The 56,667-nt window shown below is 67.4% G+C and carries 55 protein-coding genes and 1 tRNA gene (2 of these 56 running past the window's edge); 35 read left to right on the top strand and 21 right to left on the bottom strand.

The features are described 5' to 3' along the window. From IG75_RS0117945 to IG75_RS0117965, 5 genes are all read left to right on the top strand, one after another. Positions 1-139: the 3' portion of an SDR family oxidoreductase gene (locus tag IG75_RS0117945; RefSeq protein ID WP_030522924.1), read on the top strand. 659 nt of this gene lie to the left of the window's left edge; 139 of the gene's 798 nt are visible here — the last part of the coding sequence; its start codon lies beyond the left edge, outside the window; the stop codon is at positions 137-139. A 43-nt stretch (positions 140-182) separates the two neighbouring features. Then, entirely contained in the window at positions 183-1,094 is a 912-nt protein-coding gene (locus IG75_RS0117950) for an SDR family oxidoreductase (RefSeq protein WP_030522923.1), read from the top strand. Positions 1,095-1,518: 424 nt separating this feature from the next. After that, entirely contained in the window at positions 1,519-2,745 is a 1,227-nt protein-coding gene (locus IG75_RS37400) for a TrbL/VirB6 family protein (protein ID WP_030522922.1), read from the top strand. A 5-nt stretch (positions 2,746-2,750) separates the two neighbouring features. Beyond that, on the top strand, positions 2,751-3,263 hold the full coding sequence (locus IG75_RS0117960; protein ID WP_030522921.1) for an ImmA/IrrE family metallo-endopeptidase: 513 nt from the start codon (positions 2,751-2,753) through the stop codon (positions 3,261-3,263). Beyond that, positions 3,260-4,282 carry a hypothetical protein gene (locus tag IG75_RS0117965; protein WP_051714705.1) on the top strand — a complete coding sequence of 341 codons (1,023 nt, stop codon included), beginning with the start codon at positions 3,260-3,262 and terminating at the stop codon, positions 4,280-4,282. The genes IG75_RS0117960 and IG75_RS0117965 overlap by 4 nt, the downstream gene beginning before the upstream one ends. A 233-nt stretch (positions 4,283-4,515) precedes the next feature. Here the strand turns inward: IG75_RS0117965 and IG75_RS0117970 are convergent, their stop codons facing one another. Together IG75_RS0117970 and IG75_RS0117975 are read right to left on the bottom strand one after the other, a co-directional pair. Next, complete coding sequence (locus IG75_RS0117970; RefSeq protein ID WP_011207048.1) at positions 4,516-4,932, bottom strand: helix-turn-helix domain-containing protein; 417 nt, start codon at positions 4,930-4,932, stop codon at positions 4,516-4,518. A gap of 434 nt (positions 4,933-5,366) precedes the next feature. Continuing rightward, on the bottom strand, positions 5,367-6,530 hold the full coding sequence (locus IG75_RS0117975) for a steroid 3-ketoacyl-CoA thiolase (protein WP_030522919.1): 1,164 nt from the start codon (positions 6,528-6,530) through the stop codon (positions 5,367-5,369). 158 nt (positions 6,531-6,688) lie between these two features. Between IG75_RS0117975 and IG75_RS0117980 the strand changes: the two genes are divergently transcribed. Further along, a complete protein-coding gene (locus tag IG75_RS0117980; RefSeq protein ID WP_030522918.1) occupies positions 6,689-7,945 on the top strand; it encodes a cytochrome P450 in 1,257 nt (418 codons plus the stop codon). 180 nt (positions 7,946-8,125) lie between these two features. Here the strand turns inward: IG75_RS0117980 and IG75_RS0117985 are convergent, their stop codons facing one another. Then, complete coding sequence (locus IG75_RS0117985; RefSeq protein ID WP_030522917.1) at positions 8,126-8,542, bottom strand: nuclear transport factor 2 family protein; 417 nt, start codon at positions 8,540-8,542, stop codon at positions 8,126-8,128. A gap of 55 nt (positions 8,543-8,597) precedes the next feature. Continuing rightward, positions 8,598-9,473, bottom strand: coding sequence for a TIGR03619 family F420-dependent LLM class oxidoreductase (locus IG75_RS0117990; RefSeq protein ID WP_030522916.1), 876 nt, complete (start codon positions 9,471-9,473; stop codon positions 8,598-8,600). Between the two features lie 105 nt (positions 9,474-9,578). Here IG75_RS0117990 and IG75_RS0117995 point away from each other — a divergent pair, with 105 nt between their 5' ends. Next, positions 9,579-10,730 (top strand): RNA-guided endonuclease InsQ/TnpB family protein, encoded by a 1,152-nt coding sequence (locus IG75_RS0117995; RefSeq protein ID WP_030522915.1) that lies wholly within the window; start codon positions 9,579-9,581, stop codon positions 10,728-10,730. 34 nt (positions 10,731-10,764) lie between these two features. Here the strand turns inward: IG75_RS0117995 and IG75_RS0118000 are convergent, their stop codons facing one another. The 3 genes from IG75_RS0118000 to IG75_RS0118010 are packed head-to-tail and all read right to left on the bottom strand — an operon-like array spanning position 10,765 to position 14,022. Beyond that, positions 10,765-11,931 carry a thiolase domain-containing protein gene (locus IG75_RS0118000; protein WP_030522914.1) on the bottom strand — a complete coding sequence of 389 codons (1,167 nt, stop codon included), beginning with the start codon at positions 11,929-11,931 and terminating at the stop codon, positions 10,765-10,767. Further along, a complete protein-coding gene (locus IG75_RS0118005) occupies positions 11,928-12,995 on the bottom strand; it encodes a thiolase domain-containing protein (RefSeq protein ID WP_245713429.1) in 1,068 nt (355 codons plus the stop codon). Before IG75_RS0118005 ends, IG75_RS0118000 begins: the two co-directional genes overlap by 4 nt. A gap of 13 nt (positions 12,996-13,008) precedes the next feature. Further along, the gene (locus tag IG75_RS0118010; RefSeq protein WP_373863789.1) at positions 13,009-14,022 is read right to left on the bottom strand and encodes a Zn-ribbon domain-containing OB-fold protein; all 1,014 of its coding nucleotides are present in this window, start codon (positions 14,020-14,022) and stop codon (positions 13,009-13,011) included. Between the two features lie 60 nt (positions 14,023-14,082). Here IG75_RS0118010 and IG75_RS0118015 point away from each other — a divergent pair, with 60 nt between their 5' ends. Continuing rightward, positions 14,083-15,123 carry an LLM class F420-dependent oxidoreductase gene (locus IG75_RS0118015; protein ID WP_030522911.1) on the top strand — a complete coding sequence of 347 codons (1,041 nt, stop codon included), beginning with the start codon at positions 14,083-14,085 and terminating at the stop codon, positions 15,121-15,123. 336 nt (positions 15,124-15,459) lie between these two features. Here the strand turns inward: IG75_RS0118015 and IG75_RS0118020 are convergent, their stop codons facing one another. Further along, on the bottom strand, positions 15,460-16,587 hold the full coding sequence (locus IG75_RS0118020) for a serine hydrolase domain-containing protein (RefSeq protein ID WP_245713430.1): 1,128 nt from the start codon (positions 16,585-16,587) through the stop codon (positions 15,460-15,462). 156 nt (positions 16,588-16,743) lie between these two features. Next, positions 16,744-17,748, bottom strand: coding sequence for a sigma-70 family RNA polymerase sigma factor (locus IG75_RS0118025; RefSeq protein WP_030525804.1), 1,005 nt, complete (start codon positions 17,746-17,748; stop codon positions 16,744-16,746). 300 nt (positions 17,749-18,048) lie between these two features. On the opposite strand from IG75_RS0118025, the gene IG75_RS0118030 reads away from it, so the two are divergent. After that, positions 18,049-18,465, top strand: a complete 417-nt coding sequence (locus IG75_RS0118030) for a VOC family protein (RefSeq protein ID WP_030522908.1) — start codon at positions 18,049-18,051, stop codon at positions 18,463-18,465. 277 nt (positions 18,466-18,742) lie between these two features. On the opposite strand, the gene IG75_RS0118035 is transcribed toward IG75_RS0118030, so the two are convergent. Next, positions 18,743-19,525: a crotonase/enoyl-CoA hydratase family protein gene (locus IG75_RS0118035; protein ID WP_030522907.1), complete on the bottom strand. Its 783-nt coding sequence runs from the start codon at positions 19,523-19,525 to the stop codon at positions 18,743-18,745. 62 nt (positions 19,526-19,587) lie between these two features. On the opposite strand from IG75_RS0118035, the gene IG75_RS0118040 reads away from it, so the two are divergent. Further along, positions 19,588-21,234 (top strand): acyl-CoA synthetase, encoded by a 1,647-nt coding sequence (locus IG75_RS0118040; protein ID WP_030522906.1) that lies wholly within the window; start codon positions 19,588-19,590, stop codon positions 21,232-21,234. Positions 21,235-21,474: 240 nt separating this feature from the next. Here the strand turns inward: IG75_RS0118040 and IG75_RS0118050 are convergent, their stop codons facing one another. The 4 genes from IG75_RS0118050 to IG75_RS0118065 are packed head-to-tail and all read right to left on the bottom strand — an operon-like array spanning position 21,475 to position 24,540. Beyond that, positions 21,475-21,912, bottom strand: a complete 438-nt coding sequence (locus IG75_RS0118050; protein ID WP_051714707.1) for a type II toxin-antitoxin system VapC family toxin — start codon at positions 21,910-21,912, stop codon at positions 21,475-21,477. Further along, positions 21,902-22,159 carry an AbrB/MazE/SpoVT family DNA-binding domain-containing protein gene (locus tag IG75_RS0118055; protein WP_245713431.1) on the bottom strand — a complete coding sequence of 86 codons (258 nt, stop codon included), beginning with the start codon at positions 22,157-22,159 and terminating at the stop codon, positions 21,902-21,904. Before IG75_RS0118055 ends, IG75_RS0118050 begins: the two co-directional genes overlap by 11 nt. Positions 22,160-22,218: 59 nt before the next feature. Then, the gene (locus tag IG75_RS0118060; protein WP_030522903.1) at positions 22,219-23,325 is read right to left on the bottom strand and encodes an acyl-CoA dehydrogenase family protein; all 1,107 of its coding nucleotides are present in this window, start codon (positions 23,323-23,325) and stop codon (positions 22,219-22,221) included. Between the two features lie 21 nt (positions 23,326-23,346). Further along, positions 23,347-24,540 carry an acyl-CoA dehydrogenase family protein gene (locus IG75_RS0118065; RefSeq protein WP_030522902.1) on the bottom strand — a complete coding sequence of 398 codons (1,194 nt, stop codon included), beginning with the start codon at positions 24,538-24,540 and terminating at the stop codon, positions 23,347-23,349. Positions 24,541-24,765: 225 nt separating this feature from the next. On the opposite strand from IG75_RS0118065, the gene IG75_RS0118070 reads away from it, so the two are divergent. From IG75_RS0118070 to IG75_RS0118125, 12 genes are all read left to right on the top strand, one after another. Further along, positions 24,766-24,954, top strand: coding sequence for a ferredoxin (locus tag IG75_RS0118070; protein ID WP_030522901.1), 189 nt, complete (start codon positions 24,766-24,768; stop codon positions 24,952-24,954). A gap of 44 nt (positions 24,955-24,998) precedes the next feature. Then, complete coding sequence (locus tag IG75_RS0118075; RefSeq protein ID WP_030522900.1) at positions 24,999-25,904, top strand: 3-oxoacyl-ACP reductase; 906 nt, start codon at positions 24,999-25,001, stop codon at positions 25,902-25,904. Positions 25,905-26,203: 299 nt separating this feature from the next. Next, positions 26,204-26,968: an MlaE family ABC transporter permease gene (locus IG75_RS0118080; RefSeq protein WP_030522899.1), complete on the top strand. Its 765-nt coding sequence runs from the start codon at positions 26,204-26,206 to the stop codon at positions 26,966-26,968. Position 26,969: 1 nt separating this feature from the next. Further along, positions 26,970-27,827, top strand: a complete 858-nt coding sequence (locus IG75_RS0118085; protein WP_030522898.1) for an MlaE family ABC transporter permease — start codon at positions 26,970-26,972, stop codon at positions 27,825-27,827. Positions 27,828-27,991: 164 nt separating this feature from the next. Further along, positions 27,992-29,125: an MCE family protein gene (locus IG75_RS0118090; protein WP_051714759.1), complete on the top strand. Its 1,134-nt coding sequence runs from the start codon at positions 27,992-27,994 to the stop codon at positions 29,123-29,125. After that, positions 29,122-30,147 (top strand): MCE family protein, encoded by a 1,026-nt coding sequence (locus IG75_RS0118095; protein WP_030522896.1) that lies wholly within the window; start codon positions 29,122-29,124, stop codon positions 30,145-30,147. The genes IG75_RS0118090 and IG75_RS0118095 overlap by 4 nt, the downstream gene beginning before the upstream one ends. Continuing rightward, complete coding sequence (locus IG75_RS0118100) at positions 30,144-31,205, top strand: MCE family protein (protein WP_030522895.1); 1,062 nt, start codon at positions 30,144-30,146, stop codon at positions 31,203-31,205. Before IG75_RS0118095 ends, IG75_RS0118100 begins: the two co-directional genes overlap by 4 nt. 331 nt (positions 31,206-31,536) lie before the next feature. Then, positions 31,537-32,856, top strand: a complete 1,320-nt coding sequence (locus IG75_RS0118105) for an MCE family protein (protein WP_373863790.1) — start codon at positions 31,537-31,539, stop codon at positions 32,854-32,856. Then, positions 32,853-34,127 carry an MCE family protein gene (locus IG75_RS0118110; RefSeq protein WP_030522893.1) on the top strand — a complete coding sequence of 425 codons (1,275 nt, stop codon included), beginning with the start codon at positions 32,853-32,855 and terminating at the stop codon, positions 34,125-34,127. Before IG75_RS0118105 ends, IG75_RS0118110 begins: the two co-directional genes overlap by 4 nt. After that, positions 34,124-35,590: an MCE family protein gene (locus IG75_RS0118115; RefSeq protein WP_030522892.1), complete on the top strand. Its 1,467-nt coding sequence runs from the start codon at positions 34,124-34,126 to the stop codon at positions 35,588-35,590. Before IG75_RS0118110 ends, IG75_RS0118115 begins: the two co-directional genes overlap by 4 nt. After that, entirely contained in the window at positions 35,587-36,564 is a 978-nt protein-coding gene (locus IG75_RS40280) for a hypothetical protein (protein WP_051714709.1), read from the top strand. The genes IG75_RS0118115 and IG75_RS40280 overlap by 4 nt, the downstream gene beginning before the upstream one ends. Positions 36,565-36,613: 49 nt before the next feature. After that, a complete protein-coding gene (locus IG75_RS0118125) occupies positions 36,614-37,099 on the top strand; it encodes a hypothetical protein (RefSeq protein WP_030522890.1) in 486 nt (161 codons plus the stop codon). A gap of 164 nt (positions 37,100-37,263) precedes the next feature. Here the strand turns inward: IG75_RS0118125 and IG75_RS0118130 are convergent. The 3 genes from IG75_RS0118130 to IG75_RS0118140 all read right to left on the bottom strand — a co-directional run bounded on the left by IG75_RS0118130 (position 37,264) and on the right by IG75_RS0118140 (position 38,644). Then, positions 37,264-37,335, bottom strand: a tRNA-Thr gene (locus IG75_RS0118130). Between the two features lie 97 nt (positions 37,336-37,432). Further along, a complete protein-coding gene (locus IG75_RS0118135; RefSeq protein ID WP_030522889.1) occupies positions 37,433-37,663 on the bottom strand; it encodes an MbtH family protein in 231 nt (76 codons plus the stop codon). A 147-nt stretch (positions 37,664-37,810) separates the two neighbouring features. Further along, positions 37,811-38,644: an alpha/beta fold hydrolase gene (locus IG75_RS0118140; RefSeq protein WP_030522888.1), complete on the bottom strand. Its 834-nt coding sequence runs from the start codon at positions 38,642-38,644 to the stop codon at positions 37,811-37,813. A gap of 144 nt (positions 38,645-38,788) precedes the next feature. Here IG75_RS0118140 and IG75_RS39730 point away from each other — a divergent pair, with 144 nt between their 5' ends. The 4 genes from IG75_RS39730 (at position 38,789) to IG75_RS0118160 (ending at position 43,217) form a co-directional block, all read left to right on the top strand. Beyond that, positions 38,789-38,959: a hypothetical protein gene (locus IG75_RS39730; protein ID WP_168165630.1), complete on the top strand. Its 171-nt coding sequence runs from the start codon at positions 38,789-38,791 to the stop codon at positions 38,957-38,959. A gap of 91 nt (positions 38,960-39,050) precedes the next feature. Continuing rightward, complete coding sequence (locus IG75_RS0118150; RefSeq protein ID WP_245713435.1) at positions 39,051-40,682, top strand: alpha,alpha-trehalose-phosphate synthase (UDP-forming); 1,632 nt, start codon at positions 39,051-39,053, stop codon at positions 40,680-40,682. A 283-nt stretch (positions 40,683-40,965) separates the two neighbouring features. Continuing rightward, a complete protein-coding gene (locus tag IG75_RS0118155) occupies positions 40,966-41,697 on the top strand; it encodes a response regulator transcription factor (protein ID WP_168165631.1) in 732 nt (243 codons plus the stop codon). Continuing rightward, the gene (locus tag IG75_RS0118160; protein WP_081876993.1) at positions 41,694-43,217 is read left to right on the top strand and encodes a sensor histidine kinase; all 1,524 of its coding nucleotides are present in this window, start codon (positions 41,694-41,696) and stop codon (positions 43,215-43,217) included. Before IG75_RS0118155 ends, IG75_RS0118160 begins: the two co-directional genes overlap by 4 nt. Position 43,218: 1 nt before the next feature. Here the strand turns inward: IG75_RS0118160 and IG75_RS0118165 are convergent, their stop codons facing one another. Together IG75_RS0118165 and IG75_RS0118170 are read right to left on the bottom strand one after the other, a co-directional pair. Then, positions 43,219-43,644: an HIT family protein gene (locus IG75_RS0118165; protein ID WP_030522884.1), complete on the bottom strand. Its 426-nt coding sequence runs from the start codon at positions 43,642-43,644 to the stop codon at positions 43,219-43,221. A gap of 36 nt (positions 43,645-43,680) precedes the next feature. Then, complete coding sequence (locus IG75_RS0118170) at positions 43,681-44,058, bottom strand: PH domain-containing protein (RefSeq protein WP_030522883.1); 378 nt, start codon at positions 44,056-44,058, stop codon at positions 43,681-43,683. Positions 44,059-44,246: 188 nt separating this feature from the next. On the opposite strand from IG75_RS0118170, the gene purD reads away from it, so the two are divergent. Beyond that, positions 44,247-45,518, top strand: coding sequence for a phosphoribosylamine--glycine ligase (gene purD, locus IG75_RS0118175; RefSeq protein WP_030522882.1), 1,272 nt, complete (start codon positions 44,247-44,249; stop codon positions 45,516-45,518). A gap of 69 nt (positions 45,519-45,587) precedes the next feature. Here the strand turns inward: purD and IG75_RS0118180 are convergent, their stop codons facing one another. Further along, the gene (locus IG75_RS0118180; protein ID WP_156059018.1) at positions 45,588-46,118 is read right to left on the bottom strand and encodes a transglycosylase SLT domain-containing protein; all 531 of its coding nucleotides are present in this window, start codon (positions 46,116-46,118) and stop codon (positions 45,588-45,590) included. A gap of 388 nt (positions 46,119-46,506) precedes the next feature. After that, complete coding sequence (locus IG75_RS39580; protein ID WP_246872166.1) at positions 46,507-47,646, bottom strand: M23 family metallopeptidase; 1,140 nt, start codon at positions 47,644-47,646, stop codon at positions 46,507-46,509. A 333-nt stretch (positions 47,647-47,979) separates the two neighbouring features. Between IG75_RS39580 and IG75_RS0118195 the strand changes: the two genes are divergently transcribed. The 8 genes from IG75_RS0118195 to IG75_RS0118230 form a co-directional block, all read left to right on the top strand. Next, positions 47,980-49,164 carry a pyridoxal phosphate-dependent aminotransferase gene (locus tag IG75_RS0118195; protein ID WP_156059017.1) on the top strand — a complete coding sequence of 395 codons (1,185 nt, stop codon included), beginning with the start codon at positions 47,980-47,982 and terminating at the stop codon, positions 49,162-49,164. A 112-nt stretch (positions 49,165-49,276) separates the two neighbouring features. Beyond that, positions 49,277-49,915, top strand: coding sequence for a TetR/AcrR family transcriptional regulator (locus IG75_RS0118200; protein WP_030522878.1), 639 nt, complete (start codon positions 49,277-49,279; stop codon positions 49,913-49,915). Between the two features lie 6 nt (positions 49,916-49,921). Next, the gene (purB, locus tag IG75_RS0118205; RefSeq protein WP_174561229.1) at positions 49,922-51,349 is read left to right on the top strand and encodes an adenylosuccinate lyase; all 1,428 of its coding nucleotides are present in this window, start codon (positions 49,922-49,924) and stop codon (positions 51,347-51,349) included. A 253-nt stretch (positions 51,350-51,602) separates the two neighbouring features. Continuing rightward, on the top strand, positions 51,603-52,031 hold the full coding sequence (locus tag IG75_RS0118210; protein ID WP_030522876.1) for an HIT family protein: 429 nt from the start codon (positions 51,603-51,605) through the stop codon (positions 52,029-52,031). Positions 52,032-52,230: 199 nt separating this feature from the next. Further along, positions 52,231-53,163: an alpha/beta hydrolase gene (locus tag IG75_RS0118215; RefSeq protein ID WP_081876992.1), complete on the top strand. Its 933-nt coding sequence runs from the start codon at positions 52,231-52,233 to the stop codon at positions 53,161-53,163. 70 nt (positions 53,164-53,233) lie between these two features. Further along, a complete protein-coding gene (locus IG75_RS0118220; RefSeq protein ID WP_030522874.1) occupies positions 53,234-55,408 on the top strand; it encodes a S9 family peptidase in 2,175 nt (724 codons plus the stop codon). 138 nt (positions 55,409-55,546) lie between these two features. Next, positions 55,547-56,248, top strand: a complete 702-nt coding sequence (locus IG75_RS0118225; protein WP_030522873.1) for a DUF2334 domain-containing protein — start codon at positions 55,547-55,549, stop codon at positions 56,246-56,248. A gap of 123 nt (positions 56,249-56,371) precedes the next feature. Further along, positions 56,372-56,667: the 5' portion of a MarR family transcriptional regulator gene (locus IG75_RS0118230; RefSeq protein ID WP_030522872.1), read on the top strand. Its footprint extends 223 nt past the window's final position; only the first 296 of its 519 coding nucleotides appear in the window; its start codon is at positions 56,372-56,374; its stop codon lies off the right edge, out of view.

Consider the following 56,667-nt stretch of genomic DNA (forward strand, 5'->3'; position numbering starts at 1 on the left):
CAACGGCGTGGCCTTCCTGCTCTCCCCACTGGCCGGGTACATCTCCGGGGCGACCCTGCAGATCCACGGCGGCGGCGAACCCCCGGCCTTCCTGTCGGTGGCGACCGCCGGCCACTCCGATGCCGCGGCGAAGGCCTGACCTCACCTCGAACAGATATCGACCATCGACGATAGGAACGGACATGGCAACCGAGGGCATCTGCGCCGGACGGATCGTGATCATCACCGGCGCCGGCCGGGGTATCGGCCGGGCGCACGCCCTGGCCTTCGCCGCCGAGGGAGCGAAGGTCGTGGTGAACGATCTCGGCTCGACCCTCAGCGGTGAGTCGACCGCGGAAACCCCCGCCGAGCAGGTGGTCTCGGAGATCCGGGCGGCCGGCGGCGAGGCCGTGGCCAACGGCGACGACGTGGCGAGCTGGGAGGGCGCACAGCGGCTCATCCAGCAGGCCGTGGACACGTTCGGCGGCTTGGACGTCCTGGTCAACAATGCCGGATTCGTCCGCGACCGGATGCTGGTCAATCTCGCCGAGGACGAATGGGATTCGGTGGTCCGCGTCCACCTCAAGGGTCATTTCGCCACCATGCGGCACGCGGCCGCGTACTGGCGCGCGGAATCCAAGGCGGGTCGTACGGTGGACGCCCGGATCATCAACACCAGCTCCGGCGCCGGTCTGCAGGGCAGTGTCGGCCAGGGGAACTACGGTGCCGCCAAGGCGGGTATCGCCGGTCTCACCCTGACCGCCGCGGCCGAATTCGGGCGGTACGGCGTCACGGTGAACGCGATCGCCCCCTCGGCACGCACCCGGATGACCGAAACCGTCTTCGCTGACATGATGGCCGCACCCGATGACGGGTTCGACGCCATGGCGCCGGAGAACATCTCACCGATCGTGGTGTGGCTGGGCAGCGCGGAATCGGCCGGTGTCACCGGCCGGATGTTCGAGGTCGAGGGCGGTCGCCTCGCCTTGGCGGAGGGCTGGCGCCACGGGGTGCCGGTCGACCGCGGCGCGCGGTGGAATCCGGCCGAACTCGGCACCGTGGTCTCGGAGCTGATCGCGAAAGGCGCGACCCCGGAACCCGTATACGGCGCGTAAGGATTCACCACTGTTCGAACGGGCCCCTCCCGTCGTCGGCCGACGACGGGACGGGCCCGTTTCGATAGGAATGTCCGACTGTCCAGCTACTGGACCCCGCACCGGGGTGTTGTGATCTATTCCATGCTCTCCGGGGCGCTGTCCGCTGTGTACTGGCGCCCGAGCAGCGGATAGCCGGGACCGTTCGCTCCGTGTCGCCACTTCGTCATGCACCGGTGAGGGTGCTGGTTTACCATGGGCAACCATCTGTTCGTTCTACCCGGAAGGCGTCATCGCCGGGCGAATCCGCACTATCGATCGAGGGGTTGACCGGCGCATGGCCGTGGGGCGCATCAAGCGATTGCTTGCAGTAGCCGGAGCGGCCGGATGCCTGGGGCTGGTCGGCGGGCCGGCACTCGCTCAAGCGAATCCGGGCCGGGGGCCGATGACCGAACAGGGCCCCTCCGGCAGTGGCGGCGACGGCCTCGCCCCGCCGCTCCCGGGCGCGCAACCTCCCGAGGGCGGCCCGCTCGCCATACCGGGCAGCGAACCGGAGTCGGGCGATGAGACCGGAGAGCGAGCTTCGACCGAATCGGGCGCACCCACCGGTCTCGGAATGGGTAGCAGTGCGCCGGTGCCGGATTCCGGTTCCGTTGGTAGCGGTGCGGATTCCGGTGACATCGCGCAGTGGCAGCCCCTGGGCATCCCCGGCCGGGTCCAGGAGCCGGAAGCGGTCGACACCGCCGAGCCGGCGCCGGACGCTGCTCCGCGACCGGATCCTGCGCCGGTTGCCGAACCTCTCGGCCCGGTGGGGTTGGGCACCGCTCTGGGTACCATTCTGGCCACCGGTTCGGCCGCCGTCGGTTCGGCCGCCGCGGCGCCCCTGGGGGTCACCGGCTCCGCCGCGCTCGGGGCCGGATCGGCAGTCCTCGGAACGGGTTCCGCCGCAGCGGGTTCGGCCGGACTCGGAGTGGGTGCGACCGGTTCCGCCGCACTGGGCAGCGGTTCGGCAGCGCTCGGTACCGGTTCGGCCGCGGTGGGTTCGGCCGGAGCCGGGGTACTGGGTACGGGATCCGCCGCGCTGGGTTCGGCGGGAGTCGGAGTGCTCGGCACCGGTTCGGCCGCGACGGGCTCGGCCGGGTCCGGGATACTCGGCACCGGTTCGGCCGGTGTGGGTTCGGCTGCCGTGGGCTCCGCGGCTACCGGGTCCGCTGCCGCCGGTTCGGCGGCGACCGGCTCCGCCGCGCTGGGTTCGGCCGGTGTGGGTTCCGCGGCCCCGCTGCTGCTCCTGCTGCTGCCGGCGCCCCCGGTTCCGGCGCCCCCGGTCGGGCCGCCACTGGCATTACCGGCGCCCGGCGGCGGTGCGGGTGCCGGTGCTCCGGCAATCGGTGTGGCCGTTCCGGTGCCCGCGGTCGCGCCGCCGGCCGTCCCCGCGGCGCCCGCTCCCGGTGGATCCGCGCCGTCGGTCGCCGCCGCGCCGCCGAATCATGCGGTGCGTCCGACGAACGCCGAGGGTCTGCTGCCCGAACCCAAGGTCCTGTCGGTGATCGGCGGGCTGATCGCCTTGGCCATCGCCGGCGGCGGTTCGGCCGTGATGAGCTATCACAGCGCCGCACAGGCACAGGCGCGGGTCGATGCCGCGCGGGCCGAATTCTTCGGAACGGGTGCGTGATCGCGATGACGCAGAGCCGGACACAGAGCGCCCGGGCCTATCGGCGGGTCGCCGCCGCGGTCGACGCGGTGTGCGCGATCGCCGCCGATGCCGACGCCACCACCCTCGATGAAGTGGTGGACGCGGTGGCCGCCGAGCGGGGCCGACCGATCGAAATCGCCGATGCCGACCTCGGTCCCGGCGTCTGCGGCCAGCGTCGCTACTACCCGACCAAGGACATCATCGTGCTCGCCAGTGCGCTGCCGAGCCGGGACCATACGCTGGCCCACGAACTGGGGCATATCGTCTTCGATCACGAGGGCGCCCCGGCCCCCGAGGTGACACTGGAGGTGAGCGACGAGCTCATCGCCTACATGCTGAGTCAGCGCGCCCATCAGACCGCACTCGAGGACGGCGAGGACGATCAGTCCGAATGGGAGGCCGAAACTTTCGCCGCCATGCTGATGACGCGGCTGCGCGTGTTCAACAGCCGGGGCGCGGGCGTCTCGGTCCTTCGATTCGATGAGGCTCTGGGATGACGTTCTGGTTGACCGCCCTGATCGTCTGGGTCGCCGCGGGCGCACGGGTGGGACGGGTACTCGTCAAGCCCGCGACCACCGCGCGGGTGGCGATAGTGATGGCCGTTTCGGCGGTCGCGCTGGCCTGTACCGCCGCGGTGCCCGATGTGGCATTGGCCGTCGACAACTTACTGCCCGGCGGATTGCCGGCGGGCCGGCTGTCGGAAGGGCTGGTGGTCTCCGCCTGGCTGCTCTTCGCTGCCGCGACCTCGGTGGTCGCCTCGGCGGCCTGGCCGGTGGTTTCGCGACGTAATCTGCGCCAGATCGCCGGGGGCATATACGGAACCGGGCTCTGCGCCGTCGCCGGCACCCTCAGCGCATCGTTCACCGCGGGGTGGGTGGTCACCGCGGCGGCCGGTGCCTTCATCGTGGTGACCGGTCTGCGCAACCTGAGCTGGACTGCGCTCGGCCGGGGTATCGCCGTCTACGTGACGGGGACCGCGCTGGTGGTCGCGCTGGCCGTCGGGCAGGTACAGCGGGGGCTCACCGGAGCTACCCGTTCCGGGCCGGGCGAGCCGGCCTGGGCCTGGCCGCTCTGGCAGCTGGCCGCATTGCTCGTCGCTTTCGGCGCGGTGTGGATCGTGGTGGAAATGTGGGTGCGGGCACGGTTGTTGTTGCGCCGGGTGCAGACGTTGCACAAAGTCCTGGTCGAACGCTTTCCGGAGGTCGTTCAGGAGGAGACCGGGACATCGACCCAGCTCAAGGCGTCGGATCGGGTCGCGCAAATCATGGATGCGCTGTATCTGCAGTCGGGCGGCGGTGTCGAGATCGCGGCTGCCGGGGAGCCTTCCGCCGCGGTGTCCGCCCGTGCGGAACGGGTGGCGCAGTGGGCCCGGAATCCGCTGGGCCGGGCCGTGGTGGACTCCCGCTGGATCGCACCGCCGGAGGGCATCAGCCCGCGCGGATGGGTGCAGGCGATCGCCGCGGCGTTCGATGCGCAGCCGGAACCGACCGAGCGACCGACGGTCACGGTTACGTAGTTGCCCGAGGTATGCGGTACGCCCGTTACGTCACTGTGATTATCCCCGGCGAGGCCCAGTAATCGTGCCGAGCGGTCGGTCTGCATTCTTCCGTGCCGCGGAACTTCGGGCGCACCGAGAGCCTCGCCGAAGGAATTTTTCCCGTCCACGGGAACATCGTGCGGGGATTTCCGGGGCACAGGCGTCGGCGCGGTGCGACCCCGATGGGGATCGCGCCGCGCCGACGGGGTCTGCTATTCGGTGCCGTCCGGCGGAATTTCGGGCAAGCCTTCGCTCGCGCGCAGTTTTTCCGCCATGGAGGTGAGCAGGTTCTGCGACTCCTCCGACAGGTCGAAGGCCCGGCTGGACAGCCGCCGCAGACCGTAACCCTGTAGCTGCGATAGAAGTTCCAGGTCGTGGTCGATCTTCGCGGCGTAGATGTCGTTGAAGAAGTAGTCGGGCTTCACCTTGAAGAACTTCGCCAGCGCCGCAACCGTCTCGTCGGAAGGATTCGTACGCTGGCCCGACCGTAACTGCGACAGATACGGTTTGGAGATCGGATGACCGGATGCCGTCAGGGCGGCCGCTACCTCTGCATTGGTATGCGGCTTTCGCCCCGGGGGATGCACGGTTTCGAACAGCTTGTTCAGCCGCGCCGCGAAATCAGCCATTGTGAGCCGCCCAATTCCCTTCACTGTACTAACAGACGTTATCTCGGATACCTATCATTGATATTAGCGGCTCAGTAACTGAAAACCTACGCCTGAATCAGGATTTCCTTGAAGCTTCCAGGCGCATATCAGGGGAAGTGGACCGCGGTACCGCGTTTGCGGGTTGCCCGCACCGGACTTGTGGACCTCTGATACGGCCAGGTAGCCGCCCGTCGCGGGGGTCTTCCCGGGCGGGCGGCCAGTAGCCTCTGGATAGCTGGTATCCCTTCCGGAGCTGTGCCGAAGCCATTGTGTGGCGTACGACACGTCTACCGAAAACTGAGATGAACGTTCAACCTACCGGCTGAATTTTGTGAAGGACACTGGGCCCGTACGGGTCCGACTGTGGTCCGTACGGGCCGATGTCCTGTCGCAATAGGGAATTGGAGGCGCCACTACAGGCGTTCGATGATCGTCCCTGTCGCGAGTGCGCCACCGGCGCACATGAGAACCATTGCGACGTTCCGGTCGGAACGTTCGAGTTCGTGCAGGGCCGTGGTGATCAAGCGGGACCCGGTGGAGCCGACAGGATGGCCGAGGGCGATCGCGCCACCGTTCACATTCACCCGGTCGAAATCGGGCTTGTGCACCTGAGCCCAGGACAATGCTACGGAAGCGAATGCCTCGTTGATCTCGAACAGGTCGATATCGCCGATACTCATACCCGAACGCTCGAGCAGCCGTTCGCACGCCTGGACCGGGCCGTCGAGGTGGAACTCGGGTTCGGAACCGACCAGGCACTGGGTCACCACCCGGGCCCGGGGCCGCAGGCCTTCACGTTCGGCGGCCTTCTCGTCCATCAGCAGTACTGCCGCCGCGCCGTCGGAAATCTGCGAAGACGTTCCGGCGGTGTGGATTCCACCCTCCAGTACCGGCTTCAGTTTGGCGAGGCTCTCCGCCGAGGTCTCCCGTAGGCCCTGGTCCCGGTTCACCTCCTGCTCATCCCCGGTCGGGTTACCCTCCTTGTCGACCACCGGCGCGGTGACGGTGAGGACCTCGCGATCGAAACGGCCCTCGGCCCAAGCCTGTGCGGCCAGGCGCTGGGACCGCACACCGAGCGCGTCCACATCCTCGCGAGTGATACCGCGCCGCTTGGCGATTCGCTCGGCGGCCTCGAACTGGTTGGGCATATCGATATCCCAGGAGGCCGGCCGGCGCGGGCCCGCCTGGTCTCCGACATTGGCGCCCAGCGGTACCTGGCTCATCGCCTCCACACCGCATGCCACACCGATATCGATGGCGCCGGCGGCGATCAGGCCGGCGACCAGATGGTTGGCCTGCTGGGCCGAACCGCACTGGGCGTCGATGGTGGTGGCGCCCACCTGCCAGGGCAGACCGGCGGCGAGCCAGGCCGTGCGGGTGATGTTGTTGGACTGCGCACCGGCCTGGGTGACACAGCCGCCGATGATCTGTTCGACCTTGGCGGGGTCGAGGTGGGCGCGATCGAGCAGCCCGCGCTGGGCGAGGCCGAGGATCTCGGCGGCGTGCAGCCCGGACAACCAGCCGTTGCGTTTGCCGATGGGGGTGCGAGCTGCCTCGACGATAACGGGTGTGCCCATCATGAACCTTTCGTTTCGGACATAAAACTGTAACGTGTTCCGCGCACGGCACGAGGCTTGATCAGTCCGCTTTCTTTCCTCGTTCTCCCGCCTGTGCTTCAATGATTGTAGAACGTGTTTCAGTTTGTCGAAGGAGACATCTGGTGGTGGATACGCGCATGGCCCGGCCGAACCTGCCGGACGGGTTCGACGTCACGGACCCCGACATGTACGTGCAGCGGATTCCGGTCGAGGAGTTCGCCGAACTCCGGCGTACCGCCCCGATCTGGTGGCAGGAGAAATCACCGGAGGTCGGCGGATTCCACGACGACGGATTCTGGGTCGTCACCAAGCACGCCGATATCAAGGAGGTGTCGCGGCGCAGCGATGTGTTCTCGACCTTCGAGAACACGGCGCTGCCGCGCTTCAACGACGATATCGAGCGTGAGCAGATCGAACTGCAGCGTTTCATCCTGCTGAACATGGACCCGCCCGAGCACACCCGGATGCGCAAGATCATCTCGCGCGGCTTCACCCCCCGCGCGATCAACTCGCTGCGCGAAGAGCTGTCCAAGCGCACCGAGGCGATCGTCAAGGCCGCTGCGGAGGCCGGGTCCGGTGATTTCGTCACCCAGATCGCCTGCGAACTGCCCCTGCAGGCGATCGCCGAACTGATCGGCGTCCCGCAGGAGGACCGGATGAAGGTCTTCACCTGGTCCAACGAGATGACCGGCTACGACGATCCAGAGATCGATGTGGATCCGGTGCAGGCCTCCACCGAACTACTCGGATACGCCTACGCGATGGCCGAGGCCCGTAAGGCCTGTCCGGCCGACGATATCGTCACCACCTTGGTCGAGGCGGATATCGACGGTGAATCGCTCAAATCCGAGGAATTCGGCTTCTTCGTGATGCTGCTGGCCGTCGCGGGTAACGAGACCACCCGCAACGCCATCACCCACGGCATGATCGCCTTCCTGGAGAACCCGGATCAGTGGGAGCTCTACAAGAAGGAACGCCCCAAGACCGCGGCCGACGAGATCATTCGCTGGGCCAGCCCCATCACCACCTTCCAGCGCACCGCGCTCGAGGACACCGAACTGAACGGCGTCCAGATCAAGAAGGGTCAGCGGGTACTGATGGTCTACCGAGCGGCGAACTTCGACGAGGATGTCTTCGAGAACCCGATGAAGTTCGACATCATGCGCGAGGACAACCAGCATGTGGCCTTCGGCGGTACCGGCGCGCACTACTGCATCGGCGCCAACCTGGCCAAACTGGAGATCGACCTGATCTTCAACGCGATCGCCGACCATATGCCCGACATCACCAAGCTGGGCGACCCGAAGCGGCTGCGGTCGGGGTGGCTGAACGGCATCAAGGAGTTCCAGGTCGACTACAAGACCTGCCCCGTGACCGGCCAGACGTCGAGCTGACAACCTGCGCTTCTTCCGGCCCCGAGCACCAGGTGTTCGGGGCCGGAAGTGTAAGTACGGGGTGATCCGCGAGTGGACTCCGGACGAACCGAGCCCCGCACACCGGTGTGGTGTGCGGGGCTCGGTTCATACCCCGGTGGTGAGGCGGCCGGGCCGGGAGGGAAACCGGCCGGCCACGACTCAATCGACCGGTGTGGCTGTCGCCATGGCCCGCTCTACTTCCCAGAAAGCGCGCAGGGCGGCGATCTTGCCCGACTCGTCCACCTTGTAGGTGAAGACGCCTTCGGCGTCGATGCGATGCCCGCCGAGGGTGGTGCGGATCGTCCCGGTGAAGGCGACCTCCGCACCGCAGGCGAAGGAATCACCGAACAGGAACTCGATCGAATCCGTTCCCGCGATGGCCTTGTCCCAGAAGGCGCCGATGGCCTCCGGCCCCCGGTGTCCTTTGCCCTCGGGGTCGAAACCGGACGGTCCGACGGGATCTTCCACAATGCCGTCCACGGCGAACAACGCGAGCCAGGCGTCCTTGTCCCGGGCGCGCACGGCGGCCTGTGAGGCCAGACCGGCCGCGCGCGCGGGATGTTCCTCGCTGCTCATTGGTTCCTTTCGGCAAAGCGGTGTGCCACCACTTTCGTGGCGGCACACGCGGAGGTCAGTTGATCGGGTTCTGGATGTACTCTTCGGCGAACTTGCGCAGCGCATCCTGCTTCGCGGCGAGTTCACCGTCGAATCCGATACCGGCGGCCAGCCAGGGGATCACGATCGCATCGGTGACACCGGCGTCGTACTGCTCCTGGTAACCGTCGCGGCCGAACTTGTCGATGCAGACCGCCTGGATCTCGAACGGCACCTCGGCCCGCCCGTATTCGGCCCGCAACTCACCCAGCCGGGCAATGGTGGTCTGCAGATCGTCGAACTTCATCATGGCCGAGGTCCAGCCGTCCCCGACCTTCGCGGCGCGGCGCAGTGCCACCTCGGTGTGGCCACCGATGTAGAACGGGACCGGTTCGCTCGGTGCCGGGCTCATCTGCAGTTCGTCGAAATCGAAGAATTCGCCGTGGAATTCGACCATACCGCCCGCGAGAACCTTCTTGATGACCTCGATCATCTCGTCGACCCGGGCGCCGCGGCGCGCGTAGGGCACGCCGCACCACTCGAATTCCTCCGGCGCCCAGCCGATACCCACCCCGAACCCGAACCGGTTACCGGACAGATTCGCCACCGACCCGACCTGGCGGGCGAGTAGCAGCGGATTGCGGGACCCGAGTTTGAGCACATTGGTGTAGAAGCGCAGCCGGGTGGTCACCGCGGCCATGGCGGTCGCGGCGATGAGCGGATCCACCCACGGCGTGTCCGGACCCCAGAAACGGCTGCCGTCCGGGGTGTAGGGATACTTCGCCGCCTGGGATTTCATGTAGAACAGCGAATCCGGCAGGGCGATCGAGGTGAACCCGACCTCCTCGGCGGTCCGGGCGAGCGCGGGCAGCTGGTCCAGCGGGCTCAGCGCGATTCCGAGGCTGAACTGCAGGGTCATCGGCGTTCCGCCTCGGAGACCCCACCGTTTACGGCGGCGAGGACAAGGCGGATGTGCCTATTGTGCAGCATGTCAGTGCCTTTCGCTAGGGTCGAAAGTATGGGCGAGGTGGTGCGGTATGTGTACAGACTTCGGCCTGGTCGCAGGGCCGAGGCCGCGTTGCTGGCCGAGTGGGGGCGGTGCCGATGGTTGTGGAACGAAGCTGTCCACCAACAGAAATCTGGGAACAAGCCGACGTTGGCGAAACTCGGGAAACTGCTCACGGGAGCACGAGCGAAGATGCCCTGGCTGCGGGAAGGATCCCAGGTCGCCCAGCAGCAGATGCTGCGGGACTACTCCCGCGCTCTCGACCAATCGTTCACGGTGAAGGGTCGGGGTCGTCCAGTCGTGAAGTCCCGGAAAAAGACCTTGCCGTCGCTGGAATACACGACCCGCGGGTTCGGGATCAGCAGCCAGGGGCGGTTGACCCTGCCCAAAGGCGTGACGATTCCGGTGGTGTGGTCGCGGGAGTTGCCGGCGCCACCGACCTCGGTCCGCGTCTACCGAGACAGTCTCGGTCACTGGTATGCCTCGTTCGTGGTTCGTCGCGAGGTGCTCGACTATCCATGTAGTGCGGGTGGTGTCGGGATCGACTGGGGTGTGTCGGTCACTGCCACTGCCAGCGATCTCGCCTTCGATCTGCGCTATCAGGGTCATCGGAAACGTTGTGCCGCTGAACTTGCTCGTGCGCAGCGGAAGATGTCGCGTCGCCGTCGCAAGGGCCGCTCCCACAGTCGCGGCTATATCGAGGCGAAGCGGCAGGCGGCGAAGCTGGCCAAGAAAGCCGCCCGTCAAACCGCGCACGACTCGCGCGTGTGGGCCAAGCGGGTGGTCGATGCGCACGCTCTGATCGCCATCGAGGATTTCAAGCCAGTGTTTCTGGCCAAGTCGTCGATGGCGCGAAAGGCCGCTGATGCTGCGATCGGTGCGGCAAAACGCGCAGTGATCGAGCGTGCCGGGCGGGCCGGGCGGAGGGTGGTGTTGGTGCGGCCCGCTTATACGACGATGACGTGCAGTTGTTGTTTCGCGAGAGCCAAGCGACTCGACCTGCACGAGCGGAATTTCCATTGCGATGGTTGCGGTTACACAGACTGTCGTGATCGGAACGCTGCCAAGGTGGTCTTGGCTGTGGCAGAACGGGGCCACACCAGTGTTGATGATATGAGACAAGCAGGTCACCTCCGTCGGGAGTGTGGTCTGGTTGCGGTCTGAGCTGGAAATCTCCCGCCTTCCGGCGGGAGAACCGTTAACGGCGTTCCGATCCCACGACCCACATGGAGAAGTACTGCGAGCCGCCGCCGTAGGCGTGACCCAGCGCCTTGCGGGCATTGTCGACCTGATAGTCACCGGCCCGGCCCATGACCTGTTTGGCGGCCTCGGCGAACCGGATCATGCCGGAGGCCCCGATCGGGTTCGAGGAGAGCACCCCGCCGGACGGGTTCACCGGAAGCGCACCGCCGATCTCGGTTTCGCCTTTGTCGGTGAGCTTCCAGCCGTCACCGGGGGCGGCGAAACCGAGGTTCTCCAGCCACATCGGTTCGAACCAGGAGAAGGGGACGTAGATTTCGGCGGCGTCGATCTCGGCCAGTGGATCGGTGATCCCGGCCTGCGCCCACAGGGCCTTCGCGGCTTCCTGGCCGGCCTGCGGGTTCACCTGGTCGCGGCCGGCGTAGGCCAGCGGCTCGGTGCGCATGGCGGTGGCGTGGATCCAGCCGACCTTCTTCCCGGACGCTTCCACCGCGGCCGCCGACTTCTCACCACCGATGACCACGGCGCAGGCACCGTCGGAGGAGGGGCAGGTCTCGTCGAACCGGATGGGGTCCCACAGCATCTGCGAGGCCAGCACCTCTTCGGCGGTCTTGTCGCCCTGCTTGAGATGGGCGTGCGGGTTCTTGGCCCCGTTGCGCCGGTCTTTGGCCGCCACCGTCGCGCCGATGTGCAGGGGCGCGTTCGAGCGGCGGATATAGGACCGCACATGCGGGGCGAAATAACCGCCCGCACCCGCACCGACGGGCATGGTGAATGGAACCGGAATCGACAACGCCCACATGGCATTCGACTCCGACTGCTTCTCCCAGGCGATGGCGAGCACCTTCTCGTGCACACCGCCCTGCACCATGCTGGCGGCCACACAGGCGGTGGAACCGCCGACCGAACCCGCGGTGTGCACGCGCAACAGCGGTTTCCCGGGGGCGCCCAGCGCGTCGGCCAGGTACAGCTCGGGCATCATCATGCCCTCGAACATGTCCGGCGCCTTGCCGATGACGATAGCGTCGATATCGGCCATGGTCAGGTCGGCATCGGCCAGCGCCCGGTCGATCGCCTCCCGGCACATCCCGGCCATCGAGACATCGCTGCGCTTGGCGACGTGATGGGTCTGTCCGGTGCCCAGCACCGCGGCGGGGAAACTCATCGGCCGGCCTCCGAATTCAAAACGGTCACAAGGTTCTGCTGCAGGGCCGGGCCGCTGGTGGCATGTGCCAGGGTGCGGCCCGCGGTGCCCGCCATGATGGGCAGCGCGGCGTAGCCGATGCGCTCCAGCCCGGTGGCGAACATAGGATTGCCGGCCAGCGCGCCGCCGGACGGGTTGACCTTCGTCTCCGGCTTCAGACCGAGCGCCTCGGTCAGGATGAGCTGCTGGTGGCTGAACGGCGCGTGTAGTTCGGCGACGTCGATACCGCTGGTGTCGCCGGTGGTCACCGCCTGTCCCGCGGCGGCGGCCGACGGCGAGGTGGTCAGGTCACGGGCGCCCAGCACACTGGAATCGATCCGGTGCGCCATCCCGGTGATCCAGGCGGGACGCTCGGTCAGCTCACGGGCACGGTCGCCGACCGCCAGCACGATGGCCGCGGCGCCGTCGGTGACGGGTGCGCAGTCGTGCTCCCGGAGCGGGTCGGCGACATAGGGGCCGGCGAGCAGATCGTCGATCGATTTCCCGTCGACGGTGTGCGCGGCCGAGACCGCGGCCATATCGCGCTCGGTCCAGCGGCCGGCGTCCAATCCCGCCCGGGCCTGCAGCCCGGCGATGGCCAGCGAATCCGGCCACAGGGGCGTGACCAGGTAGGGGTCGAGCTGGGTGGACAGCACCTGGCGCAGCGTGCTCGCGGAGGATTTCCCGAAGCCGTAGACCAGCGCGGTCTGTACCTGGCCGGTGCGCAGTTTCACCCACGCTTCGTACAGAGCCCAGGCGGCGTCCATCTCCACATGGGATTCGTTGATCGGCGGTACGGCACCGATCGAATCGATGGCGGAGATGAACGAGAAGGATCGCCCGGCCAGGTAGTCCGACGATCCGGAGCACCAGAAGTCGATATCGGACTTGGTGATGCCCAGCTGGTCGTAGAGCTGCTGGAAGCAGGGCACCAGCATCTCCACCCCGTTGGTGGTGCCGTAGGTCTCCGACACATGCGGTGCGTGCGCGAAGCCGACGACGGCGATCTCGGTGGCGTTGTCGATGGAACGCTCGGTGATGGTCACGCGGGGAGCCCTCTCACAGGTGATGCTTGTAGGTGTCGTAATCGGCATCCGGCTCGCCGGTCGGCTCGAAGTGGCTGATATTGGCCATGGTGTAGTCCCACTCCTCGCGCGGCTTCCAGACCACCTTGACCCGCATACCCATCCGCACCTCGCTCGCGTCGCAGCCGAGCACGAGGTGCAGGAAAGGTATATCCGCGCCGTCGAGCAGGACATACGCCGCCACATACGGCGGTTTGATCCGCTGCCCGAGGAACGGCACGTTCACGATGCAGAAAGTGGTGACCGTAGCGGTCTCGGCCAGTTCGACCGTTTCCGCGGTGGACCGGCCGTCCATGGGGTCCACGCCGCGCGGCGGGAAGTACACCTTGCTGTTCGCATCGGCCCGCGCGCCGATGAGCTTGCCCTCTTTCAGGCCGCGCAGGAAGGTGCTCTCCTCAGGGGAGGCGGTGTGCTTGTAGTCCATCCCGATCGGGGTGGTGATGATGGTGACCGGGTCGGCGTCCGAGGCCGGGGCCGGCTCCGCCGTCGGGGTCTCACCGGGCTCGAAGCAGACGATGTCGTGGATGGTGCCGGTGAGTTCGCCGGCCCAGCGGGCCGTCACCCGCAGGCCGGTGGCGATCTGCTCCGGGCTCTCGACATCGACCGCGTGCAGCAGCGCGGTGTCCGCGCCGTCGAGCTGGATCAACGCGTAGGCGAACGGCCGGTCGAAGGGCTGACCGGGCAGCGGGTCGCGGACCCAGGTCCAGGACTTCACCGTGCCGGTGGTGGCGACCTCCACGAACTCCGACAGCGGTTCGGCGGTCACCGGGTCGAATTCGGCCGGTGGTACGAGCACCCGGCCGTCCGAACCCCGGATACCGAAGACGCGTCGCTCGCGCAGGCCGGTAAGGAACTTGCCGATGATGGGTCCCACGGAGCGCGTGTAGTCGAACTCCATCCGCAGGGGCGCACTGAGCACATCGCTCGGTTTCAGTCCCGGCGGGCGTTCCTGCGTAATTACCGTGGGTGCAGTATTCCCCTGATTCACGATATCGAGTAGAACAGGTTCTTATTCTGCTGGCAAGCAGTAGGCCGGAAGGGGTCGGATATGAAGTTCGGATTGCAACTCGGGTACTGGAGCGCGGGGCCGCCGGAACATGCCGCCGAGGTCGTCGTGGCGGCCGAGGAGGCCGGGTTCGACGCGGTGTTCGCCGCCGAGTCCTGGGGATCGGATGCCTTCACCCCGCTGGCCTGGTGGGGTTCGGCGACCGAGCGGGTACGGCTGGGGACCTCGGTGGTGCAGCTGTCGGCCCGGACCCCCACCGCCACCGCCATGCACGCGCTCACCCTCGATCATCTCAGCGGCGGGCGGGCGATCCTGGGCCTCGGCGTCTCCGGCCCGCAGGTGGTGGAGGGCTGGTATGGGCAGCCGTTCGCCAAACCGTTGCAGCGGACCCGCGAATACGTCGATATCGTGCGCCAGGTGCTGGCCCGGCAGGGCCCGGTGACCAACGACGGGCCGAACTATCCGCTGCCCTACAACGGTGCGGGCGCGACCGGCCTGGGTAAACCGCTCAAGCCGATAACCCATCCGCTACGTGCGGATCTGCCGATCTGGCTGGGTGCGGAGGGGCCCAAGAATGTGGCGCTGACCGCGGAGATCGCCGACGGCTGGCTCGCGATCTACTACACGCCCCGCATGGCGGATGTGTACAACGAATGGCTGGACGAAGGTTTCGCCCGCCCGGGTGCCCGGCGTTCGCGGGAGGACTTCGAGATCGCCGCGACCGCGCAGGTGATCATTACCGACGACCCCGCGGCCGAGATCGAACGGATGCGCTGGATCACCTCGCTCTACATCGGCGGGATGGGCGCACCGGAACTGAACTTCCATGCGCAGGTGTACCGCCGGATGGGCTACGAGAAGGAAGTCGACGAGATCGGCACGCTGTTCCAGGCGGGCAAGAAGGCTGAGGCCGCGGCCGCGGTACCGGACGAGCTGGTACTGGAGACCGCGATCATCGGCAACGAGACCCAGGTGCGCGAGCAGATCGCGGTGTGGGAGGCCGCGGGTGTCACCATGCTGTTGGTTTCGGTGCCCGATGTGGAGCAACTGAAGCGTTTGGCGCCACTCGTCGGCGCCCGGTGAACTTGTTCCAGAATTGCTCTTTCTACCGATACCCGCCGGAGGCACCCGGCGGGTATCGGGTCGCACCCGCGGCGTCGCCGTGTAGTGCGGTAGAAGCCGTCCCGGGGAGATGCATCGACCGAGCCGCGCCGGGTTGGTCCGAATCCTCGGTCGCGCGAGGGCGCTCCCTGTTGTCGGTTCCTTGCCCGCGCTTCGCGCGCATGATCAGGGCTATCCGCACCCGTCGCCAAGATCCTCACAATCCCTCTCGGGAGCTGTTGACCGAGACCGAAGCGCGATCCAAGGGGATCGTCCCACTGATCCGTGGATGACCTACGCCAGTCGAGTTCCGAGTGCTCATCCGCACAGTGCGTGGGTGAGCAAGCCGCGGATGTCCACGGTGGCGGGTGTACCGGTGTAGGTGACGGTGACCGCACGCCCGGCCGCGGTGGCACCGGAGATGGCGGAGAAGCCACGCACGTTGCCTATGTGGCCGATATATTGTGCACCGCAAGGTAATTGGGTGTAGCCGACGCCGAGCCCGTAGGACATGCCGTCACCTTTGCCCATATCGCTTCCATCGAGCATCTGCTCGAGTTGGGTTGGCGGCACCACCTGTCCGGCCGACAAAGCGGTGAAGAACCGGTTCACGTCGGCGCCCGTGCTCACCAGCGCGCCCGATGTCCACGGCAGCGACGGCTCTATCCGCGTCTGGTCGGTGACGATGCCGTCGATAGTGCCATAGCCGGTCGGATGTGGCTCGCGCAGAGCGGTTTCGCCGGTCGCCGGCAGGTATGTGTCCTGCATGCCCAGCGGAGTGAGGATGCGGTCGCGCAGTTCATCGGCGTAGGGGCGTCCGGTCACCGCCTCGATCAGCATGCCGGCGACGATGTAGTTGGTATTGGTGTATTCGAATTGGCTACCCGGGGTGAACTGTGCGGGGTGCTGCAGCGCAAGTGCGATCTCCTGTGCTGGGGTGAAGGTGCGACCGGTGCGCGCCGCCTCGTACTCATCGATCTGCGGGGAGTAGGCCGGTTCGGGTATACCGCTTCGGTGTCCCAGGATCTGGCGGACGGTGATGACGTGTCCGTCTACACCGTCTCCGGCGAGCAAACCGGGTAGATACTCCTCGATCGGCCGGTCGAGGTCGAGCTTGTTCTCAGCCACCAGTTGCAGCGCGATCGTGGCGGTGAAGGTCTTGGTGATGCTACCGATCCGGACATGCTCGGGAGGATCGGTAGGCATCGGGGTCCCCGCAGCGATATCCGCGAGGCCGGAGGTCACGACGGTGGTAGCACCGTTGTCGGTGAGTGTGGCAATAGTCCCGACAGCACCCGAGCCGACGATTGCGTCGAGGTCGTCGCGTACGTTCTCCACACGGGCAAGGGCAACCGTAGGGGCGGTGGACTCTGCCGAGTGCGCTGTGCAGCCGGCGAGGAGCGCCGCGGTTGTGCAGATCGAGAGGACGAAGACTCGTTTGTGCATGATTCGACGGTAGGGATGCGAGGTCGGCAAACACATCGGACTGCGGTGCCACAGCACATAGGACCGGGGTACCGGTCTTTCGGATCATCTTCGAGTAGGTGGGTAGGTGGTCACCTGGACGGAACCGGCGCGGTCATATGGCCGGAGTGTCCGGTCTCAGGCCGGTTCGCCCGCCGGTGCCTCCGTCCATTCCGGTGGCAGACCGAACAGCGGGAACAGGCGTTCGGTATCGAGGAAGAAGTTGAGCCCGGTGATCACACCGTCGCGCATCTCCAGGACCGTGATCGACCACGGGAGCCAGCGGCCCGGCTCGCCGCTCGGCTTGTAGTGGCCGAAGGCCGGATGGCCGTTGGCTCCGGCCAGCGGCACCATGCGCGAGCCCCGGCAGGCCGCACCGGTACCGAGCATGAACTCGGCCACGTTCTCCGGGCCGGACACCCAGAGATCGAACGGCGGCATGGACAGCGCCACATCGCTTTTCAACAGGGTGGTGAGCGCGTCCATATCGTAGGACTCGAATGCCGTCACGAAGTTCTCGACGAGTTGGCGCTGATCGTCGTCGGTTTCGTCGTAGGTGTCGGTATCGGCCGGCCGGACCTTGCTCATGGTGGCACGCGCCCGCTGCAGGGCGCTGTTCACCGAGGCGGTACTCATGGTGAGCGCCTCGGCGGTCTCGTTGGCGGAGAAGCGCAGGACCTCGCGCATGATCAGGATGGCGCGCTGCGTGGCGGGCAGATGCTGGCAGGCGGCGACGAATGCCAGGCGCAGGCTGTCCTTGGCGGTGGCGTGCTCGGCGGGGTCGGCGCCGAAGGCGAGCGAGTTGGGGATGGGCTCGACCCAGACGTAGTCCGGCTGCGGGGACGGCAGGGGCCGGTCCGGTGTCGACGGGCCGGACAGATCCATCGGCCGGGCGCGGCGCTGCGGGCCGTCGAGCATATCCAGGCAGATATTGGTGGTGATCTTGTAGAGCCAGGACCGCAGGCTGGCCCGGCCTTCGAAGGAGTCGTAGGACTTCCAGGCCCGGGTGAATGCGTCCTGGACGGCGTCCTCGGCTTCGAAGGACGACCCCAGCATGCGGTAGGCGTAGGCGCACAATTCCCGTCTGTGCACCTCGAAGGATCTCATGACATCGGCGTCGACAGTGCCGGTCTGCTCGCTCATGCGTGCCACTGTGGCACAGGGCACCGACATGTGAACAGAGGATGAAACGCGGCTTTTTCGGTCGGTTTCACATATGTATCACCAGGCCCCAGCTGCCACAGTCCGCAGCGCACGGGCAGACTGCCGCGCCCGTCCGTCGGCTTCGGCCGGGTCGACGCCGTTCCGCGGGGCCGGGTTCCGGCACCGGGGGCGCGTCGTTTCGGCGGGATCGGTCCGGCACCGATGATTTTCCGGGGCGGCCCGCGTCCGAACCTTTGCAGCCGGCGAAACGCAGACCACCCTCCCGAAAGGACCGAAACCGTGAGCAGCAAGATGATTTTCGTGAACCTACCCGTCACCGACCTGGGGCGGTCCAAGAACTTCTACGAAGCGCTCGGATGGAAGGTCAACGACGATTTCACCGACGACAATGCCGCCTGCATCGTGGTCGACGACAATATCTGCCTGATGCTGCTGACCCATGGGCATTTCGGCACTTTCAGCCGGCGGCCGATCGCCGATACCCGGGCCGCCACCGGCGCCGCGTACGCACTGTCGCTGAGCAGCGCCGAGGAGGTCGACCGGCTGACCGCGGCCGCGGTGGCCGCGGGCGGTACCGAGGAGATCAATACGGACAAGCAGGCCCAGGAGGCGCAGGTCGGGATGCACGGCCGGACCTTCCTGGACCCCGACGGCCACCAGTGGGAGCCGTTCTACATGAATTACCCCGGCGCGTAGTCACGCCTGCGTGAATGTCCCCGGGCCGGCCCAGGGTTGCGATCGCCGCACCCTCTCGATCGAGAGGGTGCGGCGACCTCTGAAACCAAGGGCGAGGCCGGGGAGTTCGGTTCTTCGCTGGACGGCACCGGCGTACAGGTCCCCGGCGGGAATGGCGTTCGTCCGGCTGAGCGGCGGCGCGGGATCCCCGTCCGCGGCGTATTCCGGCGCGCCGGTGGCAGCGTCCGGTCTACAGGGGAAGCGGCTGAACCCGAACGTGGCCGGATCGGGCTTCCGTTTACTTGCCGCTGAAGTTCGGCTTGCGCTTTTCCTTGAACGCCTTGGGGCCCTCCTTGGCGTCGGCGGACTGGAAGACCGCCATACCGAGTTTGGCGTCGATCTGGAAGGCCTCTTCCTCGGGGATGCATTCGCTGTCGCGGATGGTCTGCAGGATCGCCTGCACCGCGAGGGGGCCGTTGGCCGCGATGAGATCCGCCAGTTCGAGCGCCTTGTCCAGCGCCCGGCCGTCCGGCACCACATGGCCGATGAGGCCGATGTCCTTTGCCTCGGCGGCGCTCAGATGCCGGCCGGTGAGCAGAATATCGGCGGCAACCGTGTAGGGGACCTGACGGACCAGCCGGACCGCGGAGCCGCCCAGCGGGAACAGACCCCAGCGGGCCTCGGACACCCCGAACTTCGCGCTTTCGCCCGCGACCCGGATATCGGTGCCCTGCAGGATCTCGGTTCCACCGGCGATGGCCGCGCCCTCGACCGCCGCGATCAGCGGTTTGGTGAGCCGGCGGCCCTTCAGCAAAGCCTCGATTTTCGACAGGTCCCAGCCTCCGCCCGCGAACGAATCGCCAGGATGCTGCTGGGTCATGCCCTTGAGGTCGGCGCCTGCGCAGAAGGCCCCGCCCGCGCCGGTCAGGATCGCGACGCGAATGTCCGGATCACTGTCGACCTGATCCCAGGCGTCCCGCATGATCGCCATCATCTCGGTCGAGAGCGCGTTGCGCGCCTCGGGGCGGTTCATGGTGACGATGAGGACATGGCCGCGCTTCTCGACGAGGCATTGAGGCATCGTTGTTTCTCCTGTTACTCGGACCCTTGCCAGAAACAGTAACACGTTCTATTTTTGACCTTGTGACGTACAACATAGCCGACCTCGTCGAACACACCATCGACCTTGTGCCGGACCGGGTTGCGCTGGCTGACGACCACCGCTCGGTGACCTTCGCCCAATTGGAGGACCGCGCGAACCGGCTGGCGCACTACCTGCTGGAACACGGTGTCCAGCCGGGCGACAAGGTCGGTATCTACTCACGCAACACCATCGAGGCCGTGGAGTCGATGCTGGCGGTGTTCAAGGCGCGGGCGGTGATGGTCAACGTCAACTTCCGCTACGTCGAGAACGAGTTGCAGTACATCTTCGAGAATTCGGACATGGTGGCGCTCATCCACGAGCGGCGCTACACCGACAAGGTGGTGAACGTCCGGTCGAAGGTCCCGCAGCTGAAAGCGGTGCTGATCGTCGACGACGGCACGGACGCCGCCACGCCCGCGGACGCGGTGGACTACGAAGTGGCACTGGCGGAATCGTCGGGTGAGCGTGATTTCGGCGATCGGTCCAACGACGACATCTTCATGATCTACACCGGCGGCACCACCGGTATGCCCAAGGGCGTGATGTGGCGGCACGAGGACTGGTGGCGGGTACTCGGCGGCGGTATCAACTTCATGACCGGTGAGTACGTCCAGGACGAATGGCAGCAGGCCAAAACCGGCGCGGCCGGCGGCCAGATGGTGCGCTACCCGATTCCGCCGCTCATCCACGGCGGGTCGCAGACCGCGGTCTTCCACGGTCTGTTCGACGGTGGCAAGACCATCATGATCCCGGAGTTCGACGCGCACGTCGTCTGGCAGGCCGTGGACGCGCACGGCATCAACATGATCTTCATAACCGGCGACGCCATGGCCCGTCCGATGCTGGACGCGCTGAAGGCCGGCCATCCGGCGACCGGTGAGCCCTACCAGCACACCAGCCTGTGGGCGATGGCCAGCAGCGCGGCCCTGTTCTCGCCGGCCCTCAAGGACGAGTACATCGACCTGCTCCCGAATACCGTCATCACCGATTCGATCGGCTCCTCGGAAACCGGTTTCGGCGGCATCTCCATCGCCGCCAAGGGTGCGACGCACACCGGCGGTCCGCGGGTGAAGATCGATGCCTCCACCGCGGTGATCGACGAGGACGGCAAGCCGGTCGTCCCGGGATCCGGGCAGACCGGTGTGCTGGCGCGCAAGGGGCATATCCCGATCGGGTACTACAACGACCCGGTGAAAACCGCGGCGACCTTCAAGGAGTACGACGGCGTTCGCTACTCCATTCCCGGCGACTGGGCGCGGGTCGAGGAGGACGGCACCGTGACCATGCTCGGGCGCGGTTCGGTCAGCATCAACAGCGGCGGCGAGAAGATCTACCCCGAAGAAGTCGAGGGCGCGCTGAAATGCCATCCCGAGGTATTCGACGCGCTGGTGGTCGGCGTCCCGGACGAGCGCTGGGGGCAGCGGGTGGCGGCCGTGGTGCAGTGTCGCGGCGGCAAACGCCCCACCCTGGAGGAACTGCGCCCGGTGCTGACCCGGGAGATCTCCCCCTACAAGATGCCCCGCAGCCTGTGGTTCGTCGACGAGATCAAGCGGTCGCCGGCGGGTAAGCCCGACTACAAATGGGCCAAGGCGCAGACCGAGGAGCGCGACGCCGACGAGCACGGGTCGGCGGGCAACGCCTCGTAGCTTGGTCTGGCGTGGGAAGGCCGCCGGGCGACCGGCGGCCTATTACGCACGCTCCGATCTATCCTGGCTCGAAGGAATCCAGAAGTGGAGGGCAGGCGGGGTATGGAGCAATTCGCCGACGACGTGCAGCCGAATGAGTCCGACGAACGTTCTCGGTTGTTCGATCGAGCCGCAGACTACGTCCTGGCGGTGAGTGTCGAGCTGAATAGTAGGCTCACCTGAGGGGTGTGCGGCTTTCGTTCACTGCACTGGAACGATCAGGTCCACCGTCGGGAAGTAGCCCTTGAAACGTTGCTCGTCCCGCGTCAGCAGCCGGTAACCGGCCACTGCGGCGTGCGCGCCGATATAGAAGTCGGGCATGGGGGAGCGTTTCGTACCGTCGTTTCGCCGATAGCGCTGGTAGGCCTTGCCTGCCAGAAAACCGGCTCGGAAGGGCAATGGTTCCCGGACGAAGTCCTCGGCCGGTAGCAAGCTGTCCAGCAGTTCGACCGTGTCGTAGCCGACCGAGACTTCTGCGTACACTATCGGATTGATCACTACCCGACCGAAGTCGACAGCCTCCGCCAGTCTTTCCGCCGACCACTGTGCCCAATTCTTGTCGTCGGTCAGTACGTCCAGTAGTACGCAGGAGTCGACCAGCGTTGTCGGGCCACCGATCGAGCGCAGGTTAGTCGCCACGAAGCAGTTCCATGATCTCGTCGGTGCTCATACCCTCGATCTCTTTGCTGTCGGCGGTGCCGCGCATCCGGTCGACCAGCCGCTGGCCGCGGGTGGGGGTGTTATCGCTCCGGACGATCCGGAGTGCGCCATCGACTTCGATCACCTCCACATCGTCGCCCTCGCGAAGGTTGAACCTCGCACGTAAGGCCGAGGGGATGGTGACCTGCCCTTTGCTGTTGAGTATCACCGCGCGCTCTCCCGTCATACGTAATACGTGTATTACGTAATACTACGCGCGGCGATATCGCACGACGAGAGGGCAGATCAGGCGGACTCGGGGACGTACTGCGCCAGGGGGAGCAGGTGGTCGGTGGCCCCGCCCAGGGCGAACTCGTTGCGGGTGGCGGCGGTGAAGTAGTTGTGCGCGATGTGGTCGCGGTCGATACCGACGCCGCCGTGTACGTGGACCAGGGTGTGGGCGACCTGATGGCCCGCCTCGGCGGCCCAGAATTTCGCGGTGTGCACGGCCCCCGTGGCGTCCAGGCCCTCCGCGAGCTGCCAGGCGGCCTGGGTGACGGTCAGCCGCAGGCCCTGGAGGCTGATATAGCTGTCGGACAGGCGCTGGGCCACGGCCTGGAAGCTGCCGATGGCGCGGCCGAACTGCTCGCGTTCGCGGGCGTAGTCGGCGACCAGTTCCAGGGAGCGTTCGAGGGTACCCAGCTGCTGGGCGGCCAGGCCGAGCCAGGCGCGGTCGAGCAGCCAGCCCAGGATCCGGGCGCCGTCGTCGACGGTGCCGAGTAGTTCGGCCGGCGCGTCGGAGAACTCGACCAGCGATTCGGCGCCACGGTCGGTCACCTGCTGGGGGGTCACAGTGACGGAGGCGGCCGCGGGGTCGACCAGGAAGACGGCGGCGACTCCGGACACCGTCGCGGGTACCAGGATCCGGGCCGCGCGGTCGGCGACCGGGACCGTGGTCTTGGTGCCGGTGACGCGCCAGCCGGCGTCGGTCTCGGTGGCGGTCGTGGTGGGGCGGGCCGGTTCCCAGTTGTGTTCCTCGGCCAGGGCCACGGTCAGGATCGCGGTGCCCGCGCCGGCGTCGGTGGCGAGCTGCTGCTGCGCGGTGGACCCGAACTCGGCGAGCGCGCCCGCGCCCAGGACGACCGACCACAGGTAGGGGACCGCGGCGACGGACTTGCCGAGTTCGCGCAGGATCGCGGTCTGCTCCAGCGAACCGAAGCCGCTGCCGCCCACTTCCTCGGGCAGGGCGGCGGCGAGCACGCCGGTCTCCGCGAGCGATTTCCACAGCGGCTCGTCGAATTTGGCGGTCCCGCGATCCAATTCGCGCAGGCGGTCGGCGGTGACCAGTTTGTCGCAGACCTCGCCGGTGAGCCGGGCCAGATCGGACTGGGCTTCGGTGGGGGTGAAATCCATGGTGAACTCCTGAATCGGGGGTCAGCGGCCGGAGGCGGGCTGCTTCAGAGCGGTCATGGCGATGATGTCGCGCTGCACTTCGTTGGTGCCGCCGCCGAAAGTGAGGATCAGGGCGGCGCGATGCATCCGCTCGAGCCGGCCGCGCAGGACCGAGCCGGGGGAGTCCTGCCGCAGCGAGGCCTGCGGACCGAGCACCTCCATGAGCAACCGGTAGGCCTCGGTGGACAGTTCGGTGCCGTAGACCTTGCAGGCCGAGGCGTCCCACGGGCGCGGCGCGGCGTCCCCGCCCGCGTCGGCCCGGCTGGCGATCTCCCAGTTCATCAACTTCAGGTATTCGACCTTGGCGTGCACCCGGGCCAGATTGAGCTGCACCCATTCGCGGTCGAAGATGCGGGAGCCGTCCGCGGCCTTCGTCTCCTTGGCCCACGCGGTCGTCTGGGCCAGGGCCAGCTGCAGCGCGGCGGCGGAGGTCAGGGCGACCCGTTCGTGGTTGAGCTGATTGGTGACCAGCGGCCAGCCGCCGTTCTCCGGACCGACCAGCGAGGTGACCGGAACCCGCACATCCTGGTAGTAGGTCGCGCTGGTGTCGGGGCCGGCCATGGTGTGCACCGGGGTCCAGGAGAAGCCCTCGGCGTCGGTGGGCACGATCAGCATGCTGATGCCCTTGTGCTTCTTGGCGGTGGGATCGGTCCGCACGGCCAGCCAGATGTAGTCGGCGTAGGCGATGAGGCTGGTCCACATCTTCTGGCCGTTGATCACGTAGTCGTCGCCGTCGCGCACCGCCGTGGTGCGCAGACTCGCGAGGTCGGTGCCCGCGCCGGGCTCGGAGTAGCCGATGGCGAAGTGCAACTCACCGGCGGCGATCTTGGGCAGGAAGAACTTCTTCTGCTCGTCGCTGCCGTAGTGCATGATCGTCGGCGCGACCGAGTTGATGGTCAGGAACGGCACCGGGGCGCCCGCGATGGCGGCTTCGTCGGTGAAGATCAGCTGATCCAGCATGGGCCGGTTCTGGCCGCCGAACTCCTCGGGCCAGCCCAGGGCGAGCCAGCCGTCGCGGCCCATCTCCGCGACGACCTCGCGGTACACATTGCCCTGGCCGTACTCGCCGGTCTGGGAGCTGAGCGCGGCCCGCCGCTCGGGGGTGATCAGCCGCGCGAAGTATTCGCGCAACTCGGCGCGTAGCCGGTCATGTTCCGGGGTATACGCAATGCGCATGGCGGTACCTCGAGCCTTCGTTCTACGGGATTGGAGATGGGCCGGGATGTGGGATCGCGCCGCGCTCCCCCTCTGAGAGCGCGGAATGGATCTCCGATACCTTGCCCCGATCATTGCATATGCACTGAAACATGTTCCAGTATTGAAGGGTAATCAGCCCATGTAGCCAGTCTCGTCGGCCGTCGCTTGTTAGGCTTCGGCCATAGGGCGGGAAAAGGAGTTTCGATGAAGGTCAGCGTTGACTTCGATCAGTGCGAAGCGAACGGAATCTGTGCGGGAATCGCTCCCGACGTCTTTGAACTCGATGACGAGGACATGCTGCACGTCGCCGAGGGCGAGGTTGCGCCCGATCAGGAGTCGCAAGTGGCCGAAGCGGTCGCGCAATGCCCGAAAGCGGCGTTGCGTTTGCTGTGAATCGGCTCTTGCCGTGAATAAGAACACGTTCTAGAGTCGGCCCGGTGAGCGATACAGATACCAGCCTTGCCGGGCGAGTTGCGATCGTGACCGGAGCGGGTGCGGGCCTCGGTAAGGCCGAAGCGCTCGCCCTGGCCGCCGCCGGGGCCTCGGTCGTGGTCAATGACCTGGCCGAGTCCGACGCCGTGTCCGAGACGCTGGAGCAGGTACGGGCACTCGGCGCCAAGGCCGAGTTCGTGGCCGGCAGTGTCGCCGAGCGGTCCACCGCCGACGCCTTGATCGCCGCGGCCACCGAATCCTTCGGTGGCCTGGACATCGTGGTCAACAATGCGGGTATCACCCGCGACAAGATGCTGTTCAACATGTCCGACGAGGACTGGGACGCGGTCCTCGCGGTGCATCTGCGCGGGCATTTCCTGCTGACCCGCAATGCCGGTGCCTACTGGCGGGCGAAGTCGAAGGAAGCCGGTGCGCCGGTCTACGGCCGGATCGTCAATACCTCTTCCGAAGCCGGTCTGCTCGGTCCGGAGGGGCAGGCCAACTACGCCGCCGCCAAGGCCGGTATCACCGCTCTCACGCTGTCCGCCTCACGTGCGCTGAACCGGTTCGGTGTCCGGGCCAATGCCATTTGCCCGCGAGCGCGCACCGCCATGACCGAACAGGTCTTCAACGCGGCCCCCGAGGGCGAGGTCGATCCGCTCTCCCCCGAGCATGTGGCGCGATTGGTGGCCTACCTGGCCGCTCCCGCGGCCGACGCGGTCAACGGGCAGGTGTTCGTCGTGTACGGACCCATGGTCGCGTTGATGGCCGCGCCGGAGGTCGAGCGGCGGTTCGACGCCCCGGGCGCGCAGTGGTCAGGTGACGATCTGGCCACCACGCTGACCGGTTACTTCGCCGGGCGCGAACAAGGTCGTACGTTCTCTGCAACGGCTCTGCACGAACTGGGTTGAGTGTCGGCATCGGAGCGGGTAACGGGGTTTGGGCCCCGAACGCGCCCGAGGAGAGTTGAACAACCGTCCAGTTATTGGTAAACAGAGTGGTCGTACTGTGCCCGGCCTCACACAATGATGCTCAAGGCGTATGAATCGTGTTTCAATCCCGCTGTCTGGGATTGAGACAAGTTTCCAGTTCAGAAGCCTCAAAATGGCCCCAATCAGGAAATGAACATGTTCTACTTAGCGGGGCGTGCGCCGGGGTGTCTCCCGAGCTGCCGCCAGCGGGACCAGTAGTCGGGCAAGGAGGATCTACAGTGACCGAGGTCCTTACCGTGCCATTGCGGGCCGTCGGCGGATTCTTCGAACTCGCCGCGGCTGTGGCCCGGGCAAGCCTGCGCCGGCCGTTCCAGATGCGCGAGTTCATCGATCAATCGTGGTTCGTCGCGCGAGTGTCCATCATCCCGACACTCCTCGTGGCCATACCCTTCACCGTGCTGGTGAGTTTCACCCTGAACATCCTGCTGCGCGAGATCGGCGCCGCGGACCTCAGTGGCGCGGGCGCGGCCTTCGGCGCGGTCACCCAGGTCGGCCCGATCGTCACCGTGCTCATCGTGGCGGGAGCGGGCGCCACCGCCATCTGCGCGGACCTCGGCGCCCGCACCATCCGTGAAGAGATCGACGCCATGAAGGTGCTCGGTATCGACCCGATCCACCGCCTGGTGGTCCCCCGCGTACTGGCGTCGATGTTCGTGGCGCTGCTGCTGAACAGCCTGGTGTGCACCATCGGCATCGTGGGCGGATTCCTTTTCTCGGTCTATCTGCAGGATGTGAACCCCGGCGCGTTCGTCAACGGCATCACCCTGCTGACCCATCTCCCCGAATTGCTCATTTCCGCGGTCAAGGCCGGCCTTTTCGGCTTGATCGCCGGCCTGGTGGCCTGCTACCTGGGTTTGAACGTCAAAGGTGGTCCCAAAAGTGTCGGTGATGCGGTGAACCAGACAGTGGTTTTCGCCTTCATGGCGCTGTTCGTGGTGAATGTCGTGGTCACCGCCGTCGGCCTCAAATTCGCGGTGCGGTGATATGTCGGCCTCGGTGATAATCCAGTCCCGCTTCCCCAAATTCGTCCGCCGTGTCCGTCGCTGGTCCACTTCCCTCGACAATCTCGGCAAGCAGGCGGTGTTCTACGGCAAGGCGATCGGCTCCATGCCGCGCGCGCTGGTGCACTACCGCACCGAGACGATCCGGCTCATCGCCGAGATCAGCATGGGCAGCGGTGCGCTCGCGGTGATCGGCGGCACCGTGGTGATCGTCGGCTTCCTGACCCTCTTCTCCGGCGGCACCATCGCGGTGCAGGGCTACAGCTCCCTCGGCAATATCGGCGTCGAGGCGCTGACCGGCTTCTTCGCGGCATTCCTCAATGTCCGCATCGCCGCCCCGGTGATCTCCGGAATCGGCCTGGCGGCCACCATCGGGGCGGGTTCCACCGCTCAGCTGGGGGCTATGCGGGTGGCCGAGGAGATCGACGCCCTGGAAGCCATGGCGATCCGGCCGGTGCCGTACCTGGTGGGCACCCGGGTGCTCGCCGGAATGATCGCGATCGTGCCGCTCTACGCGCTGGCCGTGATCGCGTCGTTCATCGCCAGCCGATTCGCCACCGTCGTCATCTACGGTCAGTCGGCCGGTGTGTACGACCACTATTTCTCCACATTCCTGATTCCGAGCGACATTCTGTGGTCGTTCGCCCAAGCCATTTTCATGGCGCTGGCGGTGATGATGATCCATACCTATTACGGCTACCACGCGGCCGGCGGCCCGGTGGGGGTGGGCGTCGCGGTGGGTAACGCGGTGCGCAGCTCGCTGGTCGCCGTGGTCACGGTGACGCTGCTGATCTCCCTGGCCGTCTACGGCACCTCCGGCAACTTCAATCTTTCCGGATAGCCGCGATGACGGGACTGATGCGAGCGAACAGCAAGGGGACCGGGGCGTCGAACGCCACCGCGGGTGGGTCGTCCCGCGGTGGCGAGGACCCCTGGGCCCCCGTCGGGGTCAACCGCTGGACTGCGGCCCGCGAGAAGGCCGGGCTGAAACTGGCCGGGGCGGGCATGGTGCTGGCGGCGGTGGCGGCCGTGACCGTCTCCCTGACCATGTTCTTCGGCGGCTTCACCCCGAGCGTCGAGGTGACCGTGTCCGCGCCGCGCAGCGGCCTGGTGCTCGATCCGGACGCCAAGGTGAAGGTGCGCGGGGTGCAGATCGGGCGGGTCGCCGGAATCGACCGCACGCCCGGCGGTACGAACCTGCGACTGGCCCTGAACCCGGACCTGCTGCACCTGGTCCCGGCCAACTCGACCGTCGATATTCGTTCGACCACGGTCTTCGGCGCCAAGTACATCAACTTCGTGATCCCGCAGCAGCCCGCCGCGAAATCCCTGCAACCGGGCGCCCTCCTGGCGGCCGATCAGGTGACCGTCGAGTTCAACACACTGTTCCAGCATCTCAGCGATGTCCTCGCCGATGTGCAGCCGGAGAAACTGAGCGCCACGCTGACCGCCCTGGGCACGGCATTGCAGGGCCGCGGCGTCAGCCTCGGGCAGCTGCTCGCCGACAGCGACGCCTACCTGCGCGAGATCAACCCGATGCTGCCCACCCTGCAGCGCGACCTGAACACCACGGCCGCGGTGAGCAACCTGTACGCCGATGTCTCCGGTGATCTGCTGCGCACCGTGGACGGCGCGACGGTCAGCAGCCGCACCCTCACCGAATCCGAATCCGATGTCGACTCACTGCTGGCGAACATCACCGGTCTCGCCGACACGACGGGTGCCGTGCTGCGCGACAACGAGGGACAGATCAATACCGCCCTGGACCTGCTGCGCCCGACCGGTGAGCTGCTGAACGGGTACAAGGAAGCGTTGTTCTGCCTGATCGGCGGTAGCGCCAAGGCGCTGCCGCTCGGTGAGGCGGTCTTCGGCGGCGGACAGGAAGGTGTCGCCCTGAACACGGGATTCATGTACGGGTCTCCGCCCTACACCTATCCGAACGATCTGCCGAAGGTGAACGCCACCGGCGGGCCGCAGTGCGCGGGTCTGCTGGACCGGGTGCCGGACAGCCATTCCAACTACGTCGTCACCGACACATCGGAAGGCCATCCCTACACGCCCGTGACGAAACTACAACTCAACGCGCCCAAGGTTTTCCAGGTATTGTTCGCCGGACTCCCGGGGGTGGGACAGCCATGAGGAACACCGGTACCACCGTCAAACTCGCCGTCTTCACACTGGTGATGACCCTCATCTTCGCCGGACTCGCGGTGGTCTTCTCCCAGATGCGTTTCTCCCGGGAAACCGGCTACCACGCGGTCTTCACCAGCGCCTCGGGCATGCTTCCCGGCGACAAGGTCCGGATCGCCGGGGTGCCGGTCGGGTCGGTGTCGTCGGTGAAGGTCGACGACGAATACCACGCGCACGTGAAGTTCGATGTCGACACCAAATACAAGCTGCTGAACAGTACCCGCGCGACCATCCGGTACGAGAACCTCGTCGGCGACCGCTATCTGGAACTGATGGAGGGCCCCGGTGAGGCCACCACCCTGCACAAGGGCGGCACCATCGGACTGGATAAGACCGCACCCGCACTCGACCTGGACATGCTGCTGGGCGGGTTCAAACCACTGCTGCGCGGGCTGAACCCGGCGCAGGTCAACGATCTGACCAATGCGCTGCTGCAGATCTTCCAGGGGCAGGGCGGCACCCTGGTCGAGCTGCTCAACAGCGGCGGGTCCTTCACCAGAACCCTCGCCGACCGGGACGCGCTCATCGGCAGCGTCATCGACAATCTGAACTCGGTGCTGAAAACCATCGACGACCGCGGCGACCAGTTCGCCACCACCATCGACGAACTGCGCCGTCTGGTGAGCGGGCTGGCCGCGGACCGCGACCCGATCGGTGCCGCGCTACCCCGGATCGCCGATGCCACCGCCGCCACCACCGATCTGCTGGCGCAGGCCCGCCCCGATCTGGCGGCGACCATCGCGCAGACCGGGCGGCTGGCCACGAATCTCGACAACGGTTCGGACACCGTGCAGTGGGTGCTGGACAAACTGCCGGCCACCTACCGCAAGCTGATCCGCATCGGTTCCTACGGTTCGTTCCTGCAGCTGTACGTATGCCGGACGAACTTCCTGATCGACGGTCCGGACGGGAAACCGCTGCTGCTCGAACTACCCGGTGAGCAGACGACCGGAAGGTGTGCCAGCGAATGAAAGAGCAATCGCGCGCGGTGACCATCGGCATCGTCGGCCTGGTGCTGGCCGCGGCGGTCGCGCTGTCGGCCCTGCAATTCGAACGCCTGCCCTTCATCCGCGGTGGTGCCACCTTCACCGCCTACTTCGCCGACGCCGGCGGCCTGGTGACCGGTGACGACGTCGAGGTCGCGGGGGTGCGTTCGGGCAAGGTCGAGGATGTGAGCCTGGACGGCGCGCAGGTGCTGGTGCGGTTCAGCCTCGACGAATCGATCGTGCTCGGTGACAAGACCTCGGCCGCCATCAAGACCAATACGGTGCTGGGCCGTAAATCGCTGGCCGTCGCCCCGGCCGGCGACGGGGCCCTGAAGGTCACCGACACCATTCCGCTCGGCCGCACCACCTCGCCGTACTCGCTGAACGAAGCACTCAGCGATCTGGCCGGCACGGTGGGCGACCTGGACCTGCAGAAGGTGAACCAGACCCTGGACACGCTGTCGGCCGCCTTCGCCGATACGCCGGCGCCGCTGCGGTCCGCACTGGACGGGGTCACCGCGCTATCCCGCAGTATCAACGCCCGTGACCAGGCGCTGTCGGATCTGCTGACCCGCGCCCAGGACGTCACCAAAATCCTGGCCGACCGGGCCGATTCCATCAACGCCCTGCTGGTGGACGGTAATCAGCTGCTCGGCGAACTGGACCGGCGGCGAACCGCGATCAGTCAGATGATCGTGTACGTCAACGCGCTCGCCCAGCAGCTGTCCGGGCTGGTGCACGACAACGAGGCCCAGCTGCAGCCGGCGCTGGACAAACTCAACTCGGTACTGGACCTGCTGGAACGCAACCGGGACAACATCAACGGCGCGCTCGACGGCCTGGGCCCGTTCGCCGCGGCGCTCGGTGAACAGGTCGGCAGCGGCCCGTACTTCAACGCCTACGTCGTCAACGCCAGCAGTGAAACACTGCACCCGCTGGTGGACGCGCTGGTGTGGCCGCAGCACCTGCCCGAATCGCTGCGCGCCTATCTGCTCGAACCCGGTCCCAAGATCGGCCCGTCCGTACAGGAGCCGCCCCGATGATGCGATCCCTTCGCCTTCGCTCCGGGCTCCGCGGACCGCATGAATTCGCTCCGAGAAGGAGCGATGCTGCGATGTCTTCATCTCGGTTTCGGTCTCCGCGGTCACGCGGGTTCTCCGAGGAGGACCCGATGAGGTGCGATACCTCCGCCTTCGCTGCGGCCTCCGCGGATCGCATGTCTGCGCTTCGGGGAGGCTCGCTGATGCGATACCTCCGCCTTCGCCACGACCTCCGCCGACCGCATGAATTCGCGCCGATAAGGAGTGACGCTGCGATGGCTTCGTCTCGTTTCGGGCTTTGCGGGCCGCATGAACCTGCTCCGAGGAGGATTCTTTGTCGACTCTGACGGACAAGGTTCGGGCCATTCCACGTAAGTGGGTGGCGATCGTTGCCGGTGTCGTGGTGGTCGCGCTGGTCGCCTTCGGCGGGTACACGGCCTACCAGCGGATCACCAAGAACGAGGTCACCGCCTACTTCACCTCCACCAGCGGTCTCTACGCGGGTGACGAGGTGCGGGTGCTGGGCGTGCCGATCGGCCGGATCGACAGCATCGAACCGGGCAAGGATCAGGTGAAGGTCACGATGTCGGTGGACGGCAGCGTCGACCTGCCCGCCGACGCGCGAGCGGTGATCATCGCGCCGTCGCTGGTCTCGGCCCGGTTCATCCAGATCGCGCCCGCCTACACCGGCGGCGACACTCTCGGTGACGGCGCCGTGATCCCGATCGACCGCACCGCGGTCCCGGTCGAATGGGACGACATCAAGACCGAGCTGAACAAACTGTCCACCGCTCTCGGGCCGGTCGGGGACGACCCGCAGGGTTCCTTCGGCCGGTTCGTGGACACCGCGGCCGACAACCTGGACGGTAACGGCGACCGGTTCCGCGCCACCCTGCACGAACTCTCGGCCACCCTGACCACCCTGTCCGACGGCCGCACCGATCTGTTCGGCACCATCCGGAACCTGCAGAAGTTCGTGGATGTGCTGTCCAAGAGCAACGATCAGATCGTGGAGTTCGGGGGCCGGCTCGCCTCGGTGTCCTCGGTGCTGGCCGGGGTCTCCCAGGATCTCGGCGCCGGTCTGGACAACCTGGATCTGGCGCTCGGCGATGTGCACCGGTTCCTGGACGGCAGCGGTACCGAACTCACCGAGGGCGTGCAGCGGCTGGCCGATGTCACCCAGATCCTGGTCGACAAACGGCCGCAACTGGAACAGGCACTGCATTCGGGCCCGACCGCGCTGGTGAACTTCTACCAGATCTACAAACCCGCCCAGGGCACGCTGACCGGAGCCATCTCGCTGAACAACTTCGCCGATCCGCTGAGCTTCCTGTGCGGCTCGGTACGCGCGCTCGAACAGAACGAATCCGAGACCAGCGCCGACCTGTGCGCACAGTACCTCGCCCCGGTGCTCAGTTCGCTGGCCATGAACTATTTGCCCATCATGACCAACCCCGCGACCGGTGTCACGGCGTTCCCGAACCAGCTGCAGTACACGACACCGGATCTCGCCGGGAAGGTCGATCCGCAGAAGGTGGGTCCGCCGGCCGCGCCCGAACCGGCGCCGATCACCGTGCCGGCCGGGGTCGCGGGGCTGGCCATCCCCGGTGTGCAATTGCCCGGGATTCCCGGTCTGCCCGGAGGAGGACGATGATGCGCCGGCTCGAGTTGCGGGCGCCGGGCGCCCGGTACCGGATCGCCGCGGTGGCCGCGGGGGTGACGCTGGCGCTGTCGGCCACGGGCTGTCAGTACGACGGACTCAACTCGCTGCCGATGCCCGGCACCGAGGGCACCGGCGAAGGTGCCTACGAAGTTCGCATCCAGATGCCGAACGTGACGACGCTGACCCGGAATTCACCGGTGCGCGTCGACGATGTCGCAGTCGGCACGGTGACCGATATCGAGGTCGAGGACTGGCACGCACTGGTCACGGTATCGCTGAACCCCGGCGTGGTGCTGCCGGCCAACTCCACCGCCAAGATCGGGCAGACCAGCCTGCTCGGCAGCAACCATGTGGAGCTGGCGCCGCCGACCGGGGTGCCGCCGGAGGGCCGCCTGGCCGACGGCGATGTGATCCCGTTGGACCGTGCCGGTGTCTATCCGACCACCGAACAGGTGCTGTCCTCGCTGTCGGTGGTGCTCAACGGCGGCGGTATCTCGCAACTGGAGAACATCACCACCGAACTCAACAAAGCACTCGTCGGTAACGAGGACGAGGTACGCGACCTCATCCCGCAGATGAACGATCTGATCCGCAATCTCGACGCGCAGCGGGGCGACATCATCGCCGCGATGGAGGGCCTGGACCGGGTCAGCGGGCAATTCGTGCAGCAGACCGATGTGGTGGCGGCGGCCATCGAAGAGATCCATCCGGCGCTCACCGTGCTCGCCGACCGGCGGCAGAACATCACCACCACCATCACCAAACTCGGTGAACTCAGTGATGTGGTGAACCGCCTGATCGCCGCGAGCGGCGACAACCTGAAAGCGAACCTGGCCAACCTGGCCCCGGTACTGCAGACCCTCGCCGACACCGGCGCCGATCTCACCGAATCGCTGAAGATCATCGCCTCCTTCCCGTTCCCGCTGAAGAACCTGGACAAGGCGATCAAGGGCGACTATCTGAACCTGTTCATGACCGTCGACCTCACCGGCGCGCGACTGGATTCCAACTTCCTCACCGGCACCGGCCTCGGCGGTATGTTCGGCGGGGTCGAGGTCGCGCTCGGTCAGGTCGCCGGACCCGCCGGACAGCAGGGCAACCCGCTGACCACCCCGCTGGCGCCGCCGCCACCCGCGCCGGCCGGTGGGGAACAGCCGCAACCGACAATTCCAGGGCTGCCGCCGATTCCCGGCCTGCCCGCCATCCCCGGGCTCACGGTGCCGATGCCCGGGCCGCAGCCGCAAGGGGGCGAGGGCCCGTGACACTCACCCGTTTCGTTCGCATCCAGCTGACGATCTTCGCGATCCTCACCGTGGTCGGGCTGGCCGTCATGGGCGGCACCTATGTGGGCGTGCCCGCGCTGCTCGGGATCGGCCGCTACGAGGTCACGGTGGAGCTGGCGGCCACCGGGGGGCTCTACCAGAACGCCAATGTCGCCTTCCGCGGCACCAATGTCGGGGTGGTCCGCGAGGTCCGGCTCACCAGTGCAGGAGTCGAGGCGAAGCTGTCGGTCGACAGCGACTACAAGATCCCCGCCGACTCCTCGGCGCTGGTCCGCAGTGTTTCGGCGATCGGCGAACAGTACGTCGACCTGGTTCCGCCGCCGGACCCCGGCAGCGCCAACCTCTACGACGGCAGCGTGATCCCGGTGGACCGCACCGAACTCCCGCAGGATGTGGGGGCGCTGCTGGACCAGGCCGACCGCCTGCTGGCCAGCGTCGCCGACACCCGGCTGCGGCAGGTCATCGACGAGGCGTTCCGGGCGTTCAACGGCGCCGGGCCGGATCTGCAGCGCTTCATCGACTCCGCGTCGCTGCTGGTACAGGAGGCCAACGACAATGTGGGCCCGACCAAACAGCTGATCGAGCAGATCGGGCCGCTGCTGGACACCCAGGTGAACTCCGATGCCGCGATCCGCTCCTGGACCCGGGATCTGGCGACGGTCACCGACACCCTGCGCGCCCATGATCCGGCGCTGCGCAATATCCTCACGAGCGGCCCGGCGGCGCTCCAGCGGGTGACCCGGCAGTTCGAGGATCTGCGGCCGACGCTCCCGCTGCTGCTGAACAATCTGGTGAGTGTCGGCCAGGTGGGCGTCACCTACCACTCCGGCCTGGAACAGATCCTGGTGGTGTATCCGCCGCTGATCGCGGCCCTGCTCACCGCTGTCCGCGGGCCGATGGAATACGGCGCGCTGGTCGACTTCATGACCGTGCTCAACGATCCGCCGCCGTGCACCACCGGCTTCCTGCCGCCCGACCAGCGCCGCGATCCGAGCGAACTCGATACCATCGACACGCCCGAGGGCCTGTACTGCAAGGTGCCGCAGGACGACAAGACCGCGGTCCGCGGTATCCGGAACACGCCGTGTATGGAATATCCCGGCCGCCGGGCACCGAGTCCCGAATTGTGCCGCACCGGCTACGTTCCGCTCGGTACCAATCCACCCTTCGGGCCGCCGCAGCCGGTCGCCCCGACCGAACCGCCGGCGCCGGTGGCGCCCGCGGCCGCCCCCGACACGGCGCCGGGGGTTGCGGGAGTACCCCCGGCACCTGCTAGTTTCTCGGGCGCAAGCACCCCCGCCGCCGCACTCTCCTACGATCCGGCCACCGGGGTCTACACCAACAGCGATGGACGCAGCTACCGTCAGGGCGATATCGCCCCCGGCGGTTCGGGCGCCGTACCCGCGGATTGGCAGGCAATGTTCGAGGAGCAGCAACGATGAGCGAAACCAAGGACCCGCGCCGTACCCGCCGGCGGGCCAGCCGCACCGCGGGCCCGCCCCCCGCCGAGGACGCGGCGACCGAGAAGCTCGCGACCGGAGCTGCCGATCCCGGAGCGGCGGAGGAAGCGGCCGCGGAGACGGTAGCCACCAAGAAAGCAGCGGGTTCCGCCGAGCAGACCGGAAGCCCCGCCCCCGAAACCGGAGCAGCTTCCGCGAAGACTACGAAAACGGAGCCCGCGATCGCGGCGGCCGCGGCCGAGCAGGCGACGGTCGGAGGCGGCGAGAAAACCACAGCCGAGCCCGTCACCGAAAAGGTCACCCCGGGTGCAGCCGCCGAAGGGGCGCCGGAGCCCGCCGAGGCAGCGGAGAGTTCGGCGGAAACCGTACGGCTGACGAAAGCCGGGGCGGCCACCGATTCGACAGAGCAGACCGGTGACGATGCCGCGGCAGCCGAGGCCGCGACCACGGAGGCTCCGGCGTCCGGCCGGTCGTGGAAGCGGGTCGTGGCCCTCGCCGCGGCGGCTGTGCTGGTGATCGGGCTGGTCGCCGCCGCCGTCGTCTCGGTGGTCGCCGTGCAGTCCACCCAGCAGCGCGACGAACGCCGCTCCGAATACGTGGCCACCGCGCGGCAGACGGTGCTCAACCTGACCACTATTCGCGCCGATACCGCCAAAGAGGATATCGACCGCATCCTCACCATGGCCTCCGGTGAATTCAAGACCGAATTCGACGGCCGGGTGGACCCGTTCACCGAAATCGTGAAACAGGCCAAGGTCGTCTCCACCGGTGAGGTGGTGGAGGCCGCGGTCGAACGCGACGACGAGAAGTCGGCGGTGATCCTGGTGGCGGCGAAGCAGACGCTCACCAACGCGGGGTCGCAGGAACAGCAGCAGCGGTTCTATCGATTCCGGGTGACCGTGCAGCGGGCCGACGACGGCACGCTGACCGCCTCGGACGTCAAGTTCGTGGCATGAGACGGGCCAGCATGACCGGGCCGACCCTGCATGCCGAGAGGAACCGAGAATGAGCGTGCGTAACAAGATCCTGCTCGGCGTGACCGCGGTGGTGGTGGTCGCGGCGGCGGTGGTGGCCGGTATCGGCGGCTACCGGTACTGGGACTACCGGCAGTCGGAGCAGTCCCGCACCGATGCCGTGGCCGCGGCGACCCGCACGGTATCGGCCATGTTCAGCTACGAATTCCAGACGGTGGACTCGGAGCTGCCCAAGACCGCCGAGGATCTGGCCCCGGATTTCAAGGCCGACTATCTCGAGCTGATCGACAAGGCCATCGTGCCCGGGGCCAAGGAGAAGGAACTGACCGTCAAGGCCACCACACAGGCCGGGGGAGTGGTCTCCGCCGACCGTGCGCACGCCGTGGTGCTGCTGTTCCTCAACCAGGTCACCACCAGCAAAGAAAGCCCGCAGGGCACCACCACCGGCAGCCGGGTGCGGGTCGCGCTCGACAAATCCGACGATCGCTGGCTGGTCGCCTCGGTCACCCCGATCTGACCGGCGTCCGCGCCGGCCGGACACCGACCGGCGGCTCGCGATCACGAACTCATGAGGGCCCTCACCATCGCGGTGAGGGCCCTCGCCGGTTCACCGCGGGTCCGCCCGGTAACAGAAAACCGCCGGTCGACCGCGAGAGCGGTGCGACCGGCGGTTTCGTCCGGAGCCCCCTGTCAGGATTGAACTGACGACCTTTCGCTTACAAGGCGAGTGCTCTACCACTGAGCTAAGGAGGCGAGAAGCGGAGCCATCATAACCGTACGCGGCCGCTGCGCGACACCTGATTGCGATGTCGCACAGCGGTTGTACGGTTCTACCGGCTCCGCGTGCGGCCTACTTGCGGGCCGCCTCGTCCGCCGCCATGGCGTCACGCAGGCTCTTGGGCCGCATATCGGTCCAGTTCTGCTCCACGTACTCCACACAGGCGGCACGGCTGTCCTCACCGAAGACCACCCGCCAGCCGGCCGGGACTTCGGCGAAGGCGGGCCACAGGGAGTGCTGTTCTTCGTCGTTGACCAGAACGAAGAAGCGGCCGTCCTCGTCGTCGAACGGGTTGGTGCTCATTTCACCTCACTGGGATGCTCGTGGGTTGTGGGTTCGGATCTGTGTGGGCCCGCCCCGGCGGCCCGGGTCTGATCTCCGGATGCCGCGTCGCGAACCCAAACGATGTGTCGACACTAGCAAGCTCGGCGTTAGCTTTGGGCCCTCCCCTCACGCGGCGAAGAATTCCAGCAAGATCTTGTTCACCGCGTCCGGGCGCTCCAGATAGCCGTAGTGACCGGCATCGGGAACCTCCTGGTAGCGGCCGCCCGGAATGGCGTCGGCGACCTCTCGGGCCAGATACGGCGGGATCATCCGATCGTCCGCGAACCCGACGGCCAGGGACGGCACCCGGATATCGCGGTAGGCGTGCAGCCTGTCGAACTCGTGGTCCATCCGGCGCTGCGCCCGGATCCCGGGCGGCACCGGACCGCCGGTGAACTCGAACAGATCCAGCCAGTCGCGGGCCTTGTTCGTATCGGCCATGGTGGCCGGCGAGAGATTCATCACCGCGGTCAGCGCGGCCTCGTACTTGGCCGGCAACCGCACCTCGTTCTGGTCCATCTCGTGTTCGCCCAGCGACAGGGTCTTCTGGAACTGGTCCAGCCGGCCGTGGCCGGCGAGGAACACCGCCTTGCGTACCAGTTCGGGTCGTGCGAGCGCGAGTTCCTGCGCCACCCGGGCCCCCATCGAGGTACCGGCCACGAGCGCGGGACCCTCGTCGAGGAACTCGATCAGAGCCGCCGTATCGGCCACCATCTCGTGGATGGTCATCCCGTCGGCGGCCTCGTAGCTGGGAGCGATACCCCGGTTGTCGAACGTGCACACCCGGTATCCGGCGGCGAGCAGGGCCGGCACCTGGTGCAGCTCCCACACCCGGCCGGGGCTACCGGTGCCCATGATGAGCACCACCAGCGGACCGCCGCCTTTGACGTCGGTGCCCTTGGCGCGGTCTCCCTTGACCTGATAGTTGAGCGATATTCCGTTCACCGTGGCCAACGGCATGCTGCGGGCCCCTTCCTCATCGTTTCTGCTGCCAAAGGTATAGCCCCGGGGGCCCCGCCACGTTACCCGCGCCGGGAGCGACCCCGACCCCGGACAGATACCATTGACATTTCACATACAAGCGCACCAGCCGGGAGGACTGAGATGGCCACGAAGAGCAGCGCCAACGGTATCGCCGACGACGAACTGGAACCCCTCGCCGACGAGACCGCTCGTCAGGCGCAGCGGGTCGTGGCCGCCTATGCCGCCGATGCCGACGAATGCCGGATGCTCCTGTCGATGCTCGGTATCGGCCCCGGAGCCCGCACCGAGTAAACAGCCGCCGGCGCCAACGGCGACGTCGGCGGATCCCCACACACAACTACATGGCGTTCAGCGCCGCGCAAAGGATGCGTGAGTGGACCAGATGACCGATCAGCCGTCCAGCGATTCCACCCCCGAGGATGAAAACGCCGTATCCGCGGACCGGCCCGGAGACCGTAACGGCTCCGGGCCGGCAGGCAGCCCGATCGATCCGGCGGAGGCGCTCCCCGAGGCGGTGGATGCCGAACCCTTGCGCGAGCGCGGGGCCGGTTCCGGTTTCGTGGTGGTGGCCAACCGGCTACCGGTCGACCTGGAGAAGCTGCCGGACGGCAGCAGTCGCTGGAAACGCAGCCCCGGCGGTCTGGTGACCGCGCTGGAGCCGGTGCTCCGCAGCAATCGGGGCGCCTGGGTCGGTTGGGCCGGGGTCCCCGATGTGGATGTCGACCCCATCGTCGAGGACGGGCTGGAACTGCATCCGGTACCGCTGTCCGCACAGGAGGTGGCCGACTACTACGAGGGCTTCTCCAATGCCACCCTGTGGCCGCTGTACCACGACGTCATCGTTCGCCCCGTCTACAACCGGACCTGGTGGTCGGCCTACGTCCAGGTGAACCGGCGTTTCGCCGAGGAGACCGCGAAGGTCGCCGCCGAGGGCGCCACGGTGTGGGTGCAGGACTATCAGCTGCAACTCGTGCCCAAGATGCTGCGGATGCTGCGCCCGGATCTGACCATCGGATTCTTCCTGCACATCCCGTTCCCGCCGGTGGAACTCTTCATGCAGATGCCGTGGCGTACCGAGATCGTGGAGGGGCTGCTCGGCGCCGACCTGATCGGCTTCCATCTGCCCGGCGGGGCCCAGAACTTCCTCTACCTGGCCCGGCGCCTGGCCGGTCAGCCCACCTCGCGCGGCACCGTCGGAGTCCGGTCGAAGATGGGCGTGGTCCAGGTCGGGTTCCGGACGGTACGGGTCGGGGCCTTCCCTATCTCCATCGACTCCGCCGGACTGGACGAACACTCGCGCCGCCGCTCGGTGCGCGAGCGTGCCGCCCGCATCCGTGCCGAACTCGGCAGTCCCAAGAACATCCTGCTCGGTGTCGATCGCCTCGACTACACCAAAGGCATCGACATCAGGCTCAACGCCCTCGAGGAACTGCTGGCCGAAGGTCGTGTCGACCCGACGGAAACCGTGATGGTGCAGCTGGCCACGCCCAGCCGGGAACGGGTCGAGAGCTATATCCAGATGCGCGGCGATATCGAACGGCAGGTCGGCCGCATCAACGGCGAGTTCGCCCGGGTCGGCTACCCCGTCGTCCACTACCTGCACCGCCCGATCGCCCGGGAAGAACTCATCTCCTTCTTCGTGGCCGCCGATGTCATGCTGGTGACGCCCCTGCGCGACGGTATGAACCTGGTCGCCAAGGAGTACGTGGCCTGCCACTCCGGCCTCAACGGGACCCTGGTGCTCAGCGAGTTCACCGGCGCCGCGGCCGAGCTCCGCCAGTCCTACCTGTGCAACCCGCACGATCTGGACAGCGTCAAGGACGCCATCGTCGCCGCCCTCACCGACGACCGCGAAACCCGCCGCCGCCGGATGCGCTCCCTGCGCCGCCAGGTCCTGGCCCACGACGTGGACCGCTGGGCCCGGGCGTTCCTGGACGCACTGGCCCAGGGCCAGGTCGCCGGAAAGGCCCTGATGGCCGACGGAAACCATGACGACGAGGACTACCGCGACTAGCATCCCCGGGGCCGGATGCCGACTCGACCGCCCAGCCGACCTGGCGTCCGATCGCTTTGACGAACACGAGCGCTCTTTCGGTGCCGAGTTCAGCGAGGCCCATAAAGGGTCGAGGCCCGTCCCGTCGTTCAGCGCCCGAAGCGCATGCGCCGCAGGCGCGAGTCTCGGGCGCTGAACGACGGGACCTTCGGGGGCCTCGACCCCCGCGGCGCCGGAGGCGCCGCAATTCAACACAGCTTGTTCACAGCGAGTGCGCAGGGGGATGCCAGCGCGGTGGGTCAGTATGGGTGGCATGAGTGGGGCGCAAGGCGGAGTACCTGAGGCGCGGGTGCTGGTCGTCGACGACGAGGCGATGATCGTGGAACTGCTGACCGTGAGCTTGCGGTTCCAGGGGTTCGAGGTGGCGTCCGCCGCTGAGGGGGCGCAGGCGCTGGATGTGGCGCGCGGCTTCCGGCCCGACGCGTTGATCGTCGATGTGATGATGCCCGGTATGGACGGGTTCGGGCTGCTGCGGCGGTTACGGGCCGACGGTATCGACGCGCCGGTGCTGTTCCTGACCGCCCGCGACGATATTCAGGACAAGGTGACCGGGTTGACGCTGGGCGCCGACGACTATGTCACCAAGCCGTTCAGTTTGGAGGAGGTCGTCGCGCGGTTGCGGGTGATCCTGCGCCGGTCCGGGGCCACCGCGCCGGCGCGGGAGCAGTCGCGTATCCGGTTCGCCGATATCGAGCTGGACGACGATACGCACGAGGTGTTCAAGGCCGGGGAGCCGGTGGCGTTGTCACCGACCGAGTTCACGCTGCTGCGGTATTTCATGGTGAACGCGGGGACCGTGCTCAGCAAGCCACGGATTCTGGACCATGTGTGGCGTTACGACTTCGGCGGGGAGGTCGGGGTGGTGGAGACCTATGTGTCGTATCTGCGCAAGAAGGTCGATACCGGACCGCGGCGGCTGATCCACACCTTGCGCGGGGTCGGTTACGTGATGCGCGAATCCGCCGGCCGGTCGTGACAGTCGAGACCGCGCCGGGCGCCTCGGCGCCCCGTCCGGCCCGGCGGGGGCCGACCGGTCGCCTCGCGGCCGTCCCGCTGCGGGTGACGCTGGTGCTGGCGCTGGTCGCGCTGGCCGCCGCGGGGCTGCTGGCCTCCGGGGTGGCGGTCACCTCGGCGCTGCGTGCCGCGTTGATCGATCGGGTGGATCAGCAGCTGCAGGAGCAGGCGCAGACCTGGGCGCGGCCCGGTAGCCGGCCACCGCTACCGCTGCCGGGGGAGCCGGGGCGGGAGCGGCCGCCCGTGCCGTACTACGCGCGGGTCGAGGACGACTCGGGCAAGTTGTATCTACAGTCCGATGTGGGCAACGGCGCGCCGGAACTGCCGCAGAACATGCGTCCGGGGACCTTCACCACCGGATCGGCCGACGGCGATTCCGGGCAGTGGCGGGTCCGGTACACGGTGAACGCCCGAGGCACCAGTGTGGTGGCGCAGCGGCTGGACGAGACCGAGGAGATCGTCGAGCGGCTGGTGGTGCTGCAGCTGGTGATCGGGGCCCTGGTGCTCGCGGTGCTGGCGGTGGCGGCGTACTTCGTCATCAGGCGCAGTCTGCGTCGGCTGGTGCAGGTGGAGGAGACCGCCGCCGATATCGCGGCGGGGGATCTGCACCGGCGGGTGCCGATGCGCGGGACCAGCACCGAGGTCGATCGGCTGGCGCAATCGTTGAACTCGATGCTGGCCCAGATCCAGCGCGGATTCGCCGCGACCGAGGCCTCGGAGGAGGCCGCGCGGCGGTCCGAGGAGAAGATGCGCCGTTTCGTCGCCGATGCCAGCCACGAGTTGCGGACGCCGCTGACCACGATCAAGGGTTTCGCCGAGCTGTACCGGCAGGGCGCCACCGGGGATACCGATATGCTGCTCGACCGGATCGAACGCGAATCGAAACGGATGGGACTGCTGGTCGAGGATCTGCTGATGCTGGCCCGGCTCGACGCCGAGCGTCCGGTGGAACACGCGCCGGTCGACCTGCTGACCTTGACCAGCGACGCCGTGCACAGCGCGCGCGCGGTCGCGACCGCGCAGGGCCGCCACGACCCGGAGCACACGATCCGTTTCGAAGTACGGCCCGGTTCCGGTACCGCGGAGATACCGGGCGACGCGGCTCGGCTGCGGCAGGTATTGGCGAACCTGCTGAACAACGCGCTCGTGCACACACCACCCGATGCCGTGGTGACCGTTCGGCTGACGCCCGGGCAAGACGAGGTGCGGCTCGAGGTGGCCGATACCGGACCGGGGATGCCACCGGACCAGGCCGCTCGGGTTTTCGAGCGGTTCTACCGGGCCGACGATTCGCGCAGCCGGGGCAGCGGTGGAACCGGGCTGGGCCTGTCGATCGTGCAGGCATTGGTCGCCGCGCACGGCGGCACCGTGGAGGTGCACAGCGAATACGGGGTGGGCACCACCTTCACGGTCCGGCTACCGCGCAATCGGCCGGACCCGGCCGGTCCCGCTGCCGCGGACGACAGCGGGAACGGGATCTGACTCAGTCGGGCACGTTCGCGCCGTGGCCGAGTTCACGCAGCGCCTGCTTGATCCGTGCCTGCGCGTCGTCGAGGGACTCCGGCTCCGGGTTCGGATCGGCACCGGAGATATCGAAATTCCCCATGGTGAACGCCGGGAACACGTGTACATGCAGATGCGGGACCTCGAGTCCCGCGATCAGCAGACCCGCCCGCGGCGCGTCCCAGGCCGCGCGCACGGCCTGCCCGATCTTCTGCGCGACCCCGTTCAGGCGCGCGAAGACCTCGGGCTCGATGTCCTGCCACTGATCGATCTCTTTGCGGGGCACCACGAGGGTGTGTCCCGGCGTCACCGGCGCGATGGTGAGGAACCCGACGAATTCGTCGTCTTCCCAGACGAACCGGCCCGGCAGGTCACCGGCGATGATCGCACTGAAAACAGATGCCATGGGGCGAGACTAGTGTTGCCGCGCCGAAGAACACATTCACGCTCCGACGAAGTGCGACAGAATTCCCTGTACCTCGTAGATGTCGACCTGGCGGTTGAACTTCTTCTGTAGCGGCGTGTCGGTGCCCGAGATCCACAGCACCAGCTCCGCGTCGAGATCGAAGGTGCCCGCTGTTTCCACCGCGAAATGGGTGATCGAGCGGTAAGGGATGCTGTGGTAGCTCACCTTCCGGCCGGACAGTCCCTGTTTGTCGATGAGGATGAGCCGCCGGTTGGTGAACAGCATGGCGTCGCGGACCAGGATGTAGGCGGAGTAGACCTGTTCACCGTTGCCGAGTAGCCGTTGGTATTCCTGCTGGGCCCGGGCCGGCTCCACCTGTCCGGCGTTCCCCATGATTCCGTCCATCAGACCCATTGCGCACGTCCTCCCGTAGACGCGCACCGGGATCGCTGGGCCCCGGCACGCGGGTTGTCCACCCGTTCAAGGTGTTTCCTCCATCATCCACAGACGGCCGCAGGCGGGGTGAAGTCGCTGGTACCGGGCGGGGACCGGCGGTGAGCCTGCCCCGCCGAGCATCGATGGGGCACCTATAAGCTGTCCGGGTGCGAGTACTCGTCATCGGTTCCGGAGCCCGTGAACACGCCCTCGTCCTTGCGCTGCGCCGTGATCCGGCGGTGAGCGCGATCGTCGTCGCGCCGGGTAACGCCGGTATCGCCCAGCATGCGCAGGTGCGGCCGGTGGACCCGAGTTCCGGGGAATCGGTGGCCGCGCTGGCCCGGGAGGTGGCCGCGGATCTGGCGGTGATCGGCCCGGAGGTGCCGCTGGTCCTGGGCGTGGCCGACGCGGTGCGCGCGGCCGGGATCGCCTGTTTCGGTCCGTCGGCCGCGGCGGCCCGGATCGAGGGATCGAAGGCGTTCGCCAAGGATGTGATGGCCGCGGCCGGAGTGCGTACCGCGCACAGCGAGGTGGTGGACTCGCCCGCCGAATTGGATGCGGCGCTGGACCGTTTCGGCCCCACCTGGGTGGTCAAGGACGATGGGCTCGCGGCGGGTAAGGGTGTGGTGGTCACACCCGACCGGTTGGTGGCCCGCGGACATGCCGCCGAACTACTCGAGCAGGGGCATCCGGTGCTGCTGGAATCTTTTCTGGACGGCCCGGAGGTTTCGCTGTTCTGCCTGGTCGACGGGGAGACGGTGGTGCCGCTGCTGCCCGCGCAGGATCACAAGCGGGTGGGTGACGGCGATACCGGGCCCAATACCGGTGGAATGGGCGCCTACACGCCGCTGCCGTGGCTGCCCGACGGGACGGTCGAGCAGATCGTCGACGAGGTGGTGGCTCCGGTGGCCGCCGAATTGGTCCGGCGCGGAGTCGCTTTCAGCGGCCTGCTGTACGCGGGGCTGGCGATGGGCACGGCCGGGCCCGCGGTGGTCGAGTTCAACTGCCGGTTCGGTGATCCGGAGACCCAGGCGGTGCTCGCCCTGCTGGACAGCCCGCTCGGCGAACTGCTGTACGCCACCGCGACCGGCACGCTGGCCGAGATGTCCGCGCCGCGCTGGCGCGACGGCGCCGCGATCACCGTCGTGCTGGCCGCGGAGAACTATCCCGCCCGGCCGCGGTCCGGCGATGTGATCAGCGGTGCCGGGGACGCGGCGACCGACGACGCGGCGACGGTGCTGCACGCCGGGACGGCGCAGCGTGCGGACGGTGCGCTGGTCTCCGCGGGTGGGCGCGTGCTCAGTATCGTCGGCACCGGAGTCGATCTGGCGGCGGCGCGCGAGGCCGCCTACGACCGTTTGGCCGGTATCAAACTGACCGGGAGCCACTACCGCTCCGATATCGGACTGGCCGCTCTCGAGGACCGTATCTCTCTCTGAGACCAGGTGGTGCGGGCGGCGCTGCGGCGTGCGCTCGCCCGCACCGGGGCCGGCCTTCCGGCCGACCGGTCAGTAGGCTCCGAAGACGTTGTCGATGGAGCCGTAGCGGTGGGCGGCGTAGTTGCAGGCCGCGGCGATATTGGCGACCGGGTCGTAGATATCCCACGAGGTGCCGTCCACATGGTAGGCGGCGAAGGTGGGATCGATGACCTGCATGAGCCCCTTCGAGGGGGTGCCCGCCGCGGCATTGGAGTCCGACAGGTTGATCGCCTGGGGGTTACCGCTGGACTCGCGCATGGCATTGCGGTGGATACCGTCGTAGCTGGCCGGGATGCCGTGCTGGCCGAGGACGTGCAGTGCGTTACGGATCCAGCCGTCCAGGTTGTTGGAGTAGGACACCGGTTGGATGGTCTCCGGTAGTGAATGCTGCTGCGCCTGCGGCAGCTGCTGCTGCCATTGGTGGAGCTGCTGCCGAGCCTGCTGGGCGGGGGCCTGCAGTACGGCGGGCACACCGGTGATGGATGCGTCGGCGTGCGCCTGGGTCGGGACCACGACGGCAGCGGCGACGGCGACGAGCGGTAACAGGTTTCGTAAACGCATGGGAACGGCTCTCCGACAGCGCGCAGGTTTCCGCCGCCGGTGTCATGGCCGTCGGCGCAGTCGTTGCGCTGCTTCTCGAATACTTGTGATGGGAAATGGGAGATTCAGTTGTCCGCGCCGATGGCACACTGCACCCGCCGGGGCGACCGGTCGCTCGGAATGTTCAGAAGAACTCGATAACCGTGCGACAAACGAACTTGCGATTCGTTATCTGGCAAATCACAGATTGGTTGCGATAGGTTAACGGAAGTTGAACTCAAACATAACTGTTGGTTTTATTCTCCTGAGAGAACTCGATGTACCAGGACTTACATCCGTGTAAGTCGCGCCGGCTGTCGTTATCCGGTGATCGTCTTTTCGAGTTCTGCGAATTTGCCCAGTCGGTCGCTCAGTTGTATGAGAGCCCGTGCAGTGCGAGCCAGCGCTGCGGATCGACGTGCTGACCGTCCAAGATGATCTCGAAATGCAGATGCGGTCCGGTGGAATCACCGCGGTTGCCCATTCGCGCGATCTGCATACCGGCCGGAACCCGTTCCCCGACCGAGACGAAGAAGTCGTACATATGGCCGTAGACCGAGATCGCGCCGTCGTCGTGCCGGATCCGCACCCACAGGCCGAAACCGGCGGCGGGACCGGCATCGATCACGGTGCCGCTCGCGACGGCGTAGATCGGGGTGCCGATCGGGCCGGCGATATCGATACCACGATGGAAAGTGCCCCACCGGCTGCCGAAACCGGAGGTGAAGGTGCCCGGCGCGGGCAGGACGTAACCACCGGCGCCGGGCGGCACGGCGCCGGGCGGGATCAGCCCGCCCTCGAGGCCACCCGGCGCGGGCGCGGTGTTTATCCAGGGCTGCTCCCGGCCGGCGACCGCGGCCGCGGCTTCGGCCTTGGCACGTTCCAGCGTGGCCCGGGCGGCCGCGGCCACCACCGCCTGTTCACGCAGGCGTTCCCCGTTGTCGATGGCATCGAGATAGCGGCGCACCGACGGCACCGCCGCGGACAGTCGCAATGGATGGGCGAGAGCCACGCGATAGGCGATTCCCGGAACCGGGCTCCGGTCGGTGACCGCGATACCCGCGGATCCGTCGCCTGCCGCCAAGAGCAGGGCGAGCAGCAGTACACCGATGAGTACGCGGTGGCGGCGGGCCGCGGCGGCGATCTCATCGGCGGACGGCCTGCGCGCCACCAGGTCGGCGAGTTCGGCCCGGGTGGGACGGCGGGACCAGAGATCCATCGCGGACTGCCGCAGCCACCGGCGGGCCGCGACCAACCGGGGCCCCGGCGTCCGGGCCTGCGCGGCGGCACGCTCCCGCCAGCCGGGGGCGATGACGAGACCGCCGCCGGTCGCGGCCGCACGGTCCAGGGAGACGGACCGCTCCTCGGCGGCGGTTGCCGTCTCGTCGGTGGTGCCGAGCGCGGCCGTGCCGGTGCCGAGTGCGAGGTCGGGATCTGTGGTTTCCGGTGGGCTGTCACCGCCGCGACTCGGATCCGTGGTTCCCGGCGCGTCGCCGCGTCCTGGATCCACGGTCTCCGGCTCGGTGTCGACCGCGCCGGGGTCGCGCTCAATGGATTCCCGCTTCGAGTCGTGCCGGGCCTGCGGTCTCCGGCCGGAGTGGGGGCCGGACTCGCGGCCGGCAGACTCGGGCGACGCGCCCGGGCGCGTTTCCCGGCCGGCCGCTTCGAAAAGCGGGTTCATGGCGCGGTGTAAGCATCGGCGCAGGGCCCCGGTCCCGCGACCGGACGCGGTGGAGTCGGGGTCCTGTGTTGGCGGGCCGTCGGCCCGCCGGCCGGCCTTGTCGAGCATCAGAGCAGACCATAGCTGTCGAACCGCTCGAAGCGGTGTTCTACCGTCGGTCGGGTGTCCACTGAATCTCGGCGCTCGACCATCCCACCTTTCTACGTGATGGATGTCTGGAAAGCCGCCGCCGAACGCGCCCGAACGCACGGCGACGTACTGAGTCTCGCGGCCGGGCAGCCCTCGACACCGGCACCGGCTCCGGTGCTACGTGCCACGAAGACCGCCATCGATGCCGAATTGTTCGGTTACACGGAAACTTTCGGAATTCTGCCGCTACGCCAGGCGATCGCCGGGCACCATCACCGGACCTACGGTTATCCGGTGGATGCCGACGACGTCGTGGTCACCACCGGTTCCTCCGGCGCGTTCACCCTCATCTTCCTGGCGGCGTTCGATCCCGGTGACACCGTGGTGGTCGCGCGCCCCGGCTACCCGGCCTACCGCAATACGCTGGCCGCGCTCGGTTGCCGGGTGGTCGAACTGGACTGTCGCGCCGAGACCAGGTTCCAGCCGACCGTCGCCATGCTCGAAGAACTTCCGGAACCGCCGCGGGGCCTGATCGTGGCCAGTCCCGCCAATCCGACCGGCACCATGATCGATCCGGACGAACTCGCGGCGCTGGCCCGCTGGTGCGATACGCACGGCACGCTGCTGATCTCCGACGAGATCTATCACGGCATCACCTACGGCGGTGAGCGCACCGCCTCGGCCTGGGAGACCTCTCGCGCGGGAGTGGTCATCGGCTCGGTGTCGAAATATTTCTCGATGACCGGCTGGCGGCTGGGCTGGATGCTGGCGCCGCCGGCACTGCGCCCGGCGCTACAGCGGCTGGCATCCAATATGACCGTCTGCCCGCCCGCGATCTCGCAGTACGCGGCAGTGCACGCGTTCGGTGACGAAGCGCGGACCGAACTCGACGCCCATGTGCACCGATATGCGATCAACCGCGCCATCCTTTTGGAAGGGCTGGCCGGGCTCGGTATCACCGACCTCGCGCCCGCCGACGGCGCGTTCTACGCCTACGCCGATATCGGCCATCTCACCGACGATTCCATGGCGTGGTGCGCGGATGTACTGGCCGACACGGGGGTGGCGCTGGCGCCGGGCCTGGATTTCGACACAGTCAACGGGCATCGCACCATCCGCCTCTCCTTCGCCGGATCGACAGCGGAGATCGAAGCGGCGCTCACCCGGCTCCGGGAATACTTGCGGCAGAGCACAGGTCGGCACCGTGCACGGCAATGATTTTCCACAGTACGACAACATCACCGCGTGGATGCGGTAGAAACATCGATGGTTCTTTCCCCTTTCCCTCATTTCGCACGGATGTATTGATGACGACTGGCACGATGGCACGGTGATAACCGCGACGACTCCGAAGGGTGAACGGCGTCGCCAGGCGCTGGTGGCTGCCGCTGCCGAGTTACTGCTCGAAGGCGGTTTCGACGCGGTGCGGCATCGCTCGGTCGCGACCCGCGCCGAACTGCCGCTGGCCTCCACGACCTATTACTTCGAATCGCTCGAGGATCTGATCGCGCGGGCGGTCGAGTTCAGCGGTAATGCCGAACTCGAGGCCATGCGGCGGCGGATCGGCGAGGTGACCCACCGCCGCCGCGGTGCGGAGGCGACCGTCGATCTGGTGCTCGACCTGCTGATCGGCCCCGACGGCGTGGACGAGGGCGCGCGCGGGCGGTTGATCGCCCGCTACGAACGCACCGTCGCCTCGGCCCGGCACCCCGAGTTACGCGAGGTCCAGCTCCGACTACGCGGGCAGCTGGACGAGCTGCTCTCCGATGTGCTGCGCCGATCCGACCGAATGGTGCGGCCCGAACAACTGCGCAGGCTGGTCGCGGTGGTCGACGGCGCGGTGGTCGCCGCCCTCAGCGAATCCGACCCGCAACCCCGCCGGCCGGCCCGCGGCGCGCTGCTGGAGGTCATCGATATCGTCGCTCCGGCGACGCACCAGCCGATCGACCGCTACCGGTCATTAGACTGACCGGACGTGACCTCAGACCTGATCCCCAACGTCCTCGCCACCCGCTACGCCAGCCCGCAGCTGGTACATCTGTGGTCTCCCGAGCAGAAGATCGTGCTCGAGCGGCGGCTGTGGCTGGAGGTGCTGCGCGCCCAGGCCGAACTCGGTATCGACGTCCCGCCCGGGGTGGTCGAGGACTACGAGCGCGTCGTCGAACAGGTCGACCTGGCCGCCATCGCCGAACGGGAACGGGTGACCCGCCACGACGTGAAGGCCCGGATCGAGGAGTTCAACGCCCTCGCCGGGCACGAGCATGTGCACAAGGGGATGACCAGCCGCGATCTCACCGAGAACGTGGAACAGTTGCAGATCCGGCTGTCGCTGGAACATATCCACTCCCACGGTGTCGCGGTGGCCGCCCGGCTGGCCGAACGGGCCGCCGAATATCAGACGCTGGTCATGGCCGGGCGCTCGCACAATGTCGCCGCGCAGGCCACCACGCTGGGCAAACGTTTCGCCTCGGCCGCCGACGAACTGCTCATCGGGCTCACCCGGCTGCGTGAACTCGTCGACCGCTATCCGCTGCGCGGGATCAAGGGCCCGATGGGCACCGCGCAGGACATGCTGGATCTGCTCGGTGGGGACGCCGCGAAACTGACCGCACTCGAACAGCAGGTCTCCCGGCACCTGGGCTTCACCAGCGTGCTGACCAGCGTCGGGCAGGTCTACCCGCGTTCCCTGGACCACGATGTGCTGTCCGCGCTGGTGCAGATCGGTGCCGCGCAGTCCTCGCTGGCCCACACCATCCGGCTGATGGCCGGCCACGAACTGGTGACCGAGGGTTTCCAGCCGGGGCAGGTCGGTAGCTCGGCCATGCCGCACAAGATGAACACCCGCTCATGTGAACGGGTCAACGGCCTGCAGGTGGTGCTGCGCGGATACGGCTCGATGGCCGCCGAACTGGCCGGCGCGCAGTGGAACGAAGGCGATGTCTTCTGCTCGGTGGTGCGCCGGGTGGCGCTGCCGGACGCCTTCTTCGCGATCGACGGCATGATGGAGACCTTCCTGACCGTGCTGGCCGAATTCGGCGCCTACCCGGCGGTGATCGCCCGCGAGCTGGACCGCTACCTCCCGTTCCTCGCCACCACGCGCATCCTCATGGCCGCGGTCCGGGCGGGGGTCGGCCGGGAAGCCGCGCACGAAGTGATCAAGGAGCATTCGGTGGCGGTCGCGCTGGCGATGCGGGAGCAGGGCCGCGAACCCGACCTGCTGGACCGGCTGGCCGCCGACGACCGGTTGCCGTTGGACCGGGCCGCCCTGGATGCCGCGCTGGCGGAGAAGTCGGCGTTCATCGGAGCGGCCGACGCACAGGTCGCGGAGGTGGTGGCGCAGGTGGGCAAGCTGGCCTCGGCCTACCCGGAAGCTGCTCGGTATACCCCGTCGCCGATCCTCTGAGTTCTGGTGCCGGGGCCTCGACGTGGCGGGCGGCTGCCCGTGGTCGGGGGCGTGGGTATGCCGCGATGCGGGGGTGCCTTCACGAATAGCGGCACCCTCTCGGTGCCGAGTCTTACGAGGCCCTGAAAGGGTCGAGGCCCGTCCCGTCGTTCACGCCTCGAAGTGCATGCGCGAAGCGCGAGTCTCGAGGACTGAACGGCGGGACCGAGGGGGCCTCGACCCCGCGCGCCGAAGGCGCGCCAATATACACAGCATGGATCCTTATTCGATCTTTTCCGACATTGTGGCCGGGCGGGCGCCGGCGAGCCGGGTGTACGAGGACGACGATGTGCTCGCGTTCCTGGATATCCGGCCGATGACGCCGGGGCATCTGCTGGTGGTGCCGAAGAAACCGGCGCGGGATCTCGCCGAGCTGGACCCGGTGCTCGGCGGGAAATTGTTCCAGGTGGGGCAGCTGCTGGCGGCGGCGTTGCGGGACAGTGAGGTGGCCTGCGACGGGGTGAATTTCTTCCTGGCCGACGGTGTGACCGCGGGGCAGGAGGTGTTCCACGTCCATCTGCACGTGATTCCCCGTACCCCGGGGGACGGATTCGGTCTGCGGGGGCGGCCGCGGACGCCGCCGCGGGCGGATCTGGACTATCTGGCCGGTTCCATCCGGGGCGCGCTGCAGCGGGGACGGTGAGTTTCCCACTCGGAGAGTGATTCCGCGGATCGTACCGATATGGACACGTAAGATCGTTTGTCGTCTACAGTCGGCATGTTTGCTGTGAATATGCCGACAGTGCGCTATCGCCGAGCGAGATGGTGAGCATGGGCATGAGCTAGTTTCCGGGGTGGGCTAGGGAGGTGCGATCGTGCGTTGTTTTCGGATAGCTGTACTGATGCTGGGGGTGATCGGTTTGGCTGCCGGGCTCCCTGTGCTCCGACCCACTCCGGCCGCCGCGGCCGAAATCGTCCGGATCGATGAACTCGGACCGACCCGTTCGGCGGTCTTCGTCTCGTCGCCCGCCATGAACCAGGTCGTGCAGGTGCAGGTGCTGCATCCGGCCGGGGGCGGCAGCCGGCCCACCTACTACCTGCTGGACGGGCTCGATCCGGGCGTCGGCCAGAGCACTTGGACCAATGCCACCGAGGCCGAGCGTTTCTTCCTCGGTAAGAACGTCAATGTCGTTCTCCCGGTCGGTGGTAAGGCCAGCTATTTCACCGACTGGCAGCGCGACGATCCCTCGCTGGGCCGCTATCGGTGGGAGACGTTCCTCACCCGGGAACTGCCGCCGATCATCGACAGCAATTTCGCCGGTGACGGGCAGAACGCGATCGGTGGCCTGTCCATGGGCGGGCACGCCGCCTATATTCTCGCCGCCCGGCATCCGCAGCTCTATACCGCGGTCGCCGGGTACAGCGCCTGCCCGGATACCGCGATGGCCGCCGGCGCGGTGCAGTTCTCCATCGTGACCAGGGGCGGCAACCCGGACAATATGTGGGGTCCGGCCGGCGGCCCGGACTGGGCGGCCCATGATCCGGCGCTCATGCTGGACCGGTTGCGTGGTAAAACGCTGTTCCTGTCGACCGGTACGGGCTTGCCCGGCCCGCACGAACTGGAGTTGAAACCGCAGCTGCCGGAGAACATCGTGCTCGGCGGGCCGATCGAATTCGCGGTCGATGCCTGTGTGATCTCGTTCGAGCACAAGGCGCGGGCGGCCGGGCTGCCGCTGCGGGTCTACTACAGCCCGGTCGGCACGCATTCGTGGTCGTACTGGAACGACCATCTGAAGGCGTCCTGGCCGACCATCGGTCCCGCGATCGGCGCCTGATCCTTTCGGCCGCCACCCGCCGGATGCGGTCTCCGCCGGCGGCTGCGGGCGGGCCGCTACGGTGGTGGCCATGGCTGACAGTGGTAGTCCGGTAACCGACGCGGCGGCCGCGGCGGTCGCGCCCACGGCGAAGACGGTTCCGTTCGAGCGGGTACACCACGGCGACCGGTTCGTCGACGAATACGAATGGCTGCGGGACAAAGAGGACCCGGAGGTCATCGCCCACCTCGAGGCCGAGAACGCCTATACGGAGGCCCGGACGGCGCATCTCGCACCGCTGCGCGAGAAGATCTTCGACGAGATCAAGAACCGCACCCAGGAAACCGATCTGTCGGTGCCGACCAGGCTCGGTGAGCACTGGTACTACTCGCGCAGCTACGAGGGCAAACAGTACGGTGTGCACTGCCGGTGCCCGATCGACGCGGATGCCGCCGGGATCGACGCCTGGACCCCGCCGCAGCTCGAAGCCGGGACCGAGATTCCCGGAGAACAGGTCCTGCTGGACAGCAATATGCTGGCCGAAGGGCATGATTTCTTCGCACTCGGCGCGTTCTCGGTGAGCCACGACGGGAATCTGCTGGCGTTCTCGGTGGACACCGCCGGTGACGAGCGCTACACCTTGCGATTCATGGATCTGCGGACCGGGGAGCTGCTCGGCGACGAGATCCCGCGGACCGCGCCCGGGGCCACCTGGTCGCTGGACGGCAGCCACGTCTTCTACCAGACCGTCGACGAATCCTGGCGGCCCGATACCGTGTGGCGGCACCGGCTCGGTGACACGTCCGCCGCGGATGTGCAGGTGTTCCACGAGCCGGACGAGCGCTATTGGGTGAGCGTCGGCGCCACCCGGTCGGAGAAGTATCTGATGATCTGGGTGGGGTCCAAGATCACCACCGAGGGCCGGGTGCTGGAATCGGATGATCCGACCGGTGAGTTCCGGGTGCTGCTGCCCCGTAGAGAAGGGGTCGAGTATTCGGCGGAGCACGCGGTGGTGGCGGGTGAGGACCGGTTCCTGATCCTGCACAACGATGTCGTGGACGGGGTGAAAGCGGAGAACTTCGTCCTGGCCGAGGCTCCGGCCGACGACCCGTCCCGGCTGCGCACCCTCATCGGGCACCGCGACGACGTGCGGCTCGAGGATATCGACGCCTTCGCCGGGCAGCTGGTGCTCAGCTATCGCCGCGAGGCGCTGCCCCGGGTGGCGGTGTGGCCGCTGACCGCGGACGGCTACGGCGAACTGCGTGAGCTGGAATTCGAGCTGGAGCTCTACAGCGCCGGGCTCGGTTCCTGCCCGGAATGGGATCAGCCCACGCTGCGGCTCGGGCTCACCTCGTTCATCACACCCACCCAGGTCTTCGACTATGTGGTGGAGACCGGTGCCCTGCTGCTGCGCAAGGAGCAGCCGGTACTCGGCGGTTACGAGGCGAACGATTATGTGCAGCACCGTGATTGGGCGGTGGCCGCGGACGGCACCCGGATTCCGATCTCGATCGTCGCCCGGCGTGATACCGACCGGGTCGCCGGTCCGAAACCGTTGCTGCTCTACGGTTACGGCTCCTACGAGGCGAGTATGGATCCGGGTTTCTCGGTGTCGCGGCTGTCGCTGCTCGATCGCGGCATGGTCTTCGCGATCGCGCATGTGCGCGGCGGCGGCGAGATGGGCCGGCTCTGGTACGAGAACGGCAAAACACTCACCAAGAAGAACACCTTCACCGACTTCGTCTCCTGCGCACAGCATCTCGTCGACAACGGCACCACCGCGCCGGATCGGATGATCGCCGATGGTGGCAGCGCGGGCGGGCTGCTGGTGGGCGCGGTCGCCAATATCGCGCCGGAGCTGTTCGCCGGAGTACTGGCCAATGTGCCGTTCGTCGATCCGCTCACCTCGATTCTCGATCCCTCGTTGCCGTTGACGGTGATCGAATGGGACGAGTGGGGAAATCCACTGGCGGACAAGGACGTCTACGAATACATGAAGTCGTATTCGCCCTACGAGAACGTCGCGGCCAAGGATTATCCGGCCATCCTGGCGATCACCAGCATCAACGACACCCGGGTGCTGTATGTGGAACCGGCGAAATGGGTCGCGAAACTGCGCGCCACCAAGACCGGTGATTCGCCTCTGCTGCTCAAAACGGAGATGAGCGCCGGGCACGGCGGGGTCAGCGGGCGGTACGAGAAATGGCGCGAGGTCGCCTTCGAGTACGCCTGGGTGCTGGACACCGTCGGTCTCGGGGAGAAGTAGGCCCGCCGGGCGGCGACCGGATCGTGTCCCGATGTTCGCCGCCCGGCCATATCCGCTCCACGGGCCGGTCACCGGACCTGCATGCGCAGGTCATCGGTACTGCACGCCACGGACACCTGCGGCTGCCATTGTCGGTACATGAACGCTGAGCTGCTCGTTTCGGTGTCGGGCGTCCGGGAAGCCACCCGGGACGCGGCGATCGGCTTCGCCGAGGAGATGGATCAGCGGGGGGTGCGGTTGTCGCTGCTGGTGGCGCCGCGGCTGAAAGGCGGATATCGGCTCACCGACGACCCCACCACCCAGGCCTGGTTGCGCGGCCGTCGCGGTCGTGGGGACGCCGTGGTGCTGCACGGCTACGACCAGGCCGCGACCAAACGGCGCCGGGCCGAGTTTTCGACGCTGCCCCGACACGAGGCGTTGCTGCGGCTGACCGCCGCCGACCGGGCCATGGAGCAGGTCGGCCTGCGCACCCGCCTGTTCGCCGCGCCCCGCTGGGATGTGTCCGGCGGTGCGACCGCGGCGCTGCCCGAGCTCGGTTTCCGGCTCTCGCTCGGGTTGACCGGTATTCATGACCTGGAACGCAATTCGGTGCAGAAGGCGCGGGTGTACGGCATCGGGGAGGGGTTCCGCGCCGAACCCTGGTGGTGCCGCGCGCTGGTGCTGGGCGCCGCGCGCACCGCGCGGCGGGGTGGCGTACTCCGCCTGGCGGTTTCGGCCGCACAGCTGGGCCGGCCGGGTCCGCGGCAGGCGATGCTGGACGCGGTGGATCTCGCGCTCTATCACGGGGCGCGCAGCGAGGTGTACCGCTGGGAGCCCGTCCGAGCCGTTCGCGCGGCCTGAGACTCCGCCGCCGCATTGGACTCCGCCGCCCCATTCGGCGATAACGGGGCGGCGGTCCCCATTTCCCGGCCCGGGGCCGGATAAGAGTGGACTCGGCCGTGTCCCGCATGTTATGCATGAGTCATGCATGATAGCCGGACCGCAAACCTGCTGGGCGCCGCCGCCCTGGCGGTCACCGACCTGATGCTCGAGCGGGTGGCCGACGACACCGGTGTCGGAACCAGCGCGGCCGCGGCGCTGGTGGTGCTGGCCGGCTCGCCCGGACTGAGCGGGACCGAACTGGGCCGCCGGGTCGGATCGAGCCAGTCGGCGGCGGCGCGCATGATCGACACGCTGCTGCGACGGGAACTCGTGGAGCGCCGGCCCGGACAGGGCCGTGAGATCGCCGTCCGCCTCACCGAGCGCGGCCGGCAGGCCGC

The organism is Nocardia rhamnosiphila NBRC 108938 (genome assembly GCF_000720425.1).
Classification (GTDB): domain Bacteria; phylum Actinomycetota; class Actinomycetes; order Mycobacteriales; family Mycobacteriaceae; genus Nocardia; species Nocardia rhamnosiphila.

Excerpts from the sequence above, each read along its gene's own strand:
- IG75_RS0117950 (WP_030522923.1), top strand. The coding sequence starts at position 183 with ATGGCAACCGAGGGCATCTGCGCCGGACGGATCGTGATCATCACCGGC.
- IG75_RS37400 (WP_030522922.1), top strand. The coding sequence starts at position 1,519 with ATGACCGAACAGGGCCCCTCCGGCAGTGGCGGCGACGGCCTCGCCCCG.
- IG75_RS0117960 (WP_030522921.1), top strand. The coding sequence starts at position 2,751 with ATGACGCAGAGCCGGACACAGAGCGCCCGGGCCTATCGGCGGGTCGCC.
- IG75_RS0117965 (WP_051714705.1), top strand. The coding sequence starts at position 3,260 with ATGACGTTCTGGTTGACCGCCCTGATCGTCTGGGTCGCCGCGGGCGCA.
- IG75_RS0117970 (WP_011207048.1), bottom strand. The coding sequence starts at position 4,932 with ATGGCTGATTTCGCGGCGCGGCTGAACAAGCTGTTCGAAACCGTGCAT.
- IG75_RS0117975 (WP_030522919.1), bottom strand. The coding sequence starts at position 6,530 with ATGGGCACACCCGTTATCGTCGAGGCAGCTCGCACCCCCATCGGCAAA.
- IG75_RS0117980 (WP_030522918.1), top strand. The coding sequence starts at position 6,689 with ATGGCCCGGCCGAACCTGCCGGACGGGTTCGACGTCACGGACCCCGAC.
- IG75_RS0117985 (WP_030522917.1), bottom strand. The coding sequence starts at position 8,542 with ATGAGCAGCGAGGAACATCCCGCGCGCGCGGCCGGTCTGGCCTCACAG.
- IG75_RS0117995 (WP_030522915.1), top strand. The coding sequence starts at position 9,579 with ATGGGCGAGGTGGTGCGGTATGTGTACAGACTTCGGCCTGGTCGCAGG.
- IG75_RS0118000 (WP_030522914.1), bottom strand. The coding sequence starts at position 11,931 with ATGAGTTTCCCCGCCGCGGTGCTGGGCACCGGACAGACCCATCACGTC.
- IG75_RS0118015 (WP_030522911.1), top strand. The coding sequence starts at position 14,083 with ATGAAGTTCGGATTGCAACTCGGGTACTGGAGCGCGGGGCCGCCGGAA.
- IG75_RS0118020 (WP_245713430.1), bottom strand. The coding sequence starts at position 16,587 with ATGCACAAACGAGTCTTCGTCCTCTCGATCTGCACAACCGCGGCGCTC.
- IG75_RS0118025 (WP_030525804.1), bottom strand. The coding sequence starts at position 17,748 with ATGAGCGAGCAGACCGGCACTGTCGACGCCGATGTCATGAGATCCTTC.
- IG75_RS0118035 (WP_030522907.1), bottom strand. The coding sequence starts at position 19,525 with ATGCCTCAATGCCTCGTCGAGAAGCGCGGCCATGTCCTCATCGTCACC.
- IG75_RS0118055 (WP_245713431.1), bottom strand. The coding sequence starts at position 22,159 with ATGACGGGAGAGCGCGCGGTGATACTCAACAGCAAAGGGCAGGTCACC.
- IG75_RS0118060 (WP_030522903.1), bottom strand. The coding sequence starts at position 23,325 with ATGGATTTCACCCCCACCGAAGCCCAGTCCGATCTGGCCCGGCTCACC.
- IG75_RS0118065 (WP_030522902.1), bottom strand. The coding sequence starts at position 24,540 with ATGCGCATTGCGTATACCCCGGAACATGACCGGCTACGCGCCGAGTTG.
- IG75_RS0118070 (WP_030522901.1), top strand. The coding sequence starts at position 24,766 with ATGAAGGTCAGCGTTGACTTCGATCAGTGCGAAGCGAACGGAATCTGT.
- IG75_RS0118085 (WP_030522898.1), top strand. The coding sequence starts at position 26,970 with ATGTCGGCCTCGGTGATAATCCAGTCCCGCTTCCCCAAATTCGTCCGC.
- IG75_RS0118090 (WP_051714759.1), top strand. The coding sequence starts at position 27,992 with ATGGTGCTGGCGGCGGTGGCGGCCGTGACCGTCTCCCTGACCATGTTC.
- IG75_RS0118095 (WP_030522896.1), top strand. The coding sequence starts at position 29,122 with ATGAGGAACACCGGTACCACCGTCAAACTCGCCGTCTTCACACTGGTG.
- IG75_RS0118100 (WP_030522895.1), top strand. The coding sequence starts at position 30,144 with ATGAAAGAGCAATCGCGCGCGGTGACCATCGGCATCGTCGGCCTGGTG.
- IG75_RS0118110 (WP_030522893.1), top strand. The coding sequence starts at position 32,853 with ATGATGCGCCGGCTCGAGTTGCGGGCGCCGGGCGCCCGGTACCGGATC.
- IG75_RS40280 (WP_051714709.1), top strand. The coding sequence starts at position 35,587 with ATGAGCGAAACCAAGGACCCGCGCCGTACCCGCCGGCGGGCCAGCCGC.
- IG75_RS0118125 (WP_030522890.1), top strand. The coding sequence starts at position 36,614 with ATGAGCGTGCGTAACAAGATCCTGCTCGGCGTGACCGCGGTGGTGGTG.
- IG75_RS0118135 (WP_030522889.1), bottom strand. The coding sequence starts at position 37,663 with ATGAGCACCAACCCGTTCGACGACGAGGACGGCCGCTTCTTCGTTCTG.
- IG75_RS0118140 (WP_030522888.1), bottom strand. The coding sequence starts at position 38,644 with ATGCCGTTGGCCACGGTGAACGGAATATCGCTCAACTATCAGGTCAAG.
- IG75_RS39730 (WP_168165630.1), top strand. The coding sequence starts at position 38,789 with ATGGCCACGAAGAGCAGCGCCAACGGTATCGCCGACGACGAACTGGAA.
- IG75_RS0118150 (WP_245713435.1), top strand. The coding sequence starts at position 39,051 with ATGACCGATCAGCCGTCCAGCGATTCCACCCCCGAGGATGAAAACGCC.
- IG75_RS0118155 (WP_168165631.1), top strand. The coding sequence starts at position 40,966 with ATGGGTGGCATGAGTGGGGCGCAAGGCGGAGTACCTGAGGCGCGGGTG.
- IG75_RS0118165 (WP_030522884.1), bottom strand. The coding sequence starts at position 43,644 with ATGGCATCTGTTTTCAGTGCGATCATCGCCGGTGACCTGCCGGGCCGG.
- IG75_RS0118170 (WP_030522883.1), bottom strand. The coding sequence starts at position 44,058 with ATGGGTCTGATGGACGGAATCATGGGGAACGCCGGACAGGTGGAGCCG.
- IG75_RS0118180 (WP_156059018.1), bottom strand. The coding sequence starts at position 46,118 with ATGCGTTTACGAAACCTGTTACCGCTCGTCGCCGTCGCCGCTGCCGTC.
- IG75_RS0118210 (WP_030522876.1), top strand. The coding sequence starts at position 51,603 with ATGGATCCTTATTCGATCTTTTCCGACATTGTGGCCGGGCGGGCGCCG.
- IG75_RS0118215 (WP_081876992.1), top strand. The coding sequence starts at position 52,231 with ATGCTGGGGGTGATCGGTTTGGCTGCCGGGCTCCCTGTGCTCCGACCC.
- IG75_RS0118220 (WP_030522874.1), top strand. The coding sequence starts at position 53,234 with ATGGCTGACAGTGGTAGTCCGGTAACCGACGCGGCGGCCGCGGCGGTC.
- IG75_RS0118225 (WP_030522873.1), top strand. The coding sequence starts at position 55,547 with ATGAACGCTGAGCTGCTCGTTTCGGTGTCGGGCGTCCGGGAAGCCACC.